This is a genomic window from Curtobacterium sp. PsM8 (assembly GCF_030433875.1).
Taxonomy (GTDB): Bacteria; Actinomycetota; Actinomycetes; order Actinomycetales; family Microbacteriaceae; genus Curtobacterium.
This window is the reverse complement of record NZ_JARUXD010000013.1, coordinates 1-57,671: the sequence shown is the minus strand read 5'-3', so window position 1 is coordinate 57,671 and position 57,671 is coordinate 1. Positions and strand designations below refer to the sequence as shown.

Below are 57,671 nucleotides of genomic sequence, written 5' to 3'. Positions count from 1 at the left end.
ACGGCCCGAGGCAGCAGTGCTGTGTCGGCCGTTCGTGACGGTGCGAGTGCGATCACCGTGCTCCTCCCGATGGGTTCAGTAGTGTGGTGAACCGATGGCAGCCACGACGCATTCCCACCCCTGGTCCGCCCCGGTCGCGCGCGGCCCGCTGGCCGGCGACGTCGCCCTGCCGGGCTCGAAGTCGCTGACCAACCGGGAGCTGGTGCTCGCCGCCCTGGCCGACGGCCCCTCGACGATCCGCCTGCCGCTGCACTCCCGCGACTCCGCGCTGATGACGGCCGCGCTCCGGCAGCTCGGCGTCGGCATCGACGAGGTCGAGCCGGCCGCCGGGGACCCGGCGAACCCGTACGGCCCGGACCTCCGGGTGACCCCCGGTCCGATGCACGGCGACGTCCGCGTGGACTGCGGGCTCGCGGGCACCGTGATGCGCTTCCTGCCGCCGCTCGCCGCCCTGGCCGAGGGACCGGTCACGATCGACGGCGACCCCTACGCACGGAAGCGCCCGATGGCCGCGATCGTCAAGGCACTCGTCGACCTCGGCGTGCAGGTCACCGACGACGGCGGCGGCGCGATGCCCTTCAGCTTCGTCGGGACCGGCTCGGTCCGGGGCGGCACGCTCGACGTCGACGCCTCGGCGTCGTCCCAGTTCGTCTCCGGCCTGCTGCTCTCCGCACCGCGCTTCACCGAGGGGCTGCACCTCCGGCACACCGGTGAGCGACTGCCGAGCCTGCCGCACATCGCGATGACGGTGGAGGTCCTGCGTGCGCGGGGCGTGCAGGTCGAGGAACCCACGGTCGGCGAGTGGGTCGTGCACCCCGGACCGATCCGGGCGCGTGACGTCACGATCGAACCGGACCTCTCGAACGCGGCTCCGTTCGCGGTCGCCGCCCTCGTCGCCGGCGGGACGGTCCGGATCCGGAACTGGCCGACCGAGACGACGCAGGTCGGTGCCGACCTCGAGACGCTCCTGCCGCTGTGGGGCGCGACCGTGACACGCGACGGTGACGACCTGGTGTTCGACGGCGGCGTCGGGATCCGGGGTGGGGCCTCCGTCCCGGGGGTGGACCTGGACCTGACACGCGGCGGCGAACTCGCCCCCGCGCTCGTCGCGCTCGCGGCGCTGGCCGACGGCCCGAGCGAGGTCTCCGGCATCGGGCACCTGCGCGGCCATGAGACAGACCGGCTGGCCGCGCTGGCGGCGGACGTCAACGGCCTGGGAGGCGCGGTGACGGAACGTCCCGAGGGCCTGCGGATCGACCCGGCGCGGCTCCACGGCGGCGACTGGGCCGCCTACGAGGACCACCGGATGGCCACCGCCGGGGCCGTCGTCGGCCTGGTGACGGAGGGCGTGGCCGTGGACGACATCGGCTCGACCGCGAAGACGCTGCCGCAGTTCCCGGAGCTGTGGGCCGACCTCCTGGCGACGAGCGCCGGCACGCAGGTCGCCGACACCACCGAGGGGGACCCGGCATGAGCTGGTGGGACGACACCGACGGCGGCGACGAGGACGAGCCGTACGGCCAGTACGACGAGTCCAGCGTCCGCGTGCGCCCGAACCCGAAGGGCAACCGGCCGCGCACCAAGACCCGCCCCACGTACGACGACGCCCCGACCGGCTGGGTGACGAACGTCGACCGCGGTCGGTTCGGCGTCCTCGTGACGAACGAGGACGGCGAGCACGTCGTCACCGCCACGAAGGCACGGGAACTCGGCCGGAAGTCCGTCGTGACCGGGGACCACGTGTCGCTCGCCGGTGACGTCTCCGGCGACGAGGGCTCGCTGGCCCGCATCGTCCGGGTGGCCGAGCGCACCTCGTTGCTCCGACGCAGTGCCGACGACTCGGACGAGGTCGAGCGCGTCATCGTCGCCAACGCCGACCAGATGCTCATCGTGGTGGCCGCGGCCGACCCGGAGCCCCGGACGCGTCTGATCGACCGGTACCTGGTGGCGGCGTTCGACGCGGGCCTCGACCCGATCCTCTGCATCACGAAGACCGACCTCGCCGACCCGACACCGTTCCTGGCGCACTTCGCCTGCCTGGACCTGCGCATCGTGACGAGCCGTTCCGACGACGTCCCGTTCGCGGCCCTGCACGACCTGCTGGACGACAAGGTCACCGTGACCGTCGGACACTCCGGCGTGGGCAAGTCGACGCTCGTGAACGCCCTGACCGGGTCGACGCGGGCGATCGGCGTCGTGAACTCGGTGACCGGGCGCGGGCGGCACACGTCGTCGTCCTCGATCGCGCTGCGGGTGCGGGACGGCGGCTGGATCATCGACACCCCGGGCGTCCGGTCGTTCGGGCTGGGGCACGTGCAGCCGGAGAACGTGTTCCGGGCGTTCGCCTCGCACGCGGTCACCGTGCAGGACTCCCCCGACGGCATCCCCCTCGACCAGGCGCACGACTGGGAGATCGTCGACCGGGTGCAGAACGGCGAGCTCGGGGCGACGGGTGTGGAGCGGCTGGACTCGTTCCGGGCGCTGCTCACGGGCATGGGCGCCGAGGACCCCGGGACGGCGTAGGCCCGCCGCGTCGCTCGAGCTGCGTCGCTCGACTTCGGGCAGGGGCGGGCGTACGCTGTCCCCTCGTGTCCGAAGTTGCAAAGTACAACTACGCGCCGAGCGCGTCGTCCTCCTCCACCCCCGGCCCGACCGCCGTCCACGGCCACGCCGCCCAGCGCCCGCCGCACCGCGCCCCCGGCGTGCTGCGCCCGCAGGGACTCGCCGGAGTGCTCCGCTCGTTCGGCTCGCACATCCTGGTGCCGCTCTTCCTGGCGGTCGGCATGACGCTGGCCTACCTCGGCGCCTTCCACGCCCCGACCCCGCACGACCTGCCCGTCGGCATCGTCGGCACGACCCCGGCCACCCAGGTGTTCGCGCAGACCGTGACCGACCAGTCCGACGGCGCCCTCGTCGCCCACGTCGTGAGCAGCACGGAGGCCGCCGAGCAGCAGGTCCGCGACCGTGACCTGGCTGCCGTGTACGCGCCGAGCGACTCGGCCGCGACGCTCTACGTCTCGACCGCCGCCAGCGAGACCACCGCCTCGGCCGCGCAGAAGGTGTTCGTGCCGATCGCCTTCGAGCAGCACCTGCCGTTCCACGTCGTCGACGTCGTCCCCACCGGTGACCAGGACACCACCGGCCAGGGTCTGTTCTTCCTGCTGGTCGGCCTGAGCGTCGGCGGGTACTCGTCTGCGATCGCCGTCGCCGCGTTCGCCACCCGCCTCCGTCCGGTGTGGACCGCCGTCGTCGGGCTCGTCACCGCGGGCGTCGTCGCGGGCATCGGCATCGTCGTCGCCGGACCGGTGTACGGCGTGCTGACGACCCACCAGTGGCAGGTCTTCCTGTTCGCCTGGCTCTACGACGCGGTCATCATCGCGCTCGGTGTCGGGCTGCACCCACTCATCGGCCGGTGGACCACCCCGGTGCTGACGATGCTGTTCGTGATGCTCAACTTCACGTCCTCGGGCGGCATCTTCCAGCCGGCGTTCCAGCCCGGGTTCTTCGCCGGCCTCAACACGTTCTGGAGCGGCGCCGCCTGGCTGCAGGCCGCGCAGGACCTGCAGTACTTCCCGGGCGCCTCGCTGGGCCGGAGCGGTCTGGTGCTGGCACTCTGGCTGGTCGCCGTGCTGCTGCTCTGCGTCGTCGTGCACGGTCTCGTCGCCCGCCGGACCCGCATCGCCCGCGAGCGCGCCGTCACGCTGCTCGAGGAGGAAGAGGTCGTGGCGGCCTGACGTCGGCAGTCGGACTGACTTCCGCAGCCGGACAGCCGTCCGCAGTCGGACAGCCGCCACCCCGCGCCAGCACCGCGCCCCCGGTACGCTGGCCCTCGTGGACCTCAGCGCCGACCTGGACTTCGCCCGTTCCCTCGCCGACACCGCCGACGCGATCAGCCTCGACCGGTTCCGCGCCGCCGACCTGCACGTGTCGCAGAAGGCCGACCACACCGCGGTCACCGACGCCGACCAGGCCGTCGAGCGGGCGCTGCGGGAGCGGCTCACGGCGGAACGCCCGGACGACGCGTTCCTCGGCGAGGAGACCACCGCTGACTCCGGCGCCGACGCGCTGAGCGAGGGGCACCGCCAGTGGGTCGTCGACCCGATCGACGGCACCGCGAACTACCTGCGAGGCGTCCCGGTGTGGGCGACCCTCATCGCGCTGGCGGTCGACGGCCGTCCGGTCCTCGGCGTGGTGAGCGCCCCGGCGCTCGGAAAGCGCTGGTGGGCAGCCACCGGCCTCGGCGCACACTCGCTCGAGGGGCCGCTGCACGTGTCGGGTGTCAGCACGCTCGAGGACGCCAGCCTCAGCTACAACTCCCTGCAGCAGTGGGACGACGACGACCGGCTCGACACCCTGGTCGCGCTGTCCCGCAAGGTCTGGCGCACGCGCGCCTACGGCGACATGTGGTCGTACATGATGGTGGCCGAGGGGGTCCTCGACGTCGCGGGCGAGCCGGACCTCAAGCCGTGGGACATCGCCGCCCTGGTGCCGATCGTCGAGGAAGCGGGCGGACGCTTCACCTCGCTCGACGGCGACCCGGGTCCCTGGCACGGCAGCGCACTGGCGTCGAACGGCCTGGTCCACGACGCGGTCGTCGAGGTCGTCCGCCGCAGCTGACGGGCGCACCCGCCGCCGACGACCGGACGGGAGGCACGCCCCCTCAGTCCTGCCGCCCCGCCTCCGCCCCGTGCTGGCCCTCGGGCACGCCGCCCCGGTCCCCCTCGCCCCGGTCGCCCGCGCGCCGGTCCCCCTCGCGAGCGGCAGCGCGCCGCCGGACCACGAGGTCGGCGACCGCGAGCACGAGCGCCACCGCGATGAGCGAGACCGTGAACGTCGTCCCGCTCCGGAAGGCGTCGTGGTACGCGTCCAACCGGCCGCCGGCGCCCGCCCCGCCGCCGCTGGTGCCCGCCCCGAAACCCGCCCCCGCGGACTCGCCGCGGACGATCCCGTAGAAGATGCTCGTCGCCACCGCGGTGCCGATCGCCGTGCCGACGCGCTGCCCGAGCTGCTGCATGGACCCGGCGACCCCGGACTGTTCGACCGGCACCTCGGCGAGCGTCAGGGTCTGGTTCGGCGAGACCACGAAGCCGCCGCCGAGTCCGCCGACCAGGAAGGCCCCGGCCATCGCCCACGGGGTGACCTCGGGCGGGGTGAGGACCGCGGCGAGCATGAGCAGCACGAAACCGACGACGACCGCACCGAGCCCGGCGACGACGAGCGCCCGACCGATCCGGTTCACCAGTCGTCCGCCGACGTAGGAGCCGACCGCGCTCGTGATCGCGAACGGGACGCTCACCATGCCGGCGAACACCGGAGCGAGCCCGAGCCCCTCCTGCAGGTAGAGCGTGACCATGAGGAACGACGCCGGCAGCGCCGCGAAGTAGACGGCGACGATCGCCAGGCCGTTCCGGTAGGACGACCGGCGGAACAGCTCGAAGTGGACGACCGGGGACTTCCCCCGGCGTTTGTACCCCTGTTCCCACAGCACGAAGCCGACGAGGAAGACCGCCGAGACCGCCAGCCAGAGCCACCGGGCGGCCGATCCGCCGCCGCCCGAGGTGGTCACGAACGGCAGCATCACGGCGACGATCGCGACCCCGAGCAGCAGGATCCCGACGACGTCGAGCTCGCGGTCCGTGGCCCGGCCCTGGTCACCGCGGGGCAGCAGCCGCCAGGCGGCGACGAGCGCGGCGACACCGAGTGGCACGTTCATCCAGAACAGCAGCCGCCATCCGTCCTGCTCGCCGCCGAGTGCGATGAGGCCGCCGCCGATCGTCGGACCGAGTGCCGTGGACACCCCGATCACCGCGCCGAACAGGCCGAACGCCCGACCGCGTTCCTCGCCGCGGAACAGTTGATGCACCAGGCCGATCACCTGCGGCATCTGGGTCCCCGCGGCGAAGCCCTGCAGGATCCGGGTGACGGTGAGCACCTCGATCGTCGGTGCCAAGGCGCAGAGCAGACTCGACACGGTGAAGGCGACGAGCCCGATGACGAACAGGCGCCGCCGGTTCGTCAGGTCGCCGAGCCGTCCGGCCGGCACCAGCGCCAGGCCGAACGCCAGGGCGTACCCGGCGACGATGAGCTGCAGCGAGGAGCTCGTGGCGTGCAGCGACTGCTCGATCGACGGCAGGCCGACGTTGACCTTCGACAGGTCCAGGATCGTCAGTGCCGCGACCGCGACGCAGACCCCGAACGCCCGCCACCGCTGTCGGTCCGCTGTCCGTTCGTCCGCCTGCTCGCCCGTCCGCTCACTCACCGCCCCGTTCGTACCCGGGCCGTGCTCCGGGCAGACCCACGGTTCTGTACCCCGACGCTTACCACGGCGTCCGGACGGGGGTCCGCCTTTCCCCCCGGACTGGGGGCACGCGTATCGAGACCTTTCCCTGACGGACGGCTCAGCATCGCCGAAGAGGGGTTAGCGTTCTCCTGACGGAAGGTCATGTGACCGCACCGGGATCCCTAGTCCCAGCGAGCACGGACCCGCCGTCATTCGTCCGAAGACCCTAACCCGAGGGGTGATCAAGACGATGACATCATCGTTCCCGAGCGGAACCGAGCCCACCCAGGCTCGTCATCCGCGATCTGTCCACACGTCGACCCTGCCAGCGAACCGGGCCACCCACCCGTCGTCCGCCGGCACCACCCTCCGCGGAGCCACCCACTCCGCTGCGGGCTCCCACGTCGCCGGCTTCCCCGCCGGTGCGTCACGCTCCCCCGTCCCTGGCGCCGGAGGCCGGTGAGTCCTGATGGAACTCACCGGTCGACGCACTGAGGTCGACCGGATCACGACCCTCGCCGTACTCCCCCGGGAGTCCGCGCTGGTCGTCGTCGGCGATCCCGGCTCCGGACGCACGAGCGTCCTCGACGCGGCCAGCAGCCGCGTCTCCCTCCCCGTCGTCCGCATCGGCGTGAACGGCAGCGAATCCCGCTGGCCGCTCGGTGGTGTGACGACGCTCTTCAGCGCACTCGACGACCCCCGGGCCGCCGCACACGTCTCCCGGATCCTCGGGACCGTGCGCGACGCGGACCCCGCGCAGGTCATCGTCGTGGCGCACGAACTCCTCGACACCCTGCGCACCCTCCAGATGGCGCCGACGCTGGTGCTCATCGACGACCTCGACCGGATGGACGCGGCGAGCCAGACGCTCATCGCGTTCCTCGCCGGCCGACTCGTCGGGACGTCCCTCCGCGTCGTCGCCACGGTGGCGACCGTGCCGTCGGACAGCCCGCTCGCGGCCCTGCCGTCGCTGCGCCTGGCGCCCCTGCACCCGGACGAGGCACTGCTGCTCGCCCGGGAGCTGGCCGCCGACGACGCGAACGACGGTGTCCTGGCGGTCATCGCCGAGCAGACCGCCGGCAACCCCGGTGTGCTCCGTGAGCAGCTCGGCATGCTCCGCCGTGAGCAGCTGCTCGGCACCGAACCCCTCGTGCTGCCGCTGCGTCCCACCCCGACGACGGACCGCATCGTGGCACCCGTGGTCGCGGCGGTCCCCGGACGCGATCTGGACGTCCTGGCCCGCCTCGCCCTGGTCCCCGTCACGAAGGCGGGCGGTCCGGAGTGGGACCGCGACGTCGTCGAGGACCTCGCGTCCGTCGGGCTCGTCACGGTCCGCGGCCAGTCGATCTCGGTCCGTTCCCCGCTCGTGCGCTCCTTCCTGCACTGGCGGATGACGGCCCGCGACCGCCGCGCGGCACACGCCGAGCTCGCCGCGTCCGCAGCCGCCCACGACCCGCGTGCGGCGTCGTGGCACCGGAGCTTCACGGACGACCTGCCGGACGCCGTCGCCCTGCTGCACGCCGCCCTGGCGTACGCGGCGGACGGCGACGCCGCGGCGGCCGTGACGCTCACCGAGCGTGCGCTGCACGTCGGCACCCGGTCGGAGAGCGAGCACCTGGCGCTCCTGGCGGTCGCCGAGGTCCTGCTCGCACACCGCCTGCTCGGCTACGCAGCGCGCTACCTCGCCGCGATCGCGCCGTTCCGGTCCCGCCTCGACGACGTGCGCCGCCTGCGGCTGCACTACTCGGTGCAGTACCTCAGCGGCGAGGCCGTCGAGGCGGACGAGCTGCTCGTCCCCGCCGACGCGACCGACGCCGCCGAGGCGGAGGCCGTCACGGGCCTCCTGGCCATGGTCGCGAGCTTCCGGGCCGAGGCCTGGGAGCTGGAGCACGCCCGCGACCTGCTGCAGCGTGCCGAACCGTTCGAGTCGGCACTGCCGCCGCACACGGCGCAGATCCTGCAGGCCGCACGGCAGATGGTCGCCGCGGTCGACGGACACCTGCCGCCGGACCGGGACTTGCACGACGGTCTCGCGACGACCAGCCTGCTGGCCCTCTCCGACCCGACGCTGCTGCTGCTCGCCCACGCGCTCAGCCTGTCCGAGCGGTACCGCAGTGCCCGCCGGGTGTTCGCGCTGGTCCTGGCACGCTCGTCGCACACCGCTCCGGTGTGGGTCGAGGCCGCCCGGTACCTGACCGCGGAGAACGAGGTGCGCTCGGGCAACTTCCGGCTCGCCCTCCGCGCGATCGACGCCTGGGAGACCGGGTCGAGCGTCGTCGAGCGACTGCGGGAGCCCTCGCGGGCCATCGCGATCGCTTGGCGGCACTTCCTCGAGGGTCGCCCGGTGGCCACCCTCGAGGTGCTCGACCGGTGCCTCGCGCTCCGCTCCACGAGCGGCCTCTGGGGTGCGACGGCGAAGCTGCACGCGTTCCGTGGCCGGGTCCTGCTGTTCGAGGGTCGTGCCGAGGAAGCCGCGGCGGCACTCGAGACCGCCGACGCGATCGGCCGGACGGTCCGGAACCCGACGGTGCTCCGGCACCTCGGCGACCTGATCGAGGCGTACGTGCGGCTCGGCCGGACCGACGACGCGCGGACCACGACGGCCCGTCTCGCCGCCGACCACCGGGCACACCCGTCGCGCTGGGGCGCCCTCGTCCTGGCACGGAGTCTGGCCCTGGTCAGCGACGACACCACCCGCGAGGCCGCACGACACCGTGCGCTCGAGCTGTTCGAGCCCACGGACTCGCAGTTCGAGCGCGCCCGGACCCTCGCCGCGCTCGCGTCGACGGGCACCGGTCCGGACCGCGCACGGCTCGGGGCAGCGTCCGCCGCGGCCTACGAGGCAGCGGGGCTCCGTCGTCCGCTCGCCGCCCCGCAGGGCGTCGCCGCGATGCCGCCGGCCGTCGGGTCGTCGGCGCTCCGGCAGTCGCAGTTCGACTCGACGCCGTCGCCGACGACGCCGCGGAGCGCACCGGACGGCACGCCGGTCCTCACCCTGCTCACCGCCGAGGAGCAGGCCGTGGTCCAGAAGGTCACGGAGGGCTACCGGAACCGCGAGATCGCCTCGTCGCTGTACATGTCGCAGCGGACGGTGGAGCTCCGACTCACGCAGATCTACCGGAAGGTCGGGGCGCGCTCGCGCTCGCACCTGGTGGCGCTGCTCGGGTAGACGCGACCGCAGACGAGACGGGAGGCCCGGTACCAGCTGGTACCGGGCCTCCCGTTCGTCGTGGGGTCGCGCCCGCCGTGTCAGACGGTGGCCGCCCGCCGCGTGGGGCTGTGCCAGACCCCGCTGGAACCACCGCGGAAGGCGAGGAACAGGGCGCGGAGGCACAGGTACGAGTCGAGGACCCGGAGGAGCGGGAAGGTCAGGCCGTACAGGACGTAGACGCCGCGGCGGGAGACCACCGCGACGACGATGGTGAGCAGGTAGTCGGGCAGCAGCACGCCGACCACGATCCCGGTGACCGGGTCGACGGCGAGCACGGCGTCCGGGAACCCGGCGCCCATGCCGAGCGCCACGAGGACCGCAGCGGTCCCGGCGAGCGCCACCGCGGGCAGTAGCAGGAGCATCATCACGCTCGACGTCAGGAGCTCGAGCACGAACAGTCCGGTGGCGAGTCCGAAGCGGCGGAGGCCGAAGCGGTGGCGCCGGAGGGTCTGCCAGAAGCCGAGGTTCCAGCGTCGGACCTGTTTGGCGTAGTCGCGGAGGGTGTCGGGGTCCTGCGTGTAGGCGATGGCGGCGCCGGGGCGGAACGCGACGCGGCCGAGTTCCTTGGCGTGCACCTCGAACGTCATGTTGAAGTCCTCGATGGCCAGACCCTCGGCGGTGATGTCGATGTCGCGGAGGATCCGGGTGCGGTACATCGAGGCGAAGCCGGGGACGATGGCGACGACGTTGGCGGCGGGGGCGGCCTGGCCGAACTTCTGCAGGTACTGGACGGCGACGTAGACGCGTTCGCGGTAGGCGACGAGCAGGCGGCCGAAGAAGGTGGGTGCGCGGGGCTCCAGGATCGTGGTGGCGCGACCGGCGACGGCGACGACGTCGGGGGCGGAGAACTCCGGCAGCCCGGTGGTGAAGTAGTCGGTGGACAGGTGGGTGTCGGCGTCCAGGAGCATCATCACCTCGAAGCGCTCCGGGATCGAGAAGTGCTCGATGGCGGCCGCGATGGCACCGGCCTTGCCGCGGTTCGGCTGCAGGTCGTACACCTGGGCGCCGGCGGCTCGGGCGATCTCGACGGTGCGGTCCGAGGACCCGTCGGAGACGACGAGGATCTGCTCGGGTGGCAGGTGCTCGGCCGCGGAGCGGATGGTGCGTTCGATGACGAGTTCCTCGTCGTGCGCGGCGACGAGGACGGCGACGTCGGCGGTCGTCGGCGGTCGGTAGCCCCGCGGGACGGGTGCCGGCATGCCGCGGCGGTGGGCCCGACGACCGCGGCCGTCGGCGCCGACGCGGTGCAGACGGGCGGTGACGACCCGGGTCGCGCCGACCGTGGTCCAGAGGATCGTGTTGACGCCGAGGACGAGCACGAGGGCGACGACGAACGTGAGCATGGGGCGACGCTAAGCGGCACGGCGGAGACTCCGCACCGCATTCCCGCACCCGGGGCCGCATGCGGTTGCGTGAGTCCGCATGCGGCCCCGCAGTCGCCGCCACGGTGCTGCGGGGCACCGCAAGACCGGCTCGGTGGCGTTGCCGGCGGGTGGCCCGACCCGTGATGGTGGCAACGCACCGACCGCCGGCCCCGTCATCGGGGCAGGACCGCGTACCCGAGATCGGTACCCGACCGGCCGCACCCGGACCGCCACCGTCCGCCCCCGCCTGATCCGGGGACGGACGGTGGCCCGGACACGGCCCACCCGATCCCGCGCTCCCACCCGACGGCGGTCGGTGCCTGCCGGGACGTCCCGGTTGTGTCCCGACCCGAGGGGAACCCGCATGTCCATCGCACCTCCGCCGTCCGACGCCCTGTCGGTCCGCACGTCGCCGGTCGCTCCGACGACGACGACCGTCCCGACGTCCCCGGACGTCTCGGCCCCCCTGAGCAGCAGCGTGCCGCTCACCCGGGGCACCACCGCACACGGCGGGACCCGCGGCTTCGAGTTCGACGTGGCCATCGTGGGTCTCGGCTACGTCGGGCTCCCGACGGCCCTGGCGTACCACCACTCGGGCACCTCGGTGGTCGGCCTCGACGTGTCGCAGCGCCGCCTGGAGACGATCCGGTCCCGCGGCGCCGACCTGCTCGACGACGACCGGGTGCGGCTCGAGTCGGCGTTCCTGGCGGACGACTTCGTCCTCACCGACGACCCGTCGATGCTCGCCCGTGCGGCGGCCGTGATCGTCTGCGTGCCGACGCCGGTCGACGAGTACCTGGTGCCGGACCTGGCGATCCTCCGCGGTGCCGCCGCGACGGTCGTCGAGCACGCCGTCCCCGGGCAGCTCCTCATGCTGACGAGCACCACCTACGTCGGGTGCACCGACGACCTGCTCGTGCAGCCCCTCACCGAGCGTGGGCTGCTGCCGGGTCGAGACGTGTTCGTCGCGTTCAGCCCGGAGCGCATCGACCCGGGCAACGCCTCGGTCGCGCACGAGGACGTCCCGCGTGTGCTCGGTGCGGCGACGCCCGAGTGCGCCGAGATCGCGGACGAGATGCTCGGCCGCTACGCCCGGGTGCACCGCGTGCCCTCGCTCGCCGCGGCCGAGATGACGAAGCTGCTCGAGAACACCTTCCGCGCGGTGAACATCGCGCTGGCGAACGAGTTCTCGGACATCTGCCGGACGATGGGCATCGACGTGGCGGACGTCGTGGACGCCGCGGCGACGAAGCCGTACGGGTTCATGGCGTTCATGCCGGGCCCGGGCGTCGGCGGTCACTGCATCCCCTGCGACCCGCACTACCTGCTCTGGCAGCTCAAGGCCGACCGACAGGCCGCGCCGATGATCACGCAGGCGATGACCGAGATCGCAGCCCGTCCGGGTCGGGTCGTCGACCGCACCCGCGAGGTCCTCTCGGACGCGGGCCGTGGCCTCCGTGGTGCCCGGGTGCTCGTCGTCGGCATCGCCTACAAGCGTGACGTCGCGGACCTCCGCGAGTCCCCCGCGCTCGAGATCCTCGAGGGCCTGATCGCCGCCGGTGCCGAGGTCGGGTTCGCCGACCACCGCTTCGACTCGGTCCGCCTGCACGACGGCACGGTCCTCGACGACGTCGTCGACGAGGCCGCGTTCGCTGCAGACGTCGTGCTGCTGCACACCCGGCACACCGACGCCGACCTGTCCTGGATCACCGGCGAGCAGCTCGTGATCGACACCACCTACCGGGCTGCGGACCTCACCGGCCGCATCCTCCTCTGAAAGGGAACGCCATGAAGTCCATCGTCACCGGAGGTGCCGGGTTCATCGGCAGCCACCTCGTCGAACGCCTGCTCGCCGACGGCGACGACGTCGTCGTCCTCGACGACTTCTCGACCGGCCGTGCCGACAACCTGGCCGCCGTCGCCGGACACGAGCGACTGCGCGTCGTCGAGGGCAGCATCCTCGACCGTGAACTCGTCGCCGACCTGGTCGCCGGTTCGGACCGGGTCTTCCACCTGGCCGCCGCGGTCGGCGTGAAGCTCATCGTGGACCACCCGCTGCAGGGGCTCCGCACGAACATCCACGGCAGCGAGAACGTCCTGGACGCCTGTGTCGCCGCCGGCGCGAAGCTGCTCCTCGTCTCCACCAGCGAGATCTACGGCAAGAACACCGCCGACGCGCTGCACGAGACCGCCGACCGCGTGCTCGGCTCGCCGCTCGTGGCCCGCTGGACCTACGCCGCAGCGAAGGGCATCGACGAGGCCTTCGCGCACGCCTACTTCAAGGAGTACGGCCTGCGGGTCGCCATCGCCCGTCCGTTCAACACGGTCGGTCCGCGCCAGACCGGTCGCTACGGCATGGTCGTCCCGAACCTCGTCGGCCAGGCCGTCCGCGGCGAGCCGCTGACCGTGTACGGCGACGGCGTCCAGTCGCGCTGCTTCTCGTTCGTCGGCGACGTCGTCCCCGCGATGGTCGCGCTCATCGAGCACGACGCGGCCTACGGCGAGGCGTTCAACCTCGGCGGCGAGCGCGAGATCAGCATCGCCGAGCTGGCGGAGCTCGTCATCGACATCGTCGGTTCGGACAGCCAGATCACCTACGTCCCCTACGACGAGGCGTACGGCGAGGGCTACGAGGACATGCGCCGTCGTGTCCCGGACAACACGCGTGCCGAGGCCGCCGTCGGGTTCGCCCCGGTGACCCCCCTGGAGGCCGTGGTCCGGTTGGTCGCGGAGGACGTGCGTTCCCGCGCGGTCGCCGACGACGTCACCGACGCCGCCCCGGCGGGTGCGACGGCGGGTGCCCCGGCGAGCGCGACGGCGGCGGTCTAGCCGTGTGCGGCATCATCGCGGCACGGGTGGCGGACGACGCCACCCCGTACCTCCTGGACGGTCTGGAGCGTCTGGAGTACCGCGGCTACGACTCGGCCGGAATCGCCGTCCGCACCAGCACCGGCGGCACCGAGACGATCCGTTCGGTGTCCCGCGTCGGCGACCTGCGCACGCTGGTCGCCGCCCGCTCCGGTGACCCGTTCACGGGCATCGGCATCGGCCACACCCGCTGGGCGACCCACGGCGCCGTCCGTGAGACGAACGCGCACCCGCACGCCGACTGCTCCGGTCGGATCAGCGTCGTGCACAACGGCATCATCGAGAACGCGGACCTGCTCCGCGAGCAGCTGAGCGCCCAGGGACACGTGTTCGTGTCCGAGGTCGACTCGGAGGTCATCACGCACCTCGTCGAGCGTGCCCTGGCGGTCGACCCGGACCTGATGCTCGCGGTGCAGATCGCGACCGCGCAGCTCGAGGGCTCTTGGGCCATCGTGGTCCTCGACGCCCGCGACGGCCGGATGGTCGTCGCGGCCGACCGGTCCCCGCTCGTGGTGGCCCGTGCCGCCCGCGGTGACTTCGTCGCGAGCGACATCGGTGCGATCGCCACGTGGGCGGAGACCTTCGTGGCGCTCCGGGACGGGGACGTCGTCGAGCTCGGCGAGAGCTGGACCTGGTCCTCCCGTGGCGAGGTCGTGGCGGTGCCGTTCGCGACGCCGTCGCCGTTCGCCGCCGAGGCGCTCGAGCTCGGTGACCACACCGACCACATGGCGAAGGAGATCGAGGAGCAGCCCGCCGTCGTCGCGGAGATCCTCGACCGGATCGCCGGACGCGCGGTCGACGGCTCGATGTGGCGCGGCCTCGGGCTCGCGCCGTTCGAGCGCGTCGCCGTCGTGGCGTGCGGGACCTCGTTGAACGCCGGGCAGGTCATCGCGACCGCGCTCCGCGGACTCGGCGGTGTCCCCACCGACACCGTCGTCGCCAGCGAGGCCGACCAGGCCGTCCTGACGCCCGGCACCCTGGTCGTCGCGATCAGCCAGTCGGGCGAGACCGCGGACGTGCTCCGTGCGCTCGACCGGTTCGCGGACCGGTACCAGGTGCTCGCGTTGACGAACAACCTGCACTCGTCGCTCGCCCGTCGTGCCGACGCGGTGCTCGACTGCCACGCCGGTCCGGAGATCGGCGTCGCCGCGACGAAGACGTTCACGGCGCAGGTCGTCGTCGGCGTCTCGGCGATGATCTCCGCTCTGGTGGCGTCCGGCCGGATCGACCGCTCGCGTGCACTGGCGCTCGTGGGCGACATGCAGCGGCTGCCGGGCCTCCTGGCCGGCGCGGCCGAAGCGTCCCTCGACCGGATCCCGCTGCTCGTCTCGAGCGTGCGCGACGCCTCCGGGTTCCTGTTCCTGGGACGCGGGGCGGGCCTCCCGTTCGCTGCCGAGGGTGCGCTCAAGCTCAAGGAGCTGTCCTACCGGTGGGCCGAGGCCTACCCGGCCGGCGAGCTCAAGCACGGCCCGCTCGCACTCGTCACCGACGGCACCCCCGTGGTCGTCGTCGACAACGGTGCGCACAAGATCCAGGCGAACGTCGCCGAGGTCCGCGCCCGCGGTGGCTTCGTCATCACCATCGGTGGTGCCGGCGCCGACGTGCCCGCGCTCGGTCGCGACGCCGGCCGGCTGCTCTCCCGACGGACCGACGTGACCGACCAGGGCATGTCGCTCTGGGGGCCGCTCGAGTCCGTCGTCCCCCTCCAGATGCTCGCCCGCGAGCTCGCGCTGCAGCTCGGCTGCGACGTGGACAAGCCCCGCAACCTCGCGAAGTCGGTGACGGTCGAATGACGAAGGACCAGTCCTTCAACCGCCTGACGGTGATCCTCGCCGTCCTGGCGGCCGTGGCGATCGTCGTCACGGGTCTCCTCGGAGCCGCCCCGGCACGCGCCGCGACGGTCACGAAGCCCGTCACGGTCAGCCTGACCTTCGACGACGGCGACGCCGACCAGATGCCGGCCGCGCAGGTGCTGCAGCAGAACGGCCTGACCGGCACGTTCTACATCATCACCGGGTACCTCAACGCCCCCGGCTACATGCAGCAGTCGGACCTGGCGACCCTCGCGGCCGCCGGCAACGAGATCGGTGGCCACAGCGTCACCCACCCCGACATGTCGGCGCTGTCCCAGGCCGAGGCGCAGCGGCAGGCCTGCCAGTCGCGTGCCACTCTTTCGTCGTGGGGCTACACCGTCCGGAGCTTCGCCTACCCCTTCGCGGAGTCGACCACGAAGACGCGCGACGCCGTCCGCGCCTGCGGGTACACCAGCGCCCGCGGCCTCGGCGACGTGCAGACCCCGTACGACTGCACCGGCTGCGTCACGGCGGAGACCCTGCCGCCCCGCAACGCCATGCTGACCCGGGCACCGAGCCAGGTCGAGGCGGACTGGACCCTGGCCGACCTGCAGAAGCAGGTCACCCAGGCGAAGACCGACAGGGGCGGCTGGGTGCAGCTCACCTTCCACCACATCAGCGACGACACCTCGCTCGACCCGACGACCTCACCGGCCCTGTTCGCGCAGTTCGCCCAGTGGCTCGCCGCGTACTCGGCGGACCCGGCGAACGCCACCACCGTCAAGACGGTCGGCGACGCGGTCGGCACCCCGGTGCAGCCGGTCGTGCAGTCACCGGTCCCCGGCCCGGCGGCACCCGGCGTCAACGCCGTGCAGAACCCGTCCTTCCAGACCTCCTCCACCACCAGCCCGAGCGGTCAGAAGTGCTGGCAGTACGGCGGGTACGGGTCGAACACGGCGGCGTTCAGCACCGTCAGCCCGGGTCGGACCGGCACCACCACCAAGGCGACGTCGCTCACCGTCAGCGACTACACGGACGGCGACGCCAAGTGGCTGCCGACGTTCGACCTCGGCGACTGCGCCCCCACCGTCGTCGCCGGCCACACGTACTCGCTCCGCGAGTACTACAAGGCGAACACGGTGACGCAGTTCACGGTCTACCTGCGCGACTCGACCACCGGGTCGTGGCACTACTGGACCTCGAGCCCCTGGTACGCCTCGGCCACCACGTGGACCCAGGCGGTGTGGACGACGGACCAGATCCCGGCCGGGTTCAACGGCATCAGCTTCGGCCTGAACCTGTTCACCAACGGCACGCTGACCACCGACGACGTCGCCGCCTACGACACGGTCGGTGCGCCGCCGCTCGCGACCACCACGACGACGACGAACAGCGCGACCACGTCGGCGAAGACGAGCAGCAGCGTCAGTCGGATCGCCCCGGCCGTCGACGCCCTGGCCGTCCGGTCCCGTGCGGTCCTCGGGCAGCTCGACACGTCGGGCATGGCGAGCCCGCTCGACACCCCGGCGGCGCCCGCCGGACCGTCGGTGCCCGCCCCGGCGGCGCCCGCCGCACCGGCAGCGACGGCAGCGCCCGCAGCGCCCGGCACGATCGGCCGGTGACGTGCGGACGACACCCCAGCCCCGACCCCGGAAGACCCGCCTCCGCGGCTCCCGGGGCCGGGGCGTCCGGCTGCGCAGGGCGGCAGCCCTCGTCAGCACGCTCGCGCTCACCGCGGTCCTCGCCGGCTGCGGCAGCCCGTCCGGCGGTGGAGCGGTGGCCCGCACCTACCCGTGGCACACCAGGATCGTCTCCACCACGTTCTGGGTCGGCGAGGTGTTCGACCCGGACGCCGACGACGGCAGCCAGGTCTACTCGACCTACGACGACGACTGGCAGGGCAGCTACGGCGGCTGCGACGGTGTGATCGTCAAGCGCACCTGCCAGACCGAACGCCGCACCGCCGGCAACGGGTACTTCCCGGTGCACATGAAGCCGAAGGAGAACCCGTTCTACCTCGACGTGCCGTACGACGACGTCAACGACCGCATCGGCTTCCGTGACCGCGACAGGACGGTGCCCTGGGCCGGCGACACCGCCTACCGGAAGCACCGCGGCGACGACGGCTTCAGCTACCTCAAGAACCGGTGGGTCCAGCTCACCAAGGACGGACGCACCTGCTACGGCCAGGTCCAGGACGCAGGCCCCGGCACGTACCACGACAGCGCCTACGTCTTCGGCTCCACGAACGCGCGGCCCGCCAACAAGCGGTACAACGGCGCCGGGGTGGACGTCTCCCCCGCGCTGAACGGCTGCCTGCACTACGCCGAACTCGACGGCGAGGACGACCGGATCGCCTGGCGGTTCATCGAGGCCGACAAGGTCCCGAACGGCCCCTGGCGCCGGGTGATCACGACCAGCCAGGTCTCCCAGTGAACCGCCGAGGACGGTCTGCCACGATGTCGGCTTGACCTCCCTGCCCGCCTCCGCCGTGTTCGCCGCCCTGCTCATCGGCGCCGTGCTCCCCCTCGTGCCGTTCCTCGGCCGGATCGCCCGCCTGGCCGCGACGATCGTGCACGAGGTCGGGCACTGCGTCGTCGTGGTCCCCTTCGGTGGCCGTGTCCGCCGCATCGACCTGCACCCGGACGGCTCCGGCGAGGCCTGGGTGCAGCTCGGCCGCGTCCCCGGAGCGGTCCGCTGGCTGGTGCGGCTGCTCAACCTGTTCGCCGGCTACAGCGCACCGATCTGGGCCGGTGTCCTGCTCGTCACCGGAGCGGTGGTCGGCTCGCCCTGGCTGCCCGTCGCCGTGCTCGGCGTCGTGGGCCTGGTCGCGCTCCTGTTCGTCCGGAACTGGTTCGGGCTGCTCGTGGTGATCGGGTTCGACGCGCTCGCCGTGTGGGTCGCCGTCCGCCCGTCGGACCTGACCCTGCTGGTCGTCGCGGCCCTCGGCGCCGCGCTCCTCGTCGACGGACTGCGCTCGCTCCTGCAGGTCGTCCGGTGGCTGTTCACCGGGGCACGGGTGCAGACCGACTTCCACATCGCGGCCGCCGAGATGCGTCTGCCCGCGGTCGTCTGGTTCGTGCTGTTCCTGGCGGGCAACGGCGTCGCGGTGTGGGCGGCCCGTGGCCCACTGCTGGCCGTCGGCGAGACCGTCCTCACCGGCATCCGGGCGCTCGTCGGCTCCTAGCCCGCCGACCGCGCACAGCGTCGCCGTAACCCGACGCCGCATTCGACGCGGGACCACTCCGAGCCTGCGAGAGTACGGCGCAACGACCGGACGCCCGAGCGGCCGGACGACCCGGCACGGAGGTGGACGCATGACGGACGAACGACCCGGTTTCGCGACCGAACAGGTGCACGGCGGTTTCCTGCCCGACACCGCCCACGGCGCCCGAGTGCCCGCGATCCACATGTCCTCCGGCTTCCTGTTCGAGGACGCCGCCCAGGCCCGCGACCGGTTCGCCGGCACCGACGACGGCTACACGTACACCCGGCTCGGCAACCCGACGAACGCCGACGTCGAGCGGCGCATCGCCCTGCTCGAGCGGGGAGCCGACGCGCTCCTGGTGAGCAGCGGTCAGGCGGCCGCGACGGTCGCCTTCCTCGGACTCCTCGCCGCGGGCGACCACGTGGTCAGCGCCGCCAGCATCTACGAAGGCACCCGCGGGCTGCTGCTGCAGAACCTCGGCCGGCTCGGCATCCACGTCGACTTCGTCACCGACGCCCGGGACCTCGACGCCTGGGCCGCCGCCGTCCGACCCGAGACGAAGCTGTTCTTCGCCGAGACGATCCCGAACCCGAAGAACGACGTCCTCGACATCGCTGGCGTCGCCGAGGTCGCCCACCGCGCCGGCGTCCCGCTCGTCGTCGACAACACGCTCGCGACCCCGTACCTCGTGCAACCCGTCGAGCACGGCGCCGACGTGGTGGTCCACTCCGCGTCGAAGTTCCTGTCCGGACACGGTTCGGGGCTCGGCGGCGTCGTCGTCGACGGCGGACGGTTCGACTGGACCGCCACCCCGGAACGCTGGCCGCACCTCACCCAGCCCGACCGGGCCCTCGGCGGTGCCAGCTACGTGGACCGCGCCGGCACCGGTGCGTTCCTCGCCTACGCGCGGGACGTCGTCGCCTCCCGGATCGGCCCGACGCCCTCCCCCTTCAACGCGTTCCTCCTCCGGCAGGGAATCGAGACGCTGTCGCTCCGCGTCGAGCGGCACGTGGCGAACGCGCTGACGGTCGCGACGTGGCTGGAGGCGCAGCCCGAGGTGACGAGCGTCGACCACGCGGGTCTGGCCTCCAGTCCGTACCACGACCTCGCCCGGCGCTACCTGCCCCGTGGGGCCGGGTCCGTCTTCGCGTTCACGTTCGCCGGCGGCGAGGCGGCCGCCCACGCGTTCATCGACGCGGTCGAGCTGTTCAGCCGGATGACCCACCTGGGCGACGTGCGGTCGCTGGTGCTGCACCCCGCGACGACCACCCATGCCGGGCGGACGGCCGCCGAGCGGGCCGCGCTGGGCATCGGTGACGGGCTCGTCCGCCTGTCGATCGGCATCGAGGACGTCGCCGACCTGCTCCGCGACCTGGAACGCGGGTTCGCCGCGGTCCGCGCGGTCGCGTCGGACGCGTCGGTCGCGTCGGTCGCGTCGGTCGTCGGCCGGGAGGCACGCCCCGCCTCCGTCACGTCCGTCACCGTGCTCGACGGGGCCGGCCGATGACCCGGATGCAGCATGTCGGGTACTTCTTCTCGCGCGGGTTCGGCCCGCAGGCGTGGGGTCGCGCGGACTGGCACTGGGGACACGACTGGACGAAGCCGGAGCTGTACCAGCAGTCGGTGCGGGCCCTCGAGGACGCCGGACTCGACCTGGTCATCGCCGAGGACGCGATCTCCCTCGGCAACCCGTCGACCCTCGACCTGCGCATCCGGCAGGCGTACGGCGGGCCGAAGCACGACCCGCTGCTGCTCGCCCCGTGGCTGTTCGCCGCTACCCGGCACATCGGCATCGCACCGACCGTGAACGCGGGCGTCACCCCGCCGTACCTGGCCGCCCGACAGCTGGCGACGCTCGCGCACCTGTCGTCGGACCGGCTCGGCGTCAACGTCGTCACCGACGTGGGTAGCGCCCGGCACGCCGGCCTCGACCCGCTGCCGCACGACGCCGCCTACGACCGCGCCGAGGAGTGGATGGGGCTGCTCCGCCGACTCTGGCACTCGTGGGGCTCCGGGCACCTGCAGTCCGAGTCCGACTGGCACTTCGCCGACGGCGCCGAACTCGATGCGTTCCAGCACGACGGCGAGTACTTCCGGACCGCGGGCCCCCTCAACGCGCTGCCCCTCGAGTCCGACCCCGTCGTGGTCTCCCCCGGCGGCTCCGGTCGAGGACTGGGCTTCGCCGGGACGCACTCCGACGTGCAGCTCGCCCTCGCTCCCCTGTCGGCCACCGCGGTCGCCGCCTACCGGGCGAAGGTGCACGCCGCCGCAGCCGAGGTCGGACGGCGACCGGAGGACCTGCGTGTCCTGTTCGTCCTCAAGCCCGTCGTGGTGTCCTCGCCTGACGAGGCCGACCGGATCGTCGAGGCGTCCCGGCACCCGTCGGACGAGGCCCTGCGCACCGTCGCGCTGGCGTGGTCGAGCGACTCGGAGACCGACCTGCTCGCCCTCGACCTCGACGCACCCATCCCCGAGGGCACCTTCGCCGACCACGTTTCGGCCGGTACCGTCCGTGGGCTCCTCGGGGACACGCCGGACGCCCCGTTGCGCGAACTGCTCACCCGCAAGGCCCAGCTCGGACGGGTCGCCGACCGCTCGGGCTTCGTCGGGACGGCGGACGAGTTCGCGGACTTCATCGACGAGCTCGGGTCGGACGCCGACAACGACGGGGTGATCCTGTCCGGCGACCTGCACCCGGCGCAGGTGTACCGGATGCTCGGTGACCTGGTGCCGGTGCTCCGGCAGCGCGGGATCCTCCGTCGTGAGTACGGCGAGGGCGGTCTCCGCACCAACCTGTTCGACTTCTGACCTCTCGCGGAACGCAACCCCGGCGTCAGGACGGCACGCGACAGCGGTGCGTCTCGACGCCGGGGTTGCGTTCTGCGGCCTACTTCTTCTTGCCGTCCTTCTTCTTGTCGTCCTTCTTCTTGTCGTCCTTCTTCTTGTCGTCCTTCTTCTTCGACGACTTCTTGCTGTCCTTCTTCTTGCTGTCCTTCTTGTCGTCGTCCTTCTTCTTCGACTTCTTCTTCTTCGACGACTTCTCGTCGTCGTTCTTCTTCTTCGGCTGCTCAGGCTCGGGCGCGACGGGCTCGACGCCGACGGGCTCGACGCCGTCGACGGGCTCGACCACGACAGCTGAACCGGTGTCCGCCAGGACGTCGACGGCCTGCTCGCTGACGACCGGGGTGAGGGCGTCCTCGACCCGCTCGACCAGCACCTCGGCACCGGACTCCGCGAGCCGCAGGAGCGACTGCGCGGCACGGAGTCGCGTCGTCGACTTCCGGGCCAGCGCGTCCGCACGGGCACCCTCGAGGAACGTCCGGAGCGCCCGTTCGGGTACCGAGCGGCCACGCGGCGCGGAACGGTCAAGCCGGTCGAGCTCGCCCGCGATGCCGGCGACGTCGTCCTCGACGCGCTCGTGCCGGACCGACTCCAGCAGCGCCGCCACCGCAGCTGCCGCCCGCTCGACGCCCGGGGTGCGCTGGTCCATCACGACGAGCATCTCGAACACCGTGCCGTAGGACATCGTCTCGAGCCGGACCGGTTCGGCACCACGCCCGCGCAGCACCAACCGGGCATCGGGCGTCGGCAGCCAGGCGACCACGGCGGCGACCGAGGCGACGGAGCCCACGATGCGCTCGTACTCGGCCAGGCCCAGACGGTCCTGCTCCCGCAGACGGACTCGGATCGCGATCTCCTGCACGGTGTACCTCTCGTTCGGGACGATGCCGACGGGCTGCGGCACCGTGCCTCGGAGCGTAGTCCCCTCCGCCGGGCATGCCGAAGGCCCGAGCATGCAGATGGCCCGGGCATGCCGAAGGCCCCGCACCGTCCGGGGACGATGCGGGGCCTTCGATGGCTACTCACGTGACAGCGGTCCGACGATCGGCAGGTGGTGGAGATGGGGGGAATCGAACCCCCGTCCATCGCTGCAATTCGACGTCTTCTACGGGCGTATCCGGATGTTCGTTCTGCTCGGCCCCGTCCGTTGCTACCGGCTTCTCGGACGACAGGCCCAGTCTCAGTGCAAGTCCCGCACGGCCCTGAGGCGCAACCGTGCAGCAAGTCCTCTGGATGACGCCGGAACTCAGGTTAGAAGACGATCACCTGGCCGACGGACTTCATGTGCTGGGCTGCTTACGCAGCGAGAGCGAAGTCAGTGCGCTTGGAATTGGCACTTGTTGGTTTCCACGGATCGTTGACGAGATGACCGTGGGTCCTCGGCCCGCTTCCCGTCGGCACACAGGCAATGTCGAAACCGATCATCCCCATGCAGGCCGACGTGCGAGCCGCTGTCACGCTGTTGAGTTACCACGCCTGCTCCGGAGTCCGTCCGGGCCAGGCAGCTGTTCAGTCTACCGACTGAACGAGTCTGACGCTAGTCGAGTCGGCTGGTCACTCGCCGAGACGGTTGCGGGAGCGCATGGCCCTCTCGGCCTCACGCTTGTCGGTCTTCTCACGCAGGGCCTGGCGCTTGTCGAACTCGCGCTTGCCCTTCGCGACCGCGATCTCGACCTTGGCCCGACCGTCGTGGAAGTAGATCTTCATCGGCACGAGCGTGTAGCCACCCTGCGACGTCTTGTGCGAGATCTTCACGATCTCCTGCTTGTGCAGGAGCAGCTTCCGCTTGCGCCGCGGTGCGTGGTTGTTCCACGTGCCCTCGGTGTACTCGGGGATGTGCACGGCGTCGAGCCACGCTTCACCGGCGTCGACGAAGGCGTACCCGTCGACGAGTGACGCCCGGCCTTCGCGCAGCGACTTCACCTCGGTCCCGCTGAGGACCATGCCGGCCTCGTACGTGTCCTCGATGAGGTAGTCGTGGCGCGCACGACGGTTCGTCGCGACGACCTTCTCCCCGCGTTCCTTCGCCATGACCGGCTCCTCTTCGTTGGGTGCGCACCCGCTTGCGTGCGAGCCGCCCAGCATACCGAACGCCGGGAGGCCCGCACACCTTCCCGGGATCTCTCCCGTTCTCGGTGTGCGGGCCTCCAGACGGGACGACCTGCGGTCGCGATCAGACCTTGAGGTACCGCCGGATCGCGATGGAGGCGGAGACCGCCGCCAGGACCACACCGATGACGATGACCGCCGGCACGACGATCGCCGCGTCGTCCATGCCGATGAACGCGGTGCCGGAGAACCGTTTCGTCAGGTAGTTGCGGACGAAGAACCAGACCACGGCCGTGATCGCACCACCCGCGAGGACGGCTCCGACCGCAGCGGCGATCACCCCCTCGAGCACGAACGGCGTCTGGATGAACCGGTTCGAGGCGCCCACCAACCGCATGATGCCGAGCTCCCGTCGTCTCGAGAACGCCGACAACCGGATCGTGGTGGCGATGAGGAGCACCGCGGCGACGAGCATCAACCCCGCGATGCCGATCGCCGTGTAGGACGAGGCGTTGAGCAGGTTGAAGATCGGTTGCAGGTACCCGCGCTGGTCGACGACGCTCTGCACGCCGGCGACCTTCGACAGGCTCTCGACCAGGACGTCGGCCTGCGACGGGTTCTTCAGGTTCACCCAGAAGGTCTCGTTGAGGTACTCGGGCTTGACGAACTCGGTCGCGGGCGAGTCCTTGAACTGCTGCTTGAACCGGGTGTACGCGTCCTGCTGGTCCTCGAAGTACGACTTCTCGATGTACGGCTTCAGCGTGGACGACGCCAGCTGCTGCTTGATCTGGGCGCGCTGGTCGTCGGTCGCCTTCGCCCCGGTGCAGTTGCCGGTGGTGTCGGTCTCGGTGCAGAGGTAGACGGCGACCTGGGCTCGGTCGTACCAGTACCCCTTCATCTGGTTGATCTGCATCTGCAGCAGGATCGCGGTGCCGACGAAGGTCAGCGAGATGAAGGTCACCAGGACGACGGAGACCACCATCGAGGCGTTGCGACGGAGGCCGGAACCGACCTCGGCCATGACGAGTCCGAGCCTCATCGGATGAGCCCCGGGATGGTCTGGATACCGGTCGTGTTCGAGACGCCGCCACGCTGGATGGGCAGGGCCTGGGTCTGGTAGCCGCCGGCCTGCTCGTCGCGGAGGACGCTGCCGCCGGAGAGCTCGATGACCCGGCGCTGCATCTGGTTCACGATGCTCGCGTCGTGCGTCGCCATCAAGATCGTCGTGCCTCCTTGGTTGATGCGTTCGAGGAGCGCCATGATGCCCGCCGAGGTCGTCGGGTCGAGGTTGCCGGTCGGTTCGTCGGCCAGCAGGACCGCGGGCTTGTTCACGACGGCGCGGGCGATCGCCACGCGCTGCTGCTCACCACCCGAGAGCTCGTGCGGCATGCGGGTCGCCTTGCCGGAGAGCCCGACGAGCTTGAGCACGTCGGTGACGGACTCACTGATGAAGCCCTTGCTCTTGCCGATCACCTGCAGCGAGAACGCGACGTTGTCGAAGACGTTCTTGTTCGGCAGCAGCCGGAAGTCCTGGAACACCACGCCGAGGTTGCGGCGGAAGTACGGGACCTTGCGGGAGGAGAGCGCGCCGAGACGCTGCCCGAGCACGTGGATCTGCCCGCGGGAGGGCTTCTCCTCCTTCAGCACGAGCCGGAGGAAGCTCGACTTCCCGGAGCCGGACGCACCGACGAGGAAGACGAACTCGCCCTTGAGGATCTCGAGGGTGACGTTGTCGAGAGCGGGACTCGGGTTGCCCGAGTACACCTTGGTGACCTGGTCGAATTTGATCATGACCGGATCAGGGTAGGTCGCGAACCGGTGATCCTGCTCCAGGCGCGCGGCTCAGGAACCGGTGGGGTCGCTCAGATCCGACCCCGTTCGACGCTCAGTCCTCGTCGGGACGCTTGCGCCAGCGGATGCCGGCGTTGATGAAGCCGTCCAGGTCGCCGTCGAAGACCGCCGACGGGTTGTTGACCTCGTACTCGGTCCGCAGGTCCTTGACCATCTGGTACGGCGCCAGCACGTAGTTGCGGATCTGGTCCCCCCAGCTGGCGGTGATGGTGCCGGCGAGTTCCTTCTTCTTCGCGTTCTCCTCTTCCTTCTTCAGGAGCAGGAGGCGCGACTGCAGCACGCGCATGGCCGCGGCACGGTTCTGGATCTGCGACTTCTCGTTCTGCATCGACACGACGGTGCCGGTCGGCAGGTGGGTCAGGCGCACGGCGGAGTCGGTCGTGTTGACGGACTGTCCACCGGGGCCGGAGGAACGGAACACGTCGACGCGGATGTCGTTCTCCGGGATGTCGATGACCGCGGTCTCCGGCATCAGCGGGATGACCTCGACCGCGGCGAAGGACGTCTGGCGCTTGCCCGCGGCGCCGAACGGCGACATGCGGACCAGGCGGTGCGTGCCGGCCTCGACCGACAGGGTGCCGAACGCGTGCGGGCCGTCGACCTCGAAGGTGGCGGACTTGATGCCCGCCTCTTCGGCGTAGGAGGTGTCCATCACGGTCACCTTCTGGTCGTGCTGCTCGGCGTAGCGCAGGTACATGCGCATGAGCATCTCGGCGAAGTCGGCGGCGTCGACACCACCGGCACCGGCACGGATCGTGATGACGGCGGGACGGTCGTCGTACTCGCCGTCGAGGAGCGTCTGGACCTCGAGGTCGCCCATCGTCTTGGTGATGGCCTTGAGCTCCTCGGCCGCTTCGTCGGCGGACTCCTGGTCCTCGGCCTCGTTCGCCATCTCGACGAGGACCTCGAGGTCGTCGAGTCGCTGTTCGGTCGCCGTGAGCTTCTTCAGCTGGGACTGCCGGTGGGCGAGCGCGCTGGTGACCTGCTGCGCGTGGTCGGTGTCCTCCCACAGGTCGGGGGCGCCGGCCTGCTCGCTGAGTTCGGCGATCTCACGCTCGAGGCGGTCGACGTCGACCACGGAGCGGATGTTCCCGAAGGTCACTCGGAGGGCGTTGACCTGCTCGCTGATGTCCAGTTCGACCATGGTCCCCGATCCTACCGGCCGGGCGTCCGGGTCAGCGCCCGAGCGAGGGCTCCCGCCGCGCCATGCCCGCCGCACCGGCACGCTCGACGGCCACCGGCAGCGCGGCGAGGAAGGCGTCGACGTCCTGCTCGGTCGAGGTGTGGCCGAGGGTGATCCGGAGCGCACCGCGGGCGTCGTCCTCGCTGAGGCCCATCGCGAGCAGCACGTGCGAGGCCTCGGGCACCCCGGCCTGGCACGCCGACCCGGTGGACACGGCGACCCCGGCGGCGTCGAGCAGGAAGAGCAGCGAGTCCCCCTCGCAGCCCGGGAACGTGAAGTGCGCGTTGTTCGGCAGCCGGTCGACCGGGTCACCCATCAGCACCGCGGACGGAACGGCGGCCCGGACCCCGTCGACGAGGCGGTCCCGCAGGTGCCGGACGTCGGCGTGCGGCGCGGCTGCGGCGACCCCGAAGGCCGCGGCCGCCGGGGCGTCCTGCGTGCCGCTCCGGACCTGGCGCTGCTGGCCCCCGCCGTGGATGAGCGGCTCGACGACCGCGCGTCGGCCGAGCACCAGCGCCCCGACCCCGACCGGGCCGCCGATCTTGTGCGCCGACACGCTCAACGCGTCGAGGCCGGACGCGGCGAAGTCCACCGGCACCTGGCCGTACGCGGCGACGGCGTCGCTGTGCACCGGGACACCGGCGGCGTGGGCGAGCGCGACGATCCGCTCGACGGGCTGCATGGTGCCGACCTCGTTGTTCGCCCACAGGAACGTGACCAGGGCGACGTCGTCGGCGGAGGCGAGCCGTGCCTCCAGTCCGGCGAGGTCGACGCGACCCGCGGCGTCGAGCGGGACGACGTCGACGACGGCGCCCTCGTGGCGCTCCAGCCAGTCGACCGTGTCGACCGTGGCGTGGTGCTCCCCCGCCGGGACGACGATGCGCGGACGGCGTCGGTCGCGCTGCCGGGCCCAGAACAGGCCCTTGACGGCGAGGTTGATGCTCTCGGTGCCGCCGGAGGTGAAGACGACCTCCACCGGGTCGGCGCCGAGCGACGCGGCGACCCGGGCCCGGCCGTCCTCGAGCAGCATCTTGGCGCGCTGGCCGGCGCTGTGGATCGACGACGGGTTGCCGACGGTGGTCAGCGCGTCGGTGAACGCGGCGAGCGCTTCCGGCAGGATCGGCGTGGTCGCGGCGTGGTCGAGGTAGACGGGCACGGGGTACCCCTTTCTGGAGCGTTTTCAGGATACCCGGCTGGCCTCGTACCCTGGTGGCGTGTACGAGACCGCGACCGAGACCACGCCCGGCTTCCGGGTCGACGACGGGGACCCCCGGATGACGGTACGGTCCGCCTCGGCGACCGCGGTGACGGTGGTCGTCGACGGCCGAGGTGCCTTCCCGTTGGCGCGCATCGACGAGACCGACGAGTGGAGCGCCGCCACGCCCGGCGTGCAGGTCGGGGACACCTACCACCTGCTCGTCGACGGGCCGACCGGGCCGCGGCACGAGTTCGACCCGACCCGCCCGCTCCTCGACCCGTACGCACGCGGCATCGTCGCGACCGGCGACGCCCCGCGGTGGACCAGTGTCGTCGTCGACGGCACCTTCGACTGGGGCGGCGTCACCAAGCCGGTCGTCCCCCTGGACCGGGCCGTCGTGTACGAGGCGAACGTCCGGACCCTCACCAGCGCGAACCCCGCGATCCCCGAGGAACTCCGCGGTACGTACGCCGGCGTCGCCCACGAGAGCACCATCGCCCACCTGCAGCGCATCGGCGTGACCACGCTCGAGCTCCTGCCCGTGCAGGCGTTCGACACCGAACGGTGGCTGCGCGAGGCCGGGCGCGAGAACGCCTGGGGCTACAACACGCTCGGGTTCTTCGCCCCGCACGCCGGACACGCCTCCGCCGGCGCCCGGGCCGCGGGTGCCGACGCGGTACTCCGCGAGTTCAAGGGCATGGTCCGGCTGCTGCACGAGGCCGGGATCCAGGTCGTCCTCGACGTCGTCTACAACCACACCGCGGAAGAGGGCCTCGGCGGTCCCACCACCTCCCTGCGCGGGATCGACGGCGCCGGCCGGTACCGCTGGTCCGACACGGACACCTACTACGACACGACCGGGTGCGGCAACACGCTCGACACCTCGGTGACCGCGACCGCCGACCTCATCCTCGACAGCCTCCGCTACTGGGCGCGCGAGGTGCAGATCGACGGGTTCCGCTTCGACCTCATGGCGTCCCTGGCCCGCGACGGCGACCACGTCTTCGACCCGGAGCACCCGCTGCTCGAACGGATCCGGAACCACCCCGACCTGCAGGACACCCTGGTCATCGCCGAACCGTGGGACGTCGGCCCGGACGGCTGGCGCACCGGCTCCTTCGGCGCCCGCACCCTCGAGTGGAACGACGGGTTCCGCGACACGGTCCGGAAGTTCTGGCTCGAGGACCTCGCCGACGAACGACGCCGAGGGGCCCCGGACGCCGGGATCGGGGCGCTCGCCGGAGCCCTCACCGGCTCCCGGCACCTGTTCGGCCCGGAGCGCGGTCCGCTGTCCGGCGTCAACTTCGTCACCGCCCACGACGGCTTCACCCTGCACGACCTGGTGTCCTTCGACGCGAAGCACAACGAGGCGAACGGCGAGGAGAACCGCGACGGGTCGAACGACAACCGCTCGTTCAACCACGGCATCGAGGGCGACACGGCCGACCGCGGTGTCCGTGCGGCGCGCGGGCGGTCGATGCGGAACCTGATGGCGACCGTGCTGCTCTCCGCCGGGGTGCCGATGATCACCGCGGGTGACGAACGCAGCCGCACCCAGCACGGCAACAACAACGCGTACGTCGTCTCGGACGACCTGACGCCGGTGGACTGGTCGGACGACGAGGACGCCGAGTCGATGACCGAGGCGATGGCGGCCCTGACCCGGCTCCGCGCGGCGCACCCGGCCCTCCGGCCGTCGCGCTTCGGCGTCCCCGGTCAGACCACCCCGTCGGCGTCGCGGATGACCTGGTACGGCCCGGACGGCCAGGCGATGACCGCCGAGGGCTGGGACCAGCCCATCCACCGCGCCCTGCAGTACTTCGTCGAGTCGACACCCGAGCACGAGCCGTACGACCGCGTGCTGGTCGTGGTGCACGGCAGCGGCCGGACCCGCGACCTCACCCTGCCGACGCGCGAGGACGTCTTCGCGTACCGGCTGGCGTGGTCGAGCGAGAAGCACCGCGACCACGACCGGCACCGCCCCGCCGGCACCGTGTTCAGCGCCTACGGCCCCGGCATCCACGTCTTCGACGTCATCTGAGCCGACGTCGGTGCGGCTCGACGGCCTCCCGCCGCCATCCCGGCCGGGAGGCGCGACACGCTTCCCGGGGAACACGGACGGCCCAGCCGGGTAGCGTCTGGTCCGTGGCCTCCGTAGACCGACCCCGGCGTCCGAAGATCGGGCGCATCCCGATCACCGAACTCGCCCCGACGACGCCGAACGGCTTCCCGGGCAAGGGCTTCGACGGGGAGGTGATCACGTTCGGTGCGACCGTCTTCCGCGAGGGGCACGGCATCATCGGCGCGGACCTCGTCCTCGTCCGCCCCGCGGGCCAGCAGCCCGAGACGACCCAGGCCGTCGCCCAGCAGACCCCCGCTCCGCCGGCGCTGCAGGTCGACGAGCGCACCCTCCGGGTCCCGCTGACCCTCGTCGCCGCCGGCACCGACCGGTACGAGGCGACCGTGCAGGTCGAGGGCACCGGCGTCTGGGAGTGGCACGTCGAGGCGTACTCCGACGACTGGGACACCTGGGTGCACGGCGCACGGCTGAAGATCGCCGCCGGTGTCGACACCGAGTCGACCCTGCTCGACGGTGCAGCGCTGCTCGAGCGTCAGGGCTCCGCCGTGGCCGCCCGTGCCGCCGCCCGCCTGCGCGACACCGACCTCGACCCGGCCGAGCGCCTCGCCGCGGTGGACGACCCCCGCGTCGTCGCCGAGATCGACGAGACGCCGATCGACTCCCTGCGGACGAGCTCCGCCCTGCAGCTGCTCGACGTCGAGCGCACCCGCGCCGGTGTCGGCGCCTGGTACGAGTTCTTCCCCCGCAGCGAGGGTGCCAAGCGCAACCCGGACGGCTCGTGGAAGAGCGGCGACTTCCGCACCGCGGCCCGTCGTCTGCCGGCCGTCGCCCGGATGGGCTTCGAGATCGTCTACCTGCCCCCGATCCACCCGATCGGCCGCACCGCCCGCAAGGGCCCGAACAACACGCTCGAGGCCGGGCCGAACGACCCGGGCAGCCCCTGGGCGATCGGCGGTCCCGAGGGTGGCCACGACGCCATCCACCCGGACCTCGGCACCGAGGACGACTTCCGCGCCTTCGTCGAGACGGCGAAGAACACCGGCATGGAGGTCGCCCTCGACTTCGCGCTGCAGTGCTCCCCCGACCACCCCTGGGTCACCGAGCACCCGGAGTGGTTCACGGTCCGTGCCGATGGCTCCATCGCCACCGCCGAGAACCCGCCGAAGCGCTACCAGGACATCTACCCGATCCAGTTCGACACCGACCCCGAGGGCCTGGTCGCCGAGGTGCTCCGGGTGCTCCGCCACTGGATCACGTTCGGCGTCAAGGTGTTCCGCGTCGACAACCCGCACACCAAGCCGCTGTGGTTCTGGGAGCGCGTGATCCGCGAGGTCCGCGACGAGCACCCGGACGTCGTGTTCCTGGCCGAGGCGTTCACCCGCCCGGCGATGATGCGTGCCCTGGCCGAGACCGGGTTCCAGCAGTCGTACTCGTACTTCACCTGGCGCAACACGAAGGAGGAGATCGAGACGTACTTCGACGAGCTCTCCCACGAGACGAGCGCGTACCTGCGCCCGAACCTCTTCGTGAACACGCCCGACATCCTCACCGAGTTCCTGCAGTACGGCGGCCGCGCCGGCTACAAGGTGCGCGCTGCCCTCGCCGCGACCGGCGCCCCGACGTGGGGCATGTACTCCGGCTACGAGCTCTTCGAGGACGTCGCCCGCCCGGGCTCCGAAGAGAACATCGACAACGAGAAGTACGAGTACAAGCCGCGGGACTTCGCGCTCGCCGAGGCGGAGGGCGCGAGCCTCGCCCCGTACGTGACGATGCTCAACCGCCTCCGCTCGGCGCACCCCGCGCTCCGGCAGCTGCGGAACACCACCGTGCACAGCGCCGAGGACGACGCCATCGTCGTGTACTCGAAGCACCTGCCCGGCCGGTTCACCCGGTCCGGTCGGGACGACACGGTGATCGTCGTCGCGAACGTCGACCCGCACTCCGCCCGTGAGACCACCGTGCACCTCGACCTCGCCGCCCTCGGTCTCGAGCCCGGCACCGAGTTCGACGTCCGCGACGTCGTGACCGGCGCCCGCTGGACCTGGGGCTCCTCGAACTACGTGCGCCTGGATGCCTTCCAGGAGCCCGTGCACCTGCTCGTCGTGGAAGGACCGCACCGATGACCGATCCCACCAACCCCGGGCAGCCCAGCGCACCCCAGCCCAGCGCACCCCAGCAGGGCGCACCCCAGCCGCCCCGCGGTCCCGGCCTGCCGCCGGTCCCGCCGCCGCCCCCCGCGATCCCGCGCCAGGCGGTCCGCACCGAGCCGAACACCTCGGCTCCCGGTGAGGACCTCCCGGGCGCACCGGTCGCCCCGCCCGAGTCCCCCTCGCGCGACGTGCCGGAGTCGGCCACGCTCGCCGGCGGGCTGACGTCGGCGACGCCGGACGCGACGGACGAGGCGGAGGCTCCCAGTGCCTCCCGGACGGAGGACGCGCCCGAAACGTCCGCGACGTCTGCGTCACCGACGTCCGACAGCACCGCCGTCGCGACGACCGAGCCCGTCCCCGGTCCCGTCGACGAGTGGATCCGCCAGCAGGTCGCGGAGGGCCGCTGGTCCCAGCCGCACGACGTGCTCGGCCCGCACCCCGTCGCCGGCGGCACGAGCGTCCGTGTGGTCCGCCACCTGGCGACCGCGGTCCGCATCGTCCGACCCGACGGTGACGACGTCGAACTCCGTCACGAGGGCGAAGGCGTCTGGGCCGGCGCGACCGTCGGCGAGCTCGGCCGGTACCGCGTCGAGGCCGACTACGAAGACGACGAGACCTGGACCACCGACGACGCGTACCGGTTCCCGCCGACGCTCGGCGAGCTCGACCTGCACCTGTTCGGTGAGGGTCGCGACGAGCAGCTCTGGCACCACCTCGGCGCGCACGTGCAGACGGTCGACGGTGTCGACGGTGTGGCGTTCGCCGTGTGGGCGCCGCGTGCCACCGCCGTCCGCGTGATCGGCGACTTCGAGGGCTGGGAGGGCCGCACCACCGCGATGCGCCGCCTGAACGACCTCGGCGTGTGGGAGCTGTTCTGGCCGGGCGCCCTCGAGGGGCAGCGGTACAAGTTCCAGATCCTCACTGACAGCGGCTGGGTGGAGCGCGCCGACCCGTTCGCCCGCCGCACCGAGGTCCCGCCGCTCACCGCGTCCGTGATCACGAGCGCGCACCACACCTGGTCGGAGGGCGACGCCCGCTGGATGGCCGAGCGCGCCACCGCGACGACCCACGACGCGCCGATGAGCGTCTACGAGGTGCACCTCGGCTCGTGGCGTCCGGGGCTGAGCTACCGCGAGGTGGCCGACGACCTCATCGGGCACCTGCAGTACACCGGCTTCACCCACGTGCAGTTCCTGCCGCTCGCCGAGCACCCGTTCGGCGGCTCGTGGGGCTACCAGGTCACCGGGTACTACTCGCCGACCGCCCGCTTCGGCTCCCCCGACGACCTGCGCTACCTCATCGACCGGCTGCACTCGGCCGGCATCGGCGTCATCATGGACTGGGTCCCCGGGCACTTCCCGAAGGACGAGTGGGCGCTGGCGAAGTTCGACGGCTACGCCCTGTTCGAGCACCCGGACCCCCGCCGCGGCGAACAGCTCGACTGGGGCACCTACGTGTTCGACTTCGGGCAGCCGCAGGTCCGCAACTTCCTCGTCGCCAACGCCCTGTACTGGCTCGAGGAGTTCCACATCGACGGCCTCCGGGTCGATGCCGTGGCCTCGATGCTGTACCTGGACTACTCCCGCACCGAGTGGCTGCCGAACATCCACGGCGGTCGCGAGAACCTCGAGGCGATCTCGCTCCTGCAGGAGACGAACGCCACCGCGTACAAGCGCTACCCCGGCATCGTGATGATCGCCGAGGAGTCGACCTCGTGGCCCGGCGTCACGCAGCCGACCAGCGCCGGCGGCCTCGGGTTCGGCCAGAAGTGGAACATGGGCTGGATGCACGACACGCTGCAGTACGTCGAGCGTGACCCGGCGTACCGCTCGTACCACCACGACGAGATCACGTTCTCGTTCGTCTACGCGTTCAGCGAGCAGTTCACGCTGCCGATCAGTCACGACGAGGTCGTGCACGGCAAGGGCTCGCTCTACGGCAAGATGCCCGGCGACGAGTGGCAGAAGCTCGCCAACGTGCGTGCCTACCTGGCCTTCATGTGGGCGCACCCCGGCAAGCAGCTGCTCTTCATGGGCCAGGAGTTCGCCCAGCCCTCCGAGTGGAGCGAGGCCAACGGTCTCGACTGGTGGCTGCTCGACGACCCGGGCCACCGCGGCGTGCAGGACCTGGTCGCCGAGCTGAACCGCGTGTACAAGGAGAACCCGGCGCTCTGGACGTTCGACTCCAGCGCCGAGGGCTTCGAGTGGCTCGAGAGCGGCGACGCACCGCACGCCACGCTCGGGTTCCTCCGCAAGGCGGGCGACGAGAAGCTGGCGGTCTTCGTCAACTTCTCCGGCGTCCCCGTCGAGCACCGCTTCGGCCTGCCGACGGCGGGCACCTGGAACGAGGTGCTCAACACCGACGCGTCGGCGTACGGCGGGTCCGGTGTCGGCAACCTCGGTTCGGTCCAGGCCGAGGACGTCCCCTGGGCCGGTCGCCCGGCCTCGGCGAACCTCGTGGTGCCCCCGCTGGGTGCCGTCTGGCTGCGCCTGGCCGACTAGCACCCACGGGCACGACAGACGGGAGGCCCGGTACCAGCTGGTACCGGGCCTCCCGTCGTGCTGCGTGTCGCGTCGCGCGACCCGCGCTCAGTAGAGCGCGTTGGCGAGTCGCCGCCGGGCGGCGACGACGCGCGGGTCCTCGGCGCCGATCAGTTCGAAGTACTCGACGAGGCGCACACGGAGCGCTTCGCGGTCGTCACCGAACACCGTCGGGACGAGGTCGAGGAGACGTCCGAAGGCGTCCTCGACGTGCCCGCCACTGATGTCGAGGTCGGCGACGGCGAGCTGGGCCGCGACGTCCGACGGGCCGGCACCGGCCGCCGCGCGGATCTCGTCCGCCGTCTTGCCGGAGAGCCGGTCGAGCAGCGACACCTGGGCCAGACCGGCCACGGCCATCTGGTCGTGCGGGTCCTGCAGGATCGCGGTGCGGTACTCGCTGATCGCGGTGGCGTAGTCCCCGGCCTCGATCGCGTCGTACGCGGCCTGGTGGTGCGGCGGCAGGGGCTCCGGTTCCGGCTCACCCTGCTCCGCGTCGTCGGCCTCGACGGCTCCGTCGACCTGGACCCGGCCGGCGACGCCGTTCTGCTCCGCCGCCTGCAGGACCTGCTCGAAGACGTCGCGGACCTCGGCCTCGGGCAGGGCACCGACGAACAGTCCGAGCGGACGGCCGCCGATGACAGCCGCGACGGTCGGGATCGACTGTGCCTGGAACGCCTGGACGAGCTGCGGGTTCGTGTCGGCGTCGACCTTCGCCAGGACGATGCGTCCCGCGTACTCCTCGGTCAGCCGCTCGAGGACCGGAGAGAGCTGCTTGCACGGGCCGCACCACTCGGCCCAGATGTCCACGATGACCGGGACGACGGTGGAGAGCTGGACGATGTCCTGGAAGCTCTGGTCGGTGACGTCCATCACGAGGGACGGGACGCTCAGGACACCGTCCGCAGGCGCGGCACCGGCTGCGGGACCGTTCGTCGCGCCGGCGTTGCCCGGCGTGGCGGGGCTCCCGGCGGGGCCGGCGGCACCCTGCGGCGGACGCTGGGCCCGGTCGACGAGGGACGAGAGGTCGACTGCTCCGCGCAGGCTGGACGGGGTCGGGGGGACGTTGGTCATTGCACCTCACTCGCTGCGATCAGGCCCTGGGTGAACCCGAGGAGTTCTATCTTGTCGTCCGAACCCACCGGGGGCACGGAGAAGAGCAACTGGACGCCGTACGTGGCCGTCACGCCCTTGGTGCTCGAGTCGACGCCGGACAGCGCCTTGACGGCACCCTCGGTGTTGACCTCGGCACCGGCGGCCGTCGGCGTGACCTTCTCGACCTCGTTGAGGTCGACCGACACGAGGGCACCGGCGGTGTTCGTCGCGAGGGCCAGGGCCGTGTCCTCGGGCACCTCGGACGAGTACTCGATCTTCGCGGTGTCCGGCAACGCCTTCGACTTCTCGTCCTTGTAGGACTTGCCGATCCGCGAGCGCAGGTCGTCCCCGTCACTGGCGAACAGGTCGGCGGACTCGCTCGCGGTGTCCTTCGACAGGATGTCGCCGTAGGCCGCGGCGACGGCGTCGGGCGCCAGCGCCAGGAGCTTGGTGTCCGGTGCGAGCTGGGCGGCACCGACGGAGGTCGGGGCGAGCGACGGCAGCTGGGCGTCGGCCTCGAGCGAGACCGCGTACTCGACCTTGTAGTCCGAGCGGGCGTCCTGCTGCACGAGGGTCAGGGCCTGCGGGGCCGTCTTCTTGTCGGTGCAGTCCGCGGCGACGACGGCGAACACGGTGCGCGGCCACGTGTCGGTCTGCTGGGGCAGCGCCACGCACACGTCGTCGGCGGCCACCGCGGGCAGGGCCTGCGCCTTGTCGTCGCCGTCACGGATGGTGTAATTCGCCTTGCGGATCTCGAGCGCCGGTCCGGTGAAGCGGGTGGCGGCGAGGCCGGCGTCCTTGTCGGCGTCGGCCTTCTCGGCGACCTCGGCCACGCGGGAGACGATGCGGGCGATCTGCTGCTTGGTGGCGGCGGTCGAGGCGTCTGGGACCGCGGCGCCGGTGGCCGTGGCGGTCGGTGTCGGGGTCGCGTCCGCTCCGCTGCCGGTCGGCCAGTACTCCGACGAGCACCCGCTCAGCACGAGGGCGCCGGCGACGAGCACCGGGACGGCGATGATGGCGCGACGACCACGACGGCTGCGTGCCGGCACCTGGGCACCGGCGGCGGCGGCGCGACGGGAGGCACGCACGCGCGGCGGACGACCACCACCGCTCCGACGGCGCGGACCACGGGAGCGGCGCTGGTGGAGGAAGGCCCAGACGAGCATGACCAGGCCACCGAGCACGAAGACCCCACCGGCCGTCAGCAGCGGCCCGACGGAGGGCGTCGCGGTGTCACGCGGCCACGTCACGGAGATGTCGGAAGGTGCGGCGTCCGAGCCGTCGCCCATCACCACGAGCGACACGTCGGCGGGCAGTCGGACGGTGAACTGACGGGCATCGTCGTACTCCTGGTACCAGAGGTCGCTGCCCTTCGGGTCGGGCAGGTCGGAGCCGGATCCGGTGGTGCGGGACTTCAGCGAGGCGTCCTCGGCGTCGTAGCGGAGGGTCGTGTGCTCGGTGTCACCGATCCAGGCGTCGACGTCGGACGTCTTGCCGTAGGCGGCGAACACCTTGCCCGTGCCCGAGACGTTGACGCGCTGGTAGCCGGGGTTCGCGTTCAGCACGCTGCCGGGCAGGACGGTGACGGGAGCGGCGTTCGACCCGCTCGTCGCCGCGACGATCGAGGTGGGTGGCGCGAACACGGTCCGCTGCCCGACTCCCAGGCCGACGAGGAGCACCCCGATGACGAAGCTGACGATCGCCAGGACGAATCGCACGGATCTCTCTCCCTCCGCGCCGGGATGGGTGGATCGGCGCAGGACAACGGCCCAGGGTACCCAGGACAGCTGGGAGGCGCATCCCCGGGGTCGCCGTCGGCTTCAGGAGTCGTCGCGGACGCACCACTACAATCGGGGTCCGGACTGCACGGGGTGGTCCGGGACGACCACAGGGAGCGACACGTGGCGAACGACGAGGCAGAGTTCGGGACCGAGCTGCGGGGCTACCGCAAGGACGAGGTCGAACGGGCTCTGAACGACCTCCGCCGCGAGCTGATCAAGTCGAACACCGACCGGGCCGAAGCCGCGAAGGAGATCCGTCTCCTGCAGTCCCGCGTCTCGGACCTGCAGGGCGAGCTGGACGAGGCCGGCACCCCCACCTACAGCGGTCTGGGCACGCGGCTCGAGTCCACCCTCCGCGTCGCCGAGGAACAGTCCACGCGGCTGATCAGCCAGGCCGACATCGACGCCCAGCGTCTCCGAGCCAGCAGTCGCACCGAGGCCGAGCGCACCCTCCGCGAGGCCCGGGACGAAGCCCAGGTCACCCTCGAGGACGCCCGCACCCGTGCGACCAACGAGCTCTCCCGGGCCCGCGCCGAGTCCGCCGACACCGTCGAGCGCGCCCGCTCCGAGGCGGGCATCCTCGTGCAGGACGCCCGCAACGAAGCCGCCGCCGTGCGCGGAGCCGCGGTCACCGAGGCCGCCGAGGTCCGCTCGGTCGCCATCCGCGAGACCAACGCCCTCCGCGCCCAGGTCCAGCACGAGGTCGCCGAGCTGCGTGAGGTCGCCCAGCGAGAGTCCGCCGACGCCCGTCGTGCGGCCGCCGACCTCGACCGCGAGACCGAGCACCGTCGCAGCGTGTTCGAGGCCGACCAGGCACGCCGCCTCGAGGACCTCGACCGCGAGGAGACCACCCGTCGCGAGCAGCTCGACCGCACGCTGGCCGAGGCCCGTACGGCGTGGGAGCGCGAGCACGGCGAAGCCCGCCGCGCGCTCGAACTCGAACTCGAGACCGGCCGTGCCGAACTCGCCGCCGAGGTCGAGCAGCGCCGCGCCGAGCTGGCCGCCGAGATCGACGACCGCCGGAGCGCCCTCGACGAGGAACTCGCCGTCGCCCGGGCCGAGTGGGACCGTGAGCTCGCCGTCGCCCGCACCGACCTCGAGCAGGAGATCGCCGCAGCCCGTGCCCAGCTCCGCGTCGACACGGAGCAGACCGCGGCCGAGAACGCCCGGCGCGTGCAGGAGACCACCGACCGCATCGAGCGCGAGACCGCCGAGCACGCCGCCCGCATCGAGCGCGAGCGGGAGACCGCCGCTGCCGAGGCCGAGCGCGCCGCCCGCGAACACGAGAACGAACTCGCCGCACGCCGGGAGCGCGAGCACGCCGAGGTCGACACCGAGATCGCCGACCGTCGCACCGCCGAACTCGACGACCTGTTCGCCGAGCGCACGGCTCTCCGCCAGGAGATCGACACCGCGCGCGCCGGTCTCACCCAGGAGCGCGACGAGGTCCGCGCCGAGATCGCCCGCGAACGGGACGATGCACGGGCCGCTCTCGAGACCGAACTCGCCGCACGACGCGACGACGCCGAGCAGGAGTACCTCGACCGGCACCGCGCCACGGTCACCGAGACGCAGAAGTACCTGGACGAGGCGAACCTGCAGCTCGCCGAGGCCACGCGCCGCGCCACCACCGCCCGCGAGATGGCGGACCGCCTCGAGCGGGAGGCCGCTGACCTGGCACGCGAGCAGGAGACCGCCGCCCAGGAGCACGCCGCCGACCTGGTGCGCGACGCACAGGAGCGAGCACACCGGCTCGTCGCGGACGCGGAGGACCGCACCGCCGAACTGCTCGCCGACGCCGAGGACCGACTCGGGGCCATCCGGACCGAGCGGGAGGCCGTCGCCGGGTACCTGGAGAACCTCCGGGGTGTCCTCAGCCACGCAGCGGGCGTCATCGACCAGCAGGCTCCGGCGCCGGACGACCGCGTGGACGCCGACGAACCGGACGCGACCGTCCGCTGAGGGGACGCCAGGCCGCTGAGGGCACCCACCCCGTCTCCGGACCGGGTGGCTGCCGGCGGCCGCTACGGTCGCTGGTCTGCCGCGGGCCAGTGCGTCGGCAGCGGCGCACTGCCCTGCACGACGAGGTCGGCGATCGTGTCGAGCACGATGCGCACGTACTTCTCCCCCACCCAGAGGTGCTTCGCGCCGGCGACGGGGACGACCCGGACCGTCGGCGCGATCGCGAACCGTCGCGCTGCCTGGTCCGGCTGCAGGAAGTCGTCGTGCTCGGGGACGAGGGCGACGACCGGCACGTCGACCGCGGCCCAGCGGGCGAGCTCTTCGTCCGACGTCCGGTGCAGTGGCGGCGACAGGAGCACCACGCCGGCCACGTGTCCGGCCTCGACGTGCTCGAGGGCGTGTTTCAGGACGACCTCCGTCCCGAAGGACCACCCGACCAGCCACGGCGTGGGGAGCCCTCGGTCGACGACGTCCTGCACGGCGGCCCGGAGGTCGAACCCCTCGGACACCCCGTCACCGAAGACACCCTCGGAAGTCCCCCGGGGTGAGGTGACCGAGCGGAAGTTGAAGCGCAGCACCGCGATGTCGGCCAGGGCGGGCAGACGAGCCGCGGCCTTCTTGAGGACGTGCGAGTCCATGAAGCCCTGCGCAGTCGGCAGTGGGTGCAACGCCACGACGGTCCCCCGCGCGACCCGGTCGAGCGGTTCGGCGAGCTCCCCCACGAGCGTCAGGTGGTCGTCGGTGACCAGCTCGATGTCGGTCCGACGAGCGGGGAGCACGCTGCCCGACCGGATCTCGGCGCTGTCCCCGCCGGAGGTCGGCTCGGACGTCACGCGATGCTCCAGCAGTGGTGGTGCCAGTGACGGCGTGCCGCCAGGTCGGCGGCGTCGCCGAGGACGCCGTCGGCACGCCAGACCACGACGTGGGCGACGCCGGGCTCGATCGTCAGACCGCAGCCGGGGCAGACGTACTCCTTCTGCGCCGACGCAGCGGAGATCGGCTGCACCGACCACTCACGACCACGCCGGTGTTCGCTGCGGCGCCAGCCGTTGAGCATGCGGTCGAAACCGGAGTCCTCCGGCTCGACGTCATGGCCTCGGCCGCGTGGGTTCCGCGGCCGGTTGCTCCGCGGCACCCCGGACGCCGATCAGTACCAGTTGTACGAGACGCTGTGGGCCCAGGCGCCACACGGGGTGCCGTAGACACCCGTGATGTAGTTGAGGCCCCAGGTGATCTGCGTGGCGGGGTTGGTCTGCCAGTCGGCACCGGCGGACGCCATCTTGCTGCCCGGCAGCGACTGCGGGATGCCGTAGGCACCACTCGGGTTGTAGGCGTTGACCCGCCAGCCGGACTCCTTGTTCCACAGGGAGACGAGGCAGCTGAACTGGTCGTTGCCCCAGCCGCGGGCGGCGACCATCTGCTGGCCGATGGCCTGGGCGCTGCCCGGGTCCGGCGTGGCGACGGGCGCGACCGGCGTGCTCGCGACGGGCTGCTGCGCGGCCGTGGACGTCGCGGCTGCATCCGTGTCGGTCGCGTCGGCGTCCGGCGTCGCCGTGGGGGTCGGCGTCGGCGTGGGCTTCGGGGCGGGCTTCGTGACGTCGAAGCCGTCGCGGGCTGCGTCGAAGTCGCCGTAGGTGCCGTGGGCCGAGAACTGCTGCGGCACCGAGATCGGCGCCGGGGCCAGCACCGGTGCTGCCGAGGCGGCGTCCGTCTGCATCGGGTTGAAGAGCGACCCGCCGACGAAGGCCGAGACGGCGAAGAAGGAGAGGACGGGGATGGTCGAGCGCTGTCGCACGAAGCCGCCGAACGACCGCGGGGTCGTCGGCTTGACCGGAGCGAGCGCCCGGGTGCGGGCGACGCGGACGACACGCGGCGACTCCGCCGTCGGCGCGACCGCAGCGCGGGCCGCGGCGGCGTCCGAGACCCGGTTCGCGGCGACGGACACCGGCGCGATGACGGGAGCCGCGTGCTGCTCCGCCTGCGGTGCAGTCACCGGACGGACGACCGTGGTCTCCGTCGAGTCGGTTCGGTTCTTCGCCGCGCGGCGCTCACTGACGATCTGGTGATCGTCCAGTGCGCGGGTTGCGCGGTCGGATCGCTGGTCTGCCGTGTGCCTGCCCATGAGTCTGACCAGGATAACGGAACGATCACGGAAAGCGAAGCACCTGGGGCAGGTGAGTCCGGTCCGTCCGGACGGGAGGCTCGGGTCGGCCCCGGTACGGGTCCTCAGCGGACGGCGAGCATGACCTCGATGACGGCGTCGAGCAGGGCGTCCACCTGCGCTTCGCGGTACCCGCCGTGCTTCGGGCGGAACACCACCGAGCGCACCTCGGTGAGGCTGAGCGGCTTGCCGTCCTTGAAGTACCCGTGCAGTCGACGGGAGAACGCGTCGACGTCCTTCGGGTGGTACCCGGTCGTCAGGAAGCTGACGCGCTGGAACCGCTGGGCGTCCGGACGACCGAGACGCGCGACGACGTCCGAGGCCTTGCCACGGGCCTCCGCGTACCAGGCCTTCTGTCCGACGTCGGCGATCTCGCGCTCGCGCTCGCGTGCGGCGAAGGCGTCCTCGAGACGCTCGAGCGCGGCGTCCACGTGGATCGTGGAGTAGCCGCCCTTCTTCATCGAGAAGGCGGTCGCGCGGATCTTGGCGGCCTCGATCCCCGGGGCGCTGTCGTTCGCGGTGTAGGCGCGACGAGCGTCCTCGAGGAATCGATCGACCTCGTCGGAGTCGTAGCCGAGGACCGAGCGGGGGGCAGTCGGGAACGTCGATGGCACGGCGCCATTGTGCCAGGCTCCGACCAGTGCGCCACCTGGACGCGCGGGCCCGGCACCTGAGCGCCCGGCGCCCGGTCACTCGGGCCCGACCCGCCGAACAGGCTCAGTGGTTGACGACGAGGTACATCAGGTAGGCGATCGCGGCCGACGGCAGGATGCTGTCGATGCGGTCGAGCAGTCCCCCGTGCCCGGGCAGGAACGACGAGATGTCCTTGATGCCGAGGTCGCGCTTGATCATCGACTCGGTGAGGTCCCCGAGCGTCGCCGACCCGGAGATCAGCACGCCGAGGATGATCCCGGTCCACCAGGGCAGACCGAGCATCAGCCAGGTGACGAGGACGCCGACGATGATGCTCGCGCCGACCGAGCCCCCGAAGCCCTCCCAGGTCTTCTTCGGGCTGATCTTCGGTGCCATCGGGTGCTTGCCGAGGTTGATCCCCGTGGCGTAGGCCCCGGTGTCCACCGCGACGACCACCAGGATGAACCCGACGACCCACAACTGCCCCTGCGGCTGTGCTGACAGGAGCACCACGCAGGCGCCGAGGAGGGTCACGTAGGCCTGGACGAACAGCCCGTTCGTCAGGTCTCGCGCCACGCTCGACGCCGGCGGCTTCGTGCGCGACACGGCGACCTCGACCAGACGCCAGAGCGAGATGAACACGACACCGCCGAGCAACGTGAACAGCGCCCAGATCTGTCCGCCGAGGAACGCGGCCGGCACCGTCGCGATCGCGACCGCGACACTCGGGATCCGGGGGACGTCCCGGCCGGCGAAGCGCATCGCACTCGCGAGCTCGTACACGCCGAGCCCGAGCAGGAACCCCGCCACGATCATGAACGACGGCGTGTACAGCAGCAGCGAGCCGAGCATGACCACCGCGAACGCCAGGGCGATCGCGATGGCCGCCGGCAGGTTGCGACCCGTCCGTGCGGTCAGTGCCTCGTTCCGGGCACCGAACTCTGCTCGGCGCTGCCGGATCTGCGCCTCGAAGTCGTTCCGGGCCGCCCTCGCCCGCGCATCGAAGTCCTGTCGGAACCCCGACATGCGGCGGTCATCAGATGTGGGGCGGTCGTCGCCCTGGTCGGGACGGCGCATCAGACCTCGAGGAGTTCGGCTTCCTTCTTCTTCAGCGCCTCGTCGATCTGGTCGACGTGCTTCTTGGTGAGCGCGTCGAGCTCCTTGTCGCTGCGGGCGATGTCGTCGTCGGACACCTCGCCCTTCAGCGCGTCGAGGTCGTCCTTCGCCTTGCGGCGAATGTTGCGCAGGACCACCTTGTGGTCTTCGCCCTTGCTCTTGACGATCTTCACGAACTCCTTGCGGCGCTCGGCCGACAGTTCGGGGATCGTCACGCGGACGATCTCGCCGTCGTTGGTCGGGCTGGCGCCGAGGTTCGGGAAGGTCGCGATGGCACGCTCGATCTCCTTGAGCGCCGTCTTGTCGTACGGCGTCACGATCAGCGTGCGGGCTTCCGGCGTCTGCAGGGACGCGAGCTGCGCGAGGGGGGTCGGCGAACCATAGTACTCGACCGGGATCTTCTGGAAGAGCGCGGCGTTGATGCGGCCGGTACGCACGGTGCCGAAGTCGTCCTTCGCCACGTCGACGGCCTTGGCCATCTTCTCGGTCGCATCGGTCATGACGTCACTGATCACGGTGGTTCTCCTTCGGTACGGGTCGAGTCTAGTCAGTCGGCGACGAGGCGCCGGTCAGTTGCTGACCACGGTGCCGATGCGCTCACCCTGGATGGCGGCGCGGACGTTGCCCTCGCCCTCCATGCCGAAGACGTGCATCGGCATGCCGTTGTCCATGCAGAGCGAGAACGCGGTGGCGTCGACGACCTTGAGGCCCTTGAGCAGTGCGTCCTGGTAGGTCACGTGGTGCAGCTTCTCGGCGGTCGGGTCCTTCTTCGGGTCCGCGGAGTAGACGCCGTCGACGCCGTTCTTGGCGACGAGCACCTCGTCCGCACCGATCTCGAGTGCGCGCTGCGCCGCGACGGTGTCCGTCGAGAAGTACGGCAGGCCGGCACCCGCACCGAAGATGACGACGCGGCCCTTCTCGAGGTGACGCTCGGCACGCCGCGGGATGTACGGCTCGGCGACCTGGGTCATGCTGATCGCCGACTGCACGCGGGTGGCGGCACCGGCCTGCTCCAGGAAGTCCTGCAGCGCGAGCGCGTTCATGACCGTCCCGAGCATGCCCATGTAGTCGGCGCGTCCGCGGTCCATGCCGCGCTGCGAGAGCTCGGCGCCGCGGAAGAAGTTGCCACCGCCGACGACGATCGCGACCTCCACCTCGTGGGCGGCTACGGCGATCTGCTTGGCGATGGTGCCGATGACGTCCGGGTTGACGCCCAGGGAACCGGCGCCGAACGCCTCTCCCGAGAGCTTCAGCAGGACTCGTCGGCGTCCGGTCTTCTCGTCGGTCATGTCGGGGCACCCTTCGTCGTGGTCTCGTGGAAATGTACTCGGTGCGCGGGGGCGCACGACAACGGGGCCAGGAACCGGTTGGTTCCTGGCCCCGTCATGGGTTCGTTACGCGCCGACCTTGACGCGGGCGAAGCCCTGGATCGTGATGCCGGCGTTCTCGGCGGCCTTCGCGACGGAGATCTTGTTGTCCTTCGCGTAGTCCTGGTCGAGGAGCGAGATGCCCTTGATGAAGGCGTTGACGCGGCCTTCGACGATCTTCGGGAGCGCAGCCTCCGGCTTGCCCTCTTCGCGCGTGATCGCCTCGACGGTCGCGCGCTCCTTCTCGATGGCCTCGGTCGGGACCTCGTCGCGCGTCAGGTACGACGGGTTCGCGAACGCGACGTGCTGCGCGATCGAACGAGCCTCGGCGGCGTTGTCACCCTGGTACGCGACGACGACGGCGATCTGCGGCGGCAGGTCCTGGCTGGTCTTGTGCAGGTAGATCTCGAAGGCCGAGCCCTCGACACGGCGGACCGTGCGGACCTCGAGCTTCTCGCCGAGTGCGGCGGCGTTCTCGTTGATGACCTCGAGCACCGTCTTGCCGTCGAGCGGCGCGGCGTTCGCGGAGGCGACGTCGGTGGCACCGGCTGCGGCGACCGCACCGAGCACCTTGTCGGCCAGGGTCGTGAACTTCTCGTTCTTGGCGACGAAGTCGGTCTCGCTGGCGAGCTCGACGACGGTCGCGGCGCCGTTGTCGGCGGAGGCGACGACGACACCCTCGGAGGTCGCGCGGTCGTCGCGCTTGGCGACGGCCTTCGCGCCCTTGATGCGGAGCAGCTCGACGGCCTTGTCGTAGTCGCCGTCAGCTTCGACGAGCGCGTTCTTCGCGTCCATCATGCCGGCCCCGAGGTCCTCGCGGAGCTTCTTCACGTCCTGTGCGGTGAAGTTTGCCATTGACAGGCGTCCTTTCTGGACTGTGCGTGTGTGGAGAGTGGGGAGCGAGGCAGGGGCGCCGGACCGATGCCGGTCCGACGCCCCTGGTGATCACTCGGCGGGAGTGGTCTCCGCGGCCTTCTCGGCCTCGGCGGTCGGCTCGGCGTTCTTGTCGGCGTCGGCGATCGGCTCGCCGATCTCCTTCGCGGCGACCTGCGCGTCGGCGTCGTTCTCCTGGACGGTCGCGCCCTCCGGAGCGGCGTCGGCGGCCGGAGTCGCGCTGTCGCCACCGAGGAGCTCCTGCTCCCACTCGGCGAGCGGCTCGGCCGGCTCGTCGTCGTTGCCACCGTTGTGGCGGGTCTTGAGGCCCTCGGCCGCGGCGTCGGCGACGATGCGGGTCAGGAGGCCGACGGAGCGGATCGCGTCGTCGTTGCCCGGGATCGGGTACGTGATCTCGTCCGGGTCGCAGTTGGTGTCGAGGATGCCGATGATCGGGATCCCGAGCTTCTGCGCCTCGTCGACGGCGAGGTGCTCCTTCTTGGTGTCGACGATCCAGAGCGCGCTCGGGGTCCGCGTGAGGTTGCGGATACCACCGAGGGTCTTGTGGAGCTTGTCCAGCTCGCGCTTCTTGATGAGGAGCTCCTTCTTGGTGAAGCCCTTCGTCGTGTCGTCGAAGTCGATCTCCTCGAGCTCCTTCATGCGCGCGAGGCGCTTGGAGACCGTCTGGAAGTTCGTGAGCAGACCGCCGAGCCAACGCTGGTTGACGTACGGCTGGCCGACGCGGGTCGCCTGCTCGGCGATGGAGCCCTGCGCCTGCTTCTTGGTGCCCACGAAGAGGATCGTGCCACCGTGCGCGACCGTCTCCTTGACGAAGTCGTACGCGCGGTCGATGAAGGCCAGCGACTGCTGCAGGTCGATGATGTGGATGCCCGAGCGCTCGGCGAGGATGAAGCGCTTCACCTTCGGGTTCCACCGACGGGTCTGGTGTCCGAAGTGGACGCCGCTGTCGAGCAGCTGGCGGATGGTGACGACGGCCATGTGCCGTCCTCCTTCTGTGTTCTCGGCGCACGGCATGGCCGTGCACCTGGTGCGGTTGTGTCGACCACGACCGGAGGTCGTGGTCCCTGGTGCCCCGACACACAGCCGCCCGCTCGCGAGAGCGGGACCGATGACCGTGTGTGCTGCGTGGACACGCGAAGTCAGCGCGCTCGGCGCGCTGCTGGAGAAATGCTAACAGAAGAGCGGCCCGGATCACGTGCGCCGATCGGCGATGGTGATCCGGGCCTCCCGTCCGGTACTGCGGAGGTGACTAGGCCTTGGCGGCGCTGGTCTCCCCCTCGGCGCTGATGCCCATCTCCTCGAGGGAGCGGCCCTTGGTCTCGGGGATCTTCGCGATGACGAAGAAGAACGAGATCAACGCGAACAGGGCGTAGATGCCGTACGTCACCGTGAGGTTGAAGCCGGACAGCACCGGGAACGAGATCGTGACGATGAAGTTGGCGATCCAGTTGGCTGCCGACCCGATGCCGAGCGCGGTGGCGCGGATGCGGTTCGGGAACATCTCTCCGAGGAGCACCCACATGAGCGGACCCCACGTGGCGCCGAACGACACGACGAAGAGGTTCGCGAAGATCAGCGCGATGATGCCCCAGGCACCCGGCAGGCTCGGCTCACCGTCGACCATCACGGACTGCGAGAACGCGATCGCGACCATCGCCAACGAGACGAACATGCCCGCGGAACCGGCGACCAGGAGCGGCTTGCGGCCGACCTTGTCCACCAGGAAGATCGCGATGAACGTGACCGCGACGTTGACCACCGAGGTGATCGTCGAGATGAGGAACGAGTCGTTCTCCTTGAACCCGACGGCCTGCCAGAGGGTGGTCGAGTAGTAGAAGATCACGTTGATGCCGACGAACTGCTGCAGCACGGCGAGGATGATGCCGACCCAGACGATGGGCTGCAGACCGAAGCGGTTGCCGCGGATCGAGCCCTTCTTCTCGTTGGCTTCCTTGGTGATGCCGTCCTGGATCTCCTCCAGGCTCGTGTTCACGGTGTCACGCGGCACGATCTTCGTCATGACGTCGCGGGCGTCGTCCTTCCGGCCCTTGGTGAGCAGGTAGCGCGGCGACTCCGGCAGGGTGATCGCGAGGATGCCGTAGACGATCGACGGGATCACACCGACCAGGAACATCCAGCGCCAGGCCGGCAGCCCGGCGACCTCGGCCGAGGCGCTGCCCGCGGTGACGGCGAAGAACTGGTCGGAGAGCAGCGCGGCGAAGATACCGAGCGTGATCGCGAGCTGCTGGAACGAGGCCAGCCGCCCACGGATCGCCTTCGGGGAGACCTCGGAGATGTACGCGGGGGCGATGACCGACGCGGTGCCGATGCCGAGACCACCGATGAGGCGCCAGAGGACGAAGTCCCACGTGGCGAACGCGAAGCCGGAACCGATCGACGAGACGAAGAACAGCACGGCGGCCCAGAACATCACCCGGGTGCGACCCCACCGGTCCGCGAGACGACCGGCGAAGTAGGCGCCGAACGCACAGCCGATGAGGGCCGAAGCGACCGCGAAGCCGCTGGCGCCCTCGGACAGGTCGAACTCGCCCTTGATGGCCTCGACGGCGCCGTTGATGACGGACGAGTCGAAACCGAAGAGGAAGCCACCGACTGCCGCCGCGATGGCGAACAGTGTGACCTTCCCCTTGAACGCACGGTCTTCGCCGTGTCCGGTGGTCGTGTTCGACACGATGCTCCTGGATTCCCGCCGCCGTGCCGGGTGGTGCACGGTGCCCCGGCGGTCGGCTGGATCGCCGTCCGAGCGGCGTTGCGGTGTCCGGAGCGGCCCCGACAGTACCCCTTCTGCGGCTGGTCAGCACATCAGGTGTGGTCCAGCTGGTCCTGTCCTGCACCGGACGGGAGGCTCGGGGAACCGCCCACAGGTCGGCTCCGGCCCGCCCCGCGGCTGCGTCGGACACGGGAACGTGGGCCCTGGGAGGTCGGGATGCCGAACAGGTGGATGTGGCACGGGTGGATGCGGACGATGTGGATGCGGACGAGGCGGATGCGGAGCAGCGGGACGCCGGTCCGTCCTCGGCGACGGCGCGGGCGGGCGTGGCGGACGTCGGCCCGGGCGAGGCTGATGCTCACGGCGCTCCGGGCGCTGCCGGTCCTGGCGCTGCCGGTCGTGGCGCTGCCGGTCGTGGCGCTGCCGGTCGTGGCGCTGCTGTTCGTGGAACTGCCGCTGACGGCGCTGCCGGGCGTGGAACTGCCGGTGACCACGTTGCCCGTGTCCGGCGCGGTGGCAGACCCAGCCGCCGCTCCTGCCCAGGTCACCGCCACCGTGGCACCAGCGCGGTGGTCGTGGCCGACGCCGTCACGCGTCGTCATCCGACCGTGGGAAGCACCGGCGACCGACTACGGTCCGGGACACCGCGGGCTCGACGTGCCCGCCGGCCCCGGGACGCCGGTGACGGCTCCGGCGGACGGCACCGTCGCGTTCGCCGGGCAGGTCGGGGGCCGTCCGGTCGTGACGATCGACCACGGCGGCGGGTTGGTGAGCACCCTCGATCCGGTCCTGCCGTCGGTGTCGGCGGGCACGCTCGTCCGACGAGGCGACCCGGTCGGGACGGTCGGCAGCGGTCACTGTCCGGTGGCGGAGCCGTGCGTGCACCTCGGTGCCCGGGTCGACGGCCGGTACGTGGACCCGTTGCCGCTCCTGCCGAGACCCGCCTGGCCGGTGCTGCTGCCGGACGCTCAGGCCCGGGGGTGAGCGGTGCGGTAGACCTCGCGGAGGCGCGCGGAGGACACGTGGGTGTAGATCTGCGTCGTGCCGAGGCTCGCGTGCCCGAGCAGCTCCTGGACCGCCCGGAGGTCCGCTCCCCCGTCGAGCAGGTGCGTCGCCGCGGTGTGCCGGAAGGTGTGCGGACCACTCGGGCCCTCGCCGGGCAGGGCCTCGAGCAGCCGGGCGACGATGCGGTACGCGCTCCGGGTGCCGAGTCGGGCACCGCGGTCGCCGAGGAACAGGGCCGCGCCGGCGGGACGCGCGGCAGTGACAGCGGCGGCGGCTCCCGGTCTCCCAGCTGCAGCCGCCGCGGCGAGCGCCGCCCGGCCACGGTCGAGCCACGCCTCGAGAGCGTCGTGCGCCGGGACGCCGAACGGCACCACGCGCTCCTTGCCGCCCTTGCCGAGCACGCGGACGGTCAGGCGGGTCCGGTCGACGTCACCGAGGTCGAGTCCGACGAGTTCACTCACGCGGATGCCGGCGGCGTACAGCAGCTCGACCACCGCTCGGTCGCGGAGCGCCGCCGGGTCGTCGTCGGCGGCACGGACGGCGAGCCCGTCGAGCATCGCGCGCACCTGGTCCTGCGCCACGACGCGGGGTAGGTGGGCGGCGCCCTTCGGAGCCCGGAGGCGCACCCCCGGGTCGACGGCCAGCACACCGGTCTCGCTCGCCCACCGGGTGAAGGCACGGACCGACGCACTGCGACGGGCGATGGTCGACCGGGCGAGGCCGCGTTCGGTCGCCGCCCAGAGCCAGTCGCGGAGCACCTCGAGCGTGAGTCCCGCGGCCGTGAGGACCTGCCGCTCGGCGGCGAACGCCACGAGGTCCTCGAGGTCGGCACGGTAGGCCCGGACGGTCTGTTCGCTGAGGCCGCGGCCGTGCCGACAGTGGTCGAGGAACACCCGGACGACGGCCGTGAGCGTCCCACCCGCGTGCTGCTGGTCGTCCTCGGTGTCGTGCATGACGCCAGGGTACGGCTCACGTGGTCGTCCATCCCCCGGGGCCCTGCTGGACCAACCCCTGCAGTTCCGCCAGCGCCAGGGCATCGGTGGTGTCGGCGAGTGAGAGCCCGGACCGCCGGGCGACCTCGTCGAGCGGGGTCGGGCGCCGCGCGGCCAGGGCGTCGACGACACGGAGCACCTCGGGGTCGGTCCGCGCGCCGGCGATCGGGACCTCGGCCCCGGCGACGATCCGCTCCCCCGCCCACAGTCGCACTGCCGTCTCGGCCGGGTCGCGCGGTTGCACCACGATCTCCGCCCGCCGGTCCGCGATCAACCGGTGACAGCCGACCGACGCCGACGACGAGTACGGCCCCGGGACGGCGAACACCGTCCGTCCCAGCTGACCGGCGTGGTTCGCGGTGTTGAGTGCCCCGGAGCGGGCTCCGGCCTCGACGATGACGGTCGTGGTCGCGAGGGCGGCGATCAGCCGGTTCCGGGCGAGGAACCGCCAGCGCGACGGTCGGGTCCCCGGTGGACACTCGGCGAGCAGGGCGCCGTGCTCGGCCACGGCGTGCAGCAGCGCGGTGTTCGCGGCCGGGTAGAGCTGGTCGACCCCGCCGGCGAGCACGGCGACCGTCGGAGCGCCGGCGGCCATCGCGACCCGGTGCGCGACGGCGTCGATGCCGTGCGCGCCCCCGGAGACCACGACACAGCCGGCATCGGCGGCGGCGGAGGTGATCTCGGCGGCGGCCTCGGCACCGAGGACCGTGTTCGCCCGCGAACCGACGACTGCGACGGCCGGACTTCCGGCGGTGCACGGTGCGCCGCGTCGCCAGAGGACCAGCGGCGCGTGTGGGCCGAGGTCGTCGATGCCCGCGGGCCAGTCCTGGTCGCCGGGCACGACGAGGGCGCTCCCGACGGCTGACGCTGCCGACAACACGGCGTCGACGTCGAGCCGGAGCAGCCGGGGCCGCCACCGCGCGAGTGCCGGGACGAGTGCCGTGGCGGCGGACTCCACCAGGCGCTGCCGGATCTCGTCCTCGTCGCAGGCATCAACAGCAGCCCCCATCGAACCCCGTACTCGCGCACCCGCACCCGCACCCGCACCCGCACCCGCACCCGCACCCGCACCCGCACCCGCACCGACCAGCATCTCCGCCACCTCGAGCGGTCCGGTATCGAGGGCATCGAGCACGGCCCGGATCGACCGCCACGCTCCGAGGCGCGCGACGAGGTGTCCCGCGTCCGAGTCCCCCGGCTCGACGACGGTCGACCACGCCACCCGGGCCAGGACCTCGTCGTGCTCGTCACCGCCGGTCGAACGGACCGCCGAGTCACGCAGCCGGCTAAGGACAGCGCCTCGGTGCGACGGCGACCACCCGGCTCCGGTGCCGCTCACAGCGCGGTCCGCAACGCCAGCGCCCGTTCGACGTGCCGCCGCTCCGGTCGGTCGTCACCGTCGAGGTCGGCCATCGTCCACGCCAGTCGCATCACCCGGTCCCACCCGCGCATGGTCAGCGTCCCGAGGTCGAGGCCCCGGTCGAGCAGGTCCGTCGCACCGTCGGCCGCACGTCCTTCCTCGCGCAACCACGAACCGGTCACCTCGGCGTTCCGGCTCCACCCGGTCCCCTGGAGGCGTGTACTCATCCGCTGCCGAGCCTCGAGCACCGTCCGACGCGCGGCGGCGGTGGTGGGCGTCGCACCGCCGTCGGCCCGGAGCATGCCGGTCGTCACCCGCGGGACGGCGACCCGGATGTCGATGCGGTCGAGCAGTGGTCCGGACAGCCGACCGAGGTACCGCCGGACCGCACTCGGGACGCACGAGCACCCCGCGCCTCCGGTGGACCCGGCGTTGCCGCACGGGCACGGGTTCGCCGCCAGCACGAGCTGACAGCGTGCCGGGAACTCCGCTGATCCCCCGGCGCGGTGGACCGTGATGCGGCCGGCTTCGAGGGGCTGCCGGAGTGCGTCGAGCACCACCCGCGGGAACTCGGTCGCCTCGTCGAGGAACAGCACCCCGCGCGTCGCCCGTGACACCGCTCCCGGTCGGAGCTGCCCGGTCCCGCCGCCGATCAGTGCCGCGGCGGAGGCGGAGTGGTGCGGTGCCTCCCACGGCGGTCGGAGCGTCCACGAGCGCTCCCCGTGACCGGCGACGGAGCGGACGGCCGCGACCTCGAGCGCGGCGTCCGGGTCGAGGTCCGGTAGCAGTGCGGGCAGGCGTTCGGCGAGCATCGTCTTGCCGGCGCCCGGTGGTCCGAGCAACAGCACGTGGTGCCCGCCGGCCGCCGCGGCGATGACCGCACGCACCCCGATCGCGTTGCCGACGACGTCCGCCAGCTCCAGCGACGGCAGGGTGTCGTCGGGCACGGGCGGCGGCAGGACCGGGTCGGCGAAGCCCGCGGGGAGATCGGCCCCCGCGTCGATCGCGGCGGAGCGGAGCGAGTCCACGGCGGTGAGTGCGATGCCCGGGACCGCCCGCGCTTCGGTGAGGTTGCCCACCGGCAGCACGACCCGTCCGATCCCGGCGGCTCGCGCGGCCAGGACCACGGGGATGATCCCCGGCACCGGTCGGACCCGCCCGTCGAGCCCGAGTTCCCCGACGTAGACGACCCTGCGGTCGGCCCCGGGTGCGGTGCCGGCAGCGGCGAGCACGGCCATCGCGATCGCCAGGTCGAAGCCGGAGCCGCGCTTCGGGACACTCGCCGGGGTGAGGTTCACCGTGATCCGCCGTGCGGGCAGCGGGCAGTCCGCCATCGCCGCCGCGGACCGGACCCGTTCGCGGGCTTCGCCGAGCGAGGTGTCCGGCAGCCCGATGATGCTGAACGCGGGCAGCTGGCTGGTGAGATGCGCCTCGACCTCGACGAGGCTGCCCTGCACGCCGACCAGTGCCACCGCCGAGGTCCGTCCGATGTCGGTCACCCGAGCGCCTCGACGTGCTCGATCGCCACGTGGTCCGCGATCATCGTCACCGCAATGCAGTCGATCCGGATCGCCCGCGCCGTCTGGTCGCGGTGTGCATGGAACCAGGCGGGGACGAGTTGCCGGATCCGTGCGAGCTTCCGGGGCGTCACCGCTTCGAGCGGGTGGCCGGTCGTCTGCCCGGTACGGGTCTTCACCTCGATGAAGACGATCGTGTCGCCGTCCCGCGCGACGATGTCGACTTCCCCGCGGGCGCATCGCCAGTTGCGGTCGATGATCGAGAAGCCGTGCCGCTCGAGCCATTCCACGGCATGGTCTTCTCCGACATTGCCCGTCGTCCGGCGCGGATCACGTCGGGGAAGAGCGCCGCCGACGTCCGGTCGGTCTGCACGATTCGTCATGGAACAACGATGAATCACCGAGCGAAACGACCGGGCCGGTACCCGCAATCTGGGGACAACCGGGCAGAACGACCGTCCTGTGCAGGAAAGGGCCGGAAATGTTGCCGCACATGACAAAAGCCGGACAATTCCTCACGGAATGTCCGGCTCGTGCCGTGATCAGCGCTGATGCGCCGGTCGGATGCTCAGTGTGCGGCTGCGTACGCTTCCTGCACCTGCGTGGAGATACGGCCGCGGGAAGAGACCTCGTACCCGTTCTCCTTGGCCCACTCGCGGATCTTCCCGAGTTCCTCGGAGTTCCCCCGCTTCGGGGCGGACGGGCTCTTGCCCGTCGAACCGGTGCGACGACCGGCGGTCTTGCGCGCTGCGGCGATGAAGTCCGAGATCGCGTCCCGGAACTTGTCGACGTTGTCGTTCGACAGGTCGATCTCGTACGACGAACCGTCGAACGCGAACTCGACCGTTCGGCCATCGCCAGCGGCGATCGGCGAATCGTCGAGATCGTCGACGAGCTGGACAGTGACCTTCTGCGCCATCGTGCACTCCTTCAGAGTCGTTATTGCAACTCAGAGTATCGCAGCACAATGCGGAACGGTCGAATTGTACGGCGCGCCTCATTCGTCGAGCGCGAGTTCCTTCGGCAGTTCGAGTTCACGCGCGGTGAGTTCTTCGACGTTCACGTCCTTGAACGTGAGCACCCGGACCGACTTCACGAAGCGGTCGGAACGGTAGACGTCCCAGACCCACACGTCGTTCATCGTCAATTCGAAGTAGAAGTCGTGCTCGGTGTCCCGGCGCACGAGTTCGACCTCGTTCGCCAGGTAGAACCGCCGCTCGGTCTCGACCACGTACCGGAACTGCCCCACGACGTCGCGGTACTCGCGGTACAGGGCCAGTTCGACCTCGCGGTCGTAGTCGTCGAATTCTTCGTCATCCATGGCCCGCTCAGTCTAGAGCGACCGACACTCCAGAGCGACCACGGCCTCCTGACCGTCCGACCGCGCAGAACCGCCGAGAACGGCGCAGGACCGCACTCACCCGCCGACGGCGTCCAGTTCCTCGAACCCGTCCAGCGCGACACTCGACGCCGCGCGCAGCCAGGTCTTCCGGTGCAGCTCGTGCGGTCCGACCATGCGGATCGCGTCGTAGTGCGCCGTCGACCCGTAGCCCTTGTTCGACGCCCAGGCGTAGTGCGGCGCCTCGTCGTGGGCGGCGACCATCAGGTCGTCACGAGCGACCTTGGCGACGACCGACGCCGCTGCGACCGACGCGCAGTCCCGGTCGGCCTTCACCCGCACCTGGACGTCGAGCGGCCGGTGTTCGGCCGGCAGCGCGCGGGTGAGCCAGTCGAACGAGCCGTCGAGCACCACCACGGCGCCCTCGAGCGAGACACCGTCCTGCACGAGTGTCCCGATCGCCCGGGCCCCGGCCAGTCCGAGCGCGACGACGATGCCCTGTTCGTCGACGACCTGCGCCGACGCCATCCCCACCGCGGTGCGCGCCCAGCGCGTCACGACGGGGACCAGTGCCTCCCGCCGCGCCTGGGTGAGGAGCTTCGAGTCGGCGAGGCCCGGCGGCACCCGACGGACGTCGAGGGTGACGGCGGCGACCCCGACCCCGACCGGGCCGGCGATCGCGCCACGCCCGACCTCGTCGACGCCGATCACGGTGACCCGCCCGGCGGCGAGCAGCGACTTCTCGAGCCGCAGTGAGGGCCGGACCGGGGTCACTTGTCCCGCTGCTCCACCCCGGCGAAGACCTCGGGGTGGTCGTCGAGCCAGGTCCAGCGGTTGGTCGGCCACGAGATCACGAAGGCCCGGCCGGTGACGTCGGACAGCGGCACGAAGCCCTTCGACGGGGTGTCACCGTTGTAGCGGGAGTCGCGCGAGTTGTCGCGGTTGTCACCCATCACCCAGATGGTGCCCTTCGGCACGGTGACGGAGAACGGTGTCTGCGACGCACGGGTGTCACCCGCGGGCAGCTTCAGGTACGGCTCGGTCAGCGGGACCCCGTTGACCGACATCTGTCCGAGGTCGTTGCAGCAGCTCACCTTGTCGCCCGGCAGGCCGATCACGCGCTTGATCAGGTGGTCGTCGCTGTCGCCGGTGCCGAGACCGACCTGGGTGAGCAGCCAGTCCGCGGCCTTGCCGATCGGCGTCGTCGGCTGGACGTTCGGCAGGGTCTCACCGGTGAGCCACCCGCCCGGGTCCTTGAAGACCACGACGTCGCCGCGCTTGAGCTTGACGGCGCCGGGGACGAGTTCGTTGACGATGACGCGGTCGTTCACCTGCAGGGTGTTCTGCATCGACTCGGACGGGATGTAGAACGAGCGGATCAGGAACGTCTTCACCAGGAACGACACCAGCAGTGCCGCGATGAAGATGATGACGAGGTCGCGCAGGAACGTCAGGACCCCGTTGCGCGGCTTCTTCGCCGTTCGTGGCCGACGGGCTTCACCCTCTGTCGTGTCCGTCATTTCCGCTCTCGTCGACCTGTTCCCGGAAGTGCTTCCGAGATGCTCCTGCCCCGGTGGCGACGGGCTCCAGGAACGGACGAGCCCCCCGCCGATGCACAACCGTACATGGACGAGGGGCTCGCAGAGGAACCGGCTTCCCGGCGCTCCCTGTGAAGGCGATCAGTTGTCGCGCTTCTCCTTGATCTTGCGACGGGCTGCCTTGCCGCGGAGTTCGCGGAGGTAGTAGAGCTTCGCGCGACGGACGTCACCGCGAGTGACGATCTCGACGTGGTCGATGATCGGGGAGTGCACGGGGAACATGCGCTCGACACCGACCTGGAAGCTCACCTTGCGGACCGTGAAGGTCTCGCCGATGCCGTGGCCCTGGCGGCCGATGACGACGCCCTGGAAGACCTGGATACGCGAGCGCGTGCCTTCGACGATGTTGACGTGGACCTTGACGGTGTCGCCGGGGCGGAAGTCAGGGTGGTCGGTGCGCAGGGCACCGGCGGTCACGTGGTCGAGGAGCTGCATGATGGTGTCACTTCCTGCGGACGCACACGGGTCGCCGCGGATCGAATTCGGAAAGAACGAGACGTGCCCGGTGTCGGCGACTCCCCCGTGGCAGAGTCCAGCCAGGGCACGATCGATCATCATGCCACAACAAGTGCACTGCGGCCAACCGGCAGGATGGTCCCATGATCGAACTCCGCACCCCCGCCGAACTCGACGGACTGCGTGTCGCCGGCCGTTTCGTCGCTGACGTCCTGGACGCCCTGCTCGAGACCGTCGACGTCGGCGTGAACCTGCTCGACCTCGACCGCGTCGCCGCACGCATGATCGCCGAGCGCGGGGCGGAGAGCTGCTACGTCGACTACCACCCGTCGTTCGGGAAGTCCCCCTTCGGCAAGAACCTCTGCACCTCGGTGAACGACGCCGCGCTGCACGGGCTGCCGTACGACCTCGTCCTGCAGGACGGCGACCTGGTCAGCCTGGACTTCGCCGCGAGCGTCGACGGCTGGGTGGCGGACTCCGCCGTCACGGTCCAGGTCGGCACCCCGCGCGACGAGGACCAGCGACTCATCGCGACCGTCGAGCAGTGCCTGGCTTCGGGCATCGCCCAGGCGGCTCCCGGCAACAAGCTCGGTGACGTCTCGGCCGCGATCGGCTCGGTGGCCCGTGGCGCCGGCTACGACGTGAACCTGCAGTTCGGTGGACACGGCGTCGGACACACGATGCACGGCGACCCGCACGTCCCGAACGACGGTCGCCCGGGCCGCGGCCTGAAGCTCCGCCCCGGACTGGTCGTCGCGATCGAGCCGTGGCTCATGCAGGGCACGGACGAGCTCTACCAGGACGAGGACGGGTGGACCCTCCGCAGCGTCGACGGCTCGCGCGCGGCGCACGTCGAGCACACGGTCGCGGTGACCGAGCAGGGCCCGGAGGTCCTCACCCTCCGCCGGGCACAGCGCGACGCCTGACACGGGCCCGGCCGCGCACACGACGGACGGGGGGGGCCGGCCCGCCCGGGGGGGGGGGGGCCCGGGCGGGGGGGGGGGGGGGCGGGCGGCGGGGGGGGGGGGGGGCCCCCCCCCCCGCCCGCCCG

48 protein-coding genes and 1 other RNA gene are annotated in these 57,671 nt (G+C 71.5%); 19 read left to right on the top strand and 30 right to left on the bottom strand.

The genetic code is table 11. The features are described from left to right. Positions 1-94 precede the first annotated feature (94 nt). The 4 genes from aroA to QCD68_RS04895 all read left to right on the top strand — a co-directional run bounded on the left by aroA (position 95) and on the right by QCD68_RS04895 (position 4,617). The gene (aroA, locus tag QCD68_RS04910) at positions 95-1,474 is read left to right on the top strand and encodes a 3-phosphoshikimate 1-carboxyvinyltransferase (protein ID WP_301222234.1); all 1,380 of its coding nucleotides are present in this window, start codon (positions 95-97) and stop codon (positions 1,472-1,474) included. Then, entirely contained in the window at positions 1,471-2,523 is a 1,053-nt protein-coding gene (gene rsgA / locus QCD68_RS04905; protein ID WP_221850105.1) for a ribosome small subunit-dependent GTPase A, read from the top strand. The genes aroA and rsgA overlap by 4 nt, the downstream gene beginning before the upstream one ends. A 65-nt stretch (positions 2,524-2,588) precedes the next feature. After that, positions 2,589-3,734 (top strand): hypothetical protein, encoded by a 1,146-nt coding sequence (locus QCD68_RS04900; RefSeq protein WP_301222233.1) that lies wholly within the window; start codon positions 2,589-2,591, stop codon positions 3,732-3,734. A 97-nt stretch (positions 3,735-3,831) separates the two neighbouring features. After that, the gene (locus QCD68_RS04895) at positions 3,832-4,617 is read left to right on the top strand and encodes an inositol monophosphatase family protein (RefSeq protein ID WP_301222232.1); all 786 of its coding nucleotides are present in this window, start codon (positions 3,832-3,834) and stop codon (positions 4,615-4,617) included. A gap of 43 nt (positions 4,618-4,660) precedes the next feature. Here the strand turns inward: QCD68_RS04895 and QCD68_RS04890 are convergent, their stop codons facing one another. Then, the gene (locus tag QCD68_RS04890; RefSeq protein ID WP_301222231.1) at positions 4,661-6,259 is read right to left on the bottom strand and encodes an MFS transporter; all 1,599 of its coding nucleotides are present in this window, start codon (positions 6,257-6,259) and stop codon (positions 4,661-4,663) included. 490 nt (positions 6,260-6,749) lie between these two features. Here QCD68_RS04890 and QCD68_RS04885 point away from each other — a divergent pair, with 490 nt between their 5' ends. Continuing rightward, complete coding sequence (locus QCD68_RS04885) at positions 6,750-9,449, top strand: helix-turn-helix transcriptional regulator (RefSeq protein ID WP_301222230.1); 2,700 nt, start codon at positions 6,750-6,752, stop codon at positions 9,447-9,449. Positions 9,450-9,529: 80 nt separating this feature from the next. On the opposite strand, the gene QCD68_RS04880 is transcribed toward QCD68_RS04885, so the two are convergent. Then, positions 9,530-10,834 (bottom strand): glycosyltransferase, encoded by a 1,305-nt coding sequence (locus QCD68_RS04880; protein ID WP_301222229.1) that lies wholly within the window; start codon positions 10,832-10,834, stop codon positions 9,530-9,532. Between the two features lie 385 nt (positions 10,835-11,219). Between QCD68_RS04880 and QCD68_RS04875 the strand changes: the two genes are divergently transcribed. The 8 genes from QCD68_RS04875 (at position 11,220) to QCD68_RS04840 (ending at position 21,532) form a co-directional block, all read left to right on the top strand. Continuing rightward, complete coding sequence (locus tag QCD68_RS04875; protein ID WP_301222227.1) at positions 11,220-12,632, top strand: nucleotide sugar dehydrogenase; 1,413 nt, start codon at positions 11,220-11,222, stop codon at positions 12,630-12,632. Positions 12,633-12,643: 11 nt separating this feature from the next. Beyond that, positions 12,644-13,684 carry an NAD-dependent epimerase/dehydratase family protein gene (locus QCD68_RS04870; RefSeq protein ID WP_221850111.1) on the top strand — a complete coding sequence of 347 codons (1,041 nt, stop codon included), beginning with the start codon at positions 12,644-12,646 and terminating at the stop codon, positions 13,682-13,684. 2 nt (positions 13,685-13,686) lie between these two features. Next, positions 13,687-15,516 carry a glutamine--fructose-6-phosphate transaminase (isomerizing) gene (gene glmS, locus QCD68_RS04865; protein ID WP_301222225.1) on the top strand — a complete coding sequence of 610 codons (1,830 nt, stop codon included), beginning with the start codon at positions 13,687-13,689 and terminating at the stop codon, positions 15,514-15,516. After that, the gene (locus tag QCD68_RS04860; RefSeq protein ID WP_301222224.1) at positions 15,513-17,138 is read left to right on the top strand and encodes a polysaccharide deacetylase family protein; all 1,626 of its coding nucleotides are present in this window, start codon (positions 15,513-15,515) and stop codon (positions 17,136-17,138) included. Before glmS ends, QCD68_RS04860 begins: the two co-directional genes overlap by 4 nt. 1 nt (position 17,139) lies before the next feature. Further along, a complete protein-coding gene (locus tag QCD68_RS04855; RefSeq protein ID WP_301222223.1) occupies positions 17,140-17,952 on the top strand; it encodes a hypothetical protein in 813 nt (270 codons plus the stop codon). Positions 17,953-17,983: 31 nt separating this feature from the next. Continuing rightward, the gene (locus QCD68_RS04850; RefSeq protein ID WP_301222222.1) at positions 17,984-18,703 is read left to right on the top strand and encodes a M50 family metallopeptidase; all 720 of its coding nucleotides are present in this window, start codon (positions 17,984-17,986) and stop codon (positions 18,701-18,703) included. 130 nt (positions 18,704-18,833) lie between these two features. Further along, positions 18,834-20,231, top strand: a complete 1,398-nt coding sequence (locus QCD68_RS04845; RefSeq protein ID WP_301222221.1) for an O-acetylhomoserine aminocarboxypropyltransferase/cysteine synthase family protein — start codon at positions 18,834-18,836, stop codon at positions 20,229-20,231. After that, a complete protein-coding gene (locus tag QCD68_RS04840; protein WP_301222220.1) occupies positions 20,228-21,532 on the top strand; it encodes an LLM class flavin-dependent oxidoreductase in 1,305 nt (434 codons plus the stop codon). Before QCD68_RS04845 ends, QCD68_RS04840 begins: the two co-directional genes overlap by 4 nt. Before the next feature lie 79 nt (positions 21,533-21,611). Here QCD68_RS04840 and QCD68_RS04835 read toward each other — a convergent pair whose 3' ends face one another. From QCD68_RS04835 to QCD68_RS04805, 7 genes are all read right to left on the bottom strand, one after another. Further along, positions 21,612-22,469: a hypothetical protein gene (locus tag QCD68_RS04835; protein WP_301222219.1), complete on the bottom strand. Its 858-nt coding sequence runs from the start codon at positions 22,467-22,469 to the stop codon at positions 21,612-21,614. Positions 22,470-22,617: 148 nt separating this feature from the next. Further along, positions 22,618-22,994: a transfer-messenger RNA gene (gene ssrA, locus QCD68_RS04830) on the bottom strand. A 125-nt stretch (positions 22,995-23,119) separates the two neighbouring features. Continuing rightward, entirely contained in the window at positions 23,120-23,596 is a 477-nt protein-coding gene (gene smpB, locus QCD68_RS04825) for an SsrA-binding protein SmpB (RefSeq protein WP_216261097.1), read from the bottom strand. A gap of 142 nt (positions 23,597-23,738) precedes the next feature. Next, the gene (gene ftsX, locus QCD68_RS04820; RefSeq protein WP_111075565.1) at positions 23,739-24,653 is read right to left on the bottom strand and encodes a permease-like cell division protein FtsX; all 915 of its coding nucleotides are present in this window, start codon (positions 24,651-24,653) and stop codon (positions 23,739-23,741) included. Continuing rightward, a complete protein-coding gene (ftsE, locus tag QCD68_RS04815) occupies positions 24,650-25,405 on the bottom strand; it encodes a cell division ATP-binding protein FtsE (protein WP_111075566.1) in 756 nt (251 codons plus the stop codon). Before ftsE ends, ftsX begins: the two co-directional genes overlap by 4 nt. Before the next feature lie 94 nt (positions 25,406-25,499). Then, positions 25,500-26,609: a peptide chain release factor 2 gene (prfB, locus tag QCD68_RS04810; protein ID WP_221850118.1), complete on the bottom strand. Its 1,110-nt coding sequence runs from the start codon at positions 26,607-26,609 to the stop codon at positions 25,500-25,502. Positions 26,610-26,640: 31 nt separating this feature from the next. Then, on the bottom strand, positions 26,641-27,804 hold the full coding sequence (locus tag QCD68_RS04805) for a cysteine desulfurase family protein (RefSeq protein ID WP_301222218.1): 1,164 nt from the start codon (positions 27,802-27,804) through the stop codon (positions 26,641-26,643). A gap of 58 nt (positions 27,805-27,862) precedes the next feature. Here QCD68_RS04805 and QCD68_RS04800 point away from each other — a divergent pair, with 58 nt between their 5' ends. The 3 genes from QCD68_RS04800 to glgB all read left to right on the top strand — a co-directional run bounded on the left by QCD68_RS04800 (position 27,863) and on the right by glgB (position 34,577). Further along, positions 27,863-29,887 carry a glycogen debranching protein gene (locus QCD68_RS04800; RefSeq protein ID WP_301222217.1) on the top strand — a complete coding sequence of 675 codons (2,025 nt, stop codon included), beginning with the start codon at positions 27,863-27,865 and terminating at the stop codon, positions 29,885-29,887. 104 nt (positions 29,888-29,991) lie between these two features. Beyond that, complete coding sequence (locus QCD68_RS04795) at positions 29,992-32,049, top strand: maltotransferase domain-containing protein (RefSeq protein WP_301222216.1); 2,058 nt, start codon at positions 29,992-29,994, stop codon at positions 32,047-32,049. Beyond that, complete coding sequence (gene glgB / locus QCD68_RS04790; RefSeq protein ID WP_301222215.1) at positions 32,046-34,577, top strand: 1,4-alpha-glucan branching protein GlgB; 2,532 nt, start codon at positions 32,046-32,048, stop codon at positions 34,575-34,577. Before QCD68_RS04795 ends, glgB begins: the two co-directional genes overlap by 4 nt. An 87-nt stretch (positions 34,578-34,664) precedes the next feature. Here the strand turns inward: glgB and QCD68_RS04785 are convergent, their stop codons facing one another. Then, positions 34,665-35,687, bottom strand: coding sequence for a tetratricopeptide repeat protein (locus QCD68_RS04785; RefSeq protein WP_301222214.1), 1,023 nt, complete (start codon positions 35,685-35,687; stop codon positions 34,665-34,667). Then, positions 35,684-37,426 (bottom strand): hypothetical protein, encoded by a 1,743-nt coding sequence (locus tag QCD68_RS04780; protein ID WP_301222213.1) that lies wholly within the window; start codon positions 37,424-37,426, stop codon positions 35,684-35,686. Before QCD68_RS04780 ends, QCD68_RS04785 begins: the two co-directional genes overlap by 4 nt. Before the next feature lie 183 nt (positions 37,427-37,609). Between QCD68_RS04780 and QCD68_RS04775 the strand changes: the two genes are divergently transcribed. Continuing rightward, the gene (locus QCD68_RS04775; RefSeq protein ID WP_301222212.1) at positions 37,610-39,451 is read left to right on the top strand and encodes a hypothetical protein; all 1,842 of its coding nucleotides are present in this window, start codon (positions 37,610-37,612) and stop codon (positions 39,449-39,451) included. Positions 39,452-39,513: 62 nt separating this feature from the next. Here QCD68_RS04775 and QCD68_RS04770 read toward each other — a convergent pair whose 3' ends face one another. The 10 genes from QCD68_RS04770 to QCD68_RS04725 all read right to left on the bottom strand — a co-directional run bounded on the left by QCD68_RS04770 (position 39,514) and on the right by QCD68_RS04725 (position 48,314). Beyond that, complete coding sequence (locus tag QCD68_RS04770; RefSeq protein WP_301222211.1) at positions 39,514-40,284, bottom strand: alpha/beta hydrolase; 771 nt, start codon at positions 40,282-40,284, stop codon at positions 39,514-39,516. Beyond that, complete coding sequence (locus QCD68_RS04765; protein WP_441005168.1) at positions 40,281-40,586, bottom strand: hypothetical protein; 306 nt, start codon at positions 40,584-40,586, stop codon at positions 40,281-40,283. The genes QCD68_RS04770 and QCD68_RS04765 overlap by 4 nt, the downstream gene beginning before the upstream one ends. A gap of 12 nt (positions 40,587-40,598) precedes the next feature. Then, positions 40,599-41,246, bottom strand: coding sequence for a transglycosylase SLT domain-containing protein (locus QCD68_RS17480; RefSeq protein WP_441005169.1), 648 nt, complete (start codon positions 41,244-41,246; stop codon positions 40,599-40,601). Positions 41,247-41,677: 431 nt separating this feature from the next. Then, entirely contained in the window at positions 41,678-42,226 is a 549-nt protein-coding gene (locus QCD68_RS04755) for a DivIVA domain-containing protein (RefSeq protein WP_301222209.1), read from the bottom strand. Positions 42,227-42,329: 103 nt separating this feature from the next. Further along, positions 42,330-43,271 carry a phosphatidate cytidylyltransferase gene (locus tag QCD68_RS04750; protein WP_301222208.1) on the bottom strand — a complete coding sequence of 314 codons (942 nt, stop codon included), beginning with the start codon at positions 43,269-43,271 and terminating at the stop codon, positions 42,330-42,332. Positions 43,272-43,321: 50 nt separating this feature from the next. Beyond that, positions 43,322-43,876 (bottom strand): ribosome recycling factor, encoded by a 555-nt coding sequence (gene frr / locus QCD68_RS04745; RefSeq protein ID WP_111043857.1) that lies wholly within the window; start codon positions 43,874-43,876, stop codon positions 43,322-43,324. 54 nt (positions 43,877-43,930) lie between these two features. Continuing rightward, entirely contained in the window at positions 43,931-44,650 is a 720-nt protein-coding gene (gene pyrH / locus QCD68_RS04740) for a UMP kinase (RefSeq protein WP_301222207.1), read from the bottom strand. A 105-nt stretch (positions 44,651-44,755) separates the two neighbouring features. After that, the gene (gene tsf / locus QCD68_RS04735; protein WP_301222206.1) at positions 44,756-45,583 is read right to left on the bottom strand and encodes a translation elongation factor Ts; all 828 of its coding nucleotides are present in this window, start codon (positions 45,581-45,583) and stop codon (positions 44,756-44,758) included. Positions 45,584-45,673: 90 nt separating this feature from the next. After that, entirely contained in the window at positions 45,674-46,600 is a 927-nt protein-coding gene (rpsB, locus tag QCD68_RS04730) for a 30S ribosomal protein S2 (RefSeq protein ID WP_301222205.1), read from the bottom strand. 271 nt (positions 46,601-46,871) lie between these two features. Next, positions 46,872-48,314, bottom strand: a complete 1,443-nt coding sequence (locus QCD68_RS04725; RefSeq protein WP_356840205.1) for a sugar porter family MFS transporter — start codon at positions 48,312-48,314, stop codon at positions 46,872-46,874. Positions 48,315-48,707: 393 nt separating this feature from the next. Between QCD68_RS04725 and QCD68_RS04720 the strand changes: the two genes are divergently transcribed. Further along, the gene (locus QCD68_RS04720; protein WP_301222204.1) at positions 48,708-49,337 is read left to right on the top strand and encodes a M23 family metallopeptidase; all 630 of its coding nucleotides are present in this window, start codon (positions 48,708-48,710) and stop codon (positions 49,335-49,337) included. Here the strand turns inward: QCD68_RS04720 and QCD68_RS04715 are convergent. The 9 genes from QCD68_RS04715 to rplS all read right to left on the bottom strand — a co-directional run bounded on the left by QCD68_RS04715 (position 49,322) and on the right by rplS (position 56,599). Then, positions 49,322-50,311: a tyrosine recombinase XerC gene (locus tag QCD68_RS04715; protein ID WP_301222203.1), complete on the bottom strand. Its 990-nt coding sequence runs from the start codon at positions 50,309-50,311 to the stop codon at positions 49,322-49,324. The genes QCD68_RS04720 and QCD68_RS04715 overlap by 16 nt on opposite strands. 16 nt (positions 50,312-50,327) lie before the next feature. Then, on the bottom strand, positions 50,328-51,689 hold the full coding sequence (dprA, locus tag QCD68_RS04710) for a DNA-processing protein DprA (protein WP_301222202.1): 1,362 nt from the start codon (positions 51,687-51,689) through the stop codon (positions 50,328-50,330). Next, positions 51,686-53,209 carry a YifB family Mg chelatase-like AAA ATPase gene (locus QCD68_RS04705; protein WP_301222201.1) on the bottom strand — a complete coding sequence of 508 codons (1,524 nt, stop codon included), beginning with the start codon at positions 53,207-53,209 and terminating at the stop codon, positions 51,686-51,688. Before QCD68_RS04705 ends, dprA begins: the two co-directional genes overlap by 4 nt. Further along, positions 53,206-53,610, bottom strand: coding sequence for a YraN family protein (locus tag QCD68_RS04700; RefSeq protein WP_111075583.1), 405 nt, complete (start codon positions 53,608-53,610; stop codon positions 53,206-53,208). The genes QCD68_RS04705 and QCD68_RS04700 overlap by 4 nt, the downstream gene beginning before the upstream one ends. A gap of 185 nt (positions 53,611-53,795) precedes the next feature. Then, positions 53,796-54,146 (bottom strand): histone-like nucleoid-structuring protein Lsr2, encoded by a 351-nt coding sequence (locus QCD68_RS04695; protein ID WP_301222200.1) that lies wholly within the window; start codon positions 54,144-54,146, stop codon positions 53,796-53,798. A gap of 78 nt (positions 54,147-54,224) precedes the next feature. After that, positions 54,225-54,548 carry a DUF2469 family protein gene (locus QCD68_RS04690; protein WP_110826150.1) on the bottom strand — a complete coding sequence of 108 codons (324 nt, stop codon included), beginning with the start codon at positions 54,546-54,548 and terminating at the stop codon, positions 54,225-54,227. Positions 54,549-54,644: 96 nt separating this feature from the next. Next, entirely contained in the window at positions 54,645-55,340 is a 696-nt protein-coding gene (locus tag QCD68_RS04685; protein ID WP_301222199.1) for a ribonuclease HII, read from the bottom strand. After that, entirely contained in the window at positions 55,337-56,086 is a 750-nt protein-coding gene (lepB, locus tag QCD68_RS04680; protein ID WP_221852354.1) for a signal peptidase I, read from the bottom strand. The genes QCD68_RS04685 and lepB overlap by 4 nt, the downstream gene beginning before the upstream one ends. Positions 56,087-56,245: 159 nt before the next feature. Next, positions 56,246-56,599, bottom strand: coding sequence for a 50S ribosomal protein L19 (gene rplS / locus QCD68_RS04675; RefSeq protein WP_110826147.1), 354 nt, complete (start codon positions 56,597-56,599; stop codon positions 56,246-56,248). A gap of 164 nt (positions 56,600-56,763) precedes the next feature. Between rplS and map the strand changes: the two genes are divergently transcribed. Then, positions 56,764-57,546 (top strand): type I methionyl aminopeptidase, encoded by a 783-nt coding sequence (map, locus tag QCD68_RS04670; protein WP_301222198.1) that lies wholly within the window; start codon positions 56,764-56,766, stop codon positions 57,544-57,546. The last annotated feature ends 125 nt before the right edge of the window (positions 57,547-57,671 follow it).

What these genes read in the sequence shown, in the direction of transcription:
- aroA (WP_301222234.1), top strand. Translation starts at nt 95, where the DNA reads ATGGCAGCCACGACGCATTCCCACCCCTGGTCCGCCCCGGTCGCGCGC.
- rsgA (WP_221850105.1), top strand. Translation starts at nt 1,471, where the DNA reads ATGAGCTGGTGGGACGACACCGACGGCGGCGACGAGGACGAGCCGTAC.
- QCD68_RS04885 (WP_301222230.1), top strand. Translation starts at nt 6,750, where the DNA reads ATGGAACTCACCGGTCGACGCACTGAGGTCGACCGGATCACGACCCTC.
- QCD68_RS04880 (WP_301222229.1), bottom strand. Translation starts at nt 10,834, where the DNA reads ATGCTCACGTTCGTCGTCGCCCTCGTGCTCGTCCTCGGCGTCAACACG.
- QCD68_RS04875 (WP_301222227.1), top strand. Translation starts at nt 11,220, where the DNA reads ATGTCCATCGCACCTCCGCCGTCCGACGCCCTGTCGGTCCGCACGTCG.
- QCD68_RS04870 (WP_221850111.1), top strand. Translation starts at nt 12,644, where the DNA reads ATGAAGTCCATCGTCACCGGAGGTGCCGGGTTCATCGGCAGCCACCTC.
- QCD68_RS04860 (WP_301222224.1), top strand. Translation starts at nt 15,513, where the DNA reads ATGACGAAGGACCAGTCCTTCAACCGCCTGACGGTGATCCTCGCCGTC.
- QCD68_RS04845 (WP_301222221.1), top strand. Translation starts at nt 18,834, where the DNA reads ATGACGGACGAACGACCCGGTTTCGCGACCGAACAGGTGCACGGCGGT.
- QCD68_RS04840 (WP_301222220.1), top strand. Translation starts at nt 20,228, where the DNA reads ATGACCCGGATGCAGCATGTCGGGTACTTCTTCTCGCGCGGGTTCGGC.
- smpB (WP_216261097.1), bottom strand. Translation starts at nt 23,596, where the DNA reads ATGGCGAAGGAACGCGGGGAGAAGGTCGTCGCGACGAACCGTCGTGCG.
- ftsX (WP_111075565.1), bottom strand. Translation starts at nt 24,653, where the DNA reads ATGAGGCTCGGACTCGTCATGGCCGAGGTCGGTTCCGGCCTCCGTCGC.
- ftsE (WP_111075566.1), bottom strand. Translation starts at nt 25,405, where the DNA reads ATGATCAAATTCGACCAGGTCACCAAGGTGTACTCGGGCAACCCGAGT.
- prfB (WP_221850118.1), bottom strand. Translation starts at nt 26,609, where the DNA reads ATGGTCGAACTGGACATCAGCGAGCAGGTCAACGCCCTCCGAGTGACC.
- glgB (WP_301222215.1), top strand. Translation starts at nt 32,046, where the DNA reads ATGACCGATCCCACCAACCCCGGGCAGCCCAGCGCACCCCAGCCCAGC.
- QCD68_RS04785 (WP_301222214.1), bottom strand. Translation starts at nt 35,687, where the DNA reads ATGACCAACGTCCCCCCGACCCCGTCCAGCCTGCGCGGAGCAGTCGAC.
- QCD68_RS04750 (WP_301222208.1), bottom strand. Translation starts at nt 43,271, where the DNA reads ATGTCGGGGTTCCGACAGGACTTCGATGCGCGGGCGAGGGCGGCCCGG.
- pyrH (WP_301222207.1), bottom strand. Translation starts at nt 44,650, where the DNA reads ATGACCGACGAGAAGACCGGACGCCGACGAGTCCTGCTGAAGCTCTCG.
- tsf (WP_301222206.1), bottom strand. Translation starts at nt 45,583, where the DNA reads ATGGCAAACTTCACCGCACAGGACGTGAAGAAGCTCCGCGAGGACCTC.
- rpsB (WP_301222205.1), bottom strand. Translation starts at nt 46,600, where the DNA reads ATGGCCGTCGTCACCATCCGCCAGCTGCTCGACAGCGGCGTCCACTTC.
- QCD68_RS04720 (WP_301222204.1), top strand. Translation starts at nt 48,708, where the DNA reads ATGCTCACGGCGCTCCGGGCGCTGCCGGTCCTGGCGCTGCCGGTCGTG.
- QCD68_RS04715 (WP_301222203.1), bottom strand. Translation starts at nt 50,311, where the DNA reads ATGCACGACACCGAGGACGACCAGCAGCACGCGGGTGGGACGCTCACG.
- QCD68_RS04700 (WP_111075583.1), bottom strand. Translation starts at nt 53,610, where the DNA reads ATGACGAATCGTGCAGACCGACCGGACGTCGGCGGCGCTCTTCCCCGA.
- QCD68_RS04695 (WP_301222200.1), bottom strand. Translation starts at nt 54,146, where the DNA reads ATGGCGCAGAAGGTCACTGTCCAGCTCGTCGACGATCTCGACGATTCG.
- QCD68_RS04690 (WP_110826150.1), bottom strand. Translation starts at nt 54,548, where the DNA reads ATGGATGACGAAGAATTCGACGACTACGACCGCGAGGTCGAACTGGCC.
- lepB (WP_221852354.1), bottom strand. Translation starts at nt 56,086, where the DNA reads ATGACGGACACGACAGAGGGTGAAGCCCGTCGGCCACGAACGGCGAAG.
- rplS (WP_110826147.1), bottom strand. Translation starts at nt 56,599, where the DNA reads ATGCAGCTCCTCGACCACGTGACCGCCGGTGCCCTGCGCACCGACCAC.
- map (WP_301222198.1), top strand. Translation starts at nt 56,764, where the DNA reads ATGATCGAACTCCGCACCCCCGCCGAACTCGACGGACTGCGTGTCGCC.